This window comes from Streptomyces sp. NPDC004838 (assembly GCF_053600955.1).
In genome coordinates, this window is sequence record NZ_JBSGAW010000011.1 from 168,990 (window position 1) to 217,792 (window position 48,803).

Below are 48,803 nucleotides of genomic sequence, written 5' to 3' on the forward strand. Positions count from 1 at the left end.
GGGCAGTACGAGGAGATGATCCGGCTCGCAGGCGAAGACCACATCTCGATACAGGTCATGCCCTTCCGCCGTGGGTATCGAGAGATCCACGACTTCCGGATTCTGGATCTCGGCGACCTGCCCTCCCGAGTGCAGACCGACAACGCCTGGGGGGCGATCTCCACCTCTGACAAGCCGCGGGAAGTAGACCGGTTCACCCGTCGGTTCGACGCGATGGTGGGCGTTGCCCTCGGGGTCGAGGAATCCATCAACTTCGTGAAGGAACTAGCGAGAAAGCAGTAGAGCCATCGACACTCACATTTCTGGCATACGGCTGGCACCTGTGGAAGCCTGGTTCAAGTCCTCCTACAGCGGCCCCACCGGCAACGACTGCGTCGAGGTCGCCGACCTCACCACCCATATCGGCGTCCGTGACTCCAAGGACATCCGACGTCCCGCGCTGGTCGTCCCCTCGGTCGTCTGGTCGAGGTTCGTGACCTTCGCGGCCGGGTCGTCGACCCCGTAACGCAAGATGCAGGGTGGACCTCGTGACGAGGGTTCATCAATTCTTCTACGGACTCATGGGAAGGGAGTAGAGCCATCAGAACCTACACATCTTCGATGGAACTGGCCCCCGAAACAGTGTGGTTCAAGTCGTCGTATAGCGGCGGCACCGGCAACAGTTGCGTTGAGATCGCCCCTGAAAGCGCCTGGTTCAAGTCCTCGTACAGTGGAGGAACCGGCAACGACTGCGTCGAGATAGCCCACCTCGCTCCTCGCGTCGGCATTCGAGATTCCAAGGACAAGCAGGGTTCCGCCCTCGTCGTCCCGGCTTCTGCCTGGTTGTCGTTCGTCGGCATGGTTCGTTCGGGCGCGGGCGTCCAGTAGATCCGCAGGACCGTACGCCCGCTGGTGCCGCCTCCCGGGAAACCGGGAGGCGGCACTCCGCCGCGCATCGCCGCCGGAATCCGCCTTTCGCTGCCACCCACGAAGTGCGCGGCTACCCTCTTCGCATGCCTTTCACTGTTGACCAACTGGCCGGGTACGTGGATCGGGATCTGGACAGCGACCTGGCGCGCTGGTTCCCCGACGAGCCACGGGTCGACATCCCGGCGTCGACCCGCCCGGTCGAACCGTTCCTCGCCAGGCTCCCGCCCGACGCCGCGACCGCGTTGGCCGGATTCGACCGCAGGGTCCGCTCGGGATCCCTGCCGCAGTGCCTCGACATATACGACTGGTCGTACGCCTTCGACTTCAAGGCCAACGACTGCCGGGTCCTCGACTCCGACTACGAGACGGAGCTTTCCGACGACGACGTGTGGTCCATCGGCGCCGACGGCGGAGGCAACTACTACGTCGTGCTCACCAACGGCCGGGTCGCGGTGTGGTTCCACGAGGAGGAGGTCATCGAGGCCGGCACGCAGTTCGACAACCTCGACGTCTTCCTGTGGTCGATCGTCCGGTACCACGCCGTGCGCGCGGGCGTCCTCGACCTGGCAGCGGTCGAGGCGGACTTCCGCGCCCTCGGGCAGCCCGGAGTGCTGGCACCGGAGGTCGGGCTCCTCGCGTCACTGTCCTGATGCCGGAGTCCCGGAAGCCGGCAGCGGTGTCGGGGGAGCCCGAGTGCACGGTTGATAGCGTGATCATCGTGACAGAGCCGGAAGAGCTGGAAGAGCTGGTCCTGACCCCCGGCGAGCGGGCCCAGGGGGTCCGAGTCGACAGTGTGATGTTCAGTATGGACTGGACTGGTGAGGAGTACCCGGGCCAGCTGGCGGCGTTCGTGGCTGGTCGGGTACAGGTCTTCGGGGCGGAGCCGACGGACGTCGACACCGACGTCGTCTACCGCGAGACCGAGACCGAGACCGACCCGACTCTGCGCCGCGGTGACTTCCCGGTCCGCCAGCTCGATCACCTGTCCGGTGTGCTGGCCAATCTCGGCTGCACGCTCCTGGTGTGGGACAGCGGTACCGACACCTACGAGGTATTGGTCGCGCTGACCGGTGAGCGTGAACTGACCGGGTTGACGCACCAGGGCCTCCCGGTGCTGGCCTGGGGCTCGGAACCCGAAGAGACCCTGGTCAGCCTGGACTGCCCGAACTGCTCGGAGATGCTGGTCTGGCAACTGTCGTCGGACCAGACCCTGGCCGACGAGCGCTGCGGTTGTGGAGCCGCGCTGTTCGACGCCACCGGCCGCCCACTGCCCGACGTCACTCTCCACGACTGAGCCGCTCAGTGCCCCCGGGCCCCGGCTCATCCCCGCCGACGTACTGCTCATCGCATGCGGCACCCACTGATCCGCACCTGTCCGACCTTGAGTGGGGCAAGCCCCTGAGAACCTCTGGCAAAGTGACGGGCCGGGCGGTCGGCTGAGCCGAGCGAGGCCGGGAATCAGGCTCCGGCGATGGTTCGGCCCGGCATCGGCTCCGCGAGCGCGGCCCGCCAGGCGGGCGCGTCGAAGGGGTCGGCGAAGTACTGCGTCTCGTGGACCACGTGCCGGTCGGCGAATTGCATGATGCTCACCGAGTACGAGGGCACACCGTCGTAGGTGATGGTGCATTCGCTTACCCACAGATTCGCGTGGCCGGTGATCCGCTGGACGGTGAAGTGCCGGTCGGCCGGATGCCCGCCGCGCTGCGCCGAGATCGTCTCGCGGCCCTGGAACCGCTCACCTGACTGCGGGTAGTCCAGAATCGCGTACGCAGCGTAGATGGCGTGCTCGGCTTCGGTGTCCCCGCGTTCCGAAGCCTGCCAGTGCTCCTCGATCGCGGCCCTGGTCCGGGAGTCAGCATCCATGGCACTGTCCTTCCGTAGCGGTGACAGCCTGGCTGGCCTTCGCCTTTCAGTTGGGTTCGGCTGAGCTGGCTTGACGGTGTCTTCCCGGCCCCTGTGCGGTTGTGGTGCATGCCGGGGCCCCGACGCGCTGGCAGGGTTCTCCATGGGCCCTCGGTGCGTGGGGGGCCAGGGACGGTATTGCCGGGTTCAGGTGACGGGCCGGGGCCGGGACCAGCAGCCGACGGGTGCCGCTGTCATAAGCGTAGAAGACGGACGGGTATCGCTGATGCACTGCCGCCGCCCGACCACTCTTCCGACCGTGGGACCATCCCCGCGTGCGCGGGGAGCACGGCTCGCCGTCCGCGGCCGCGTCCTCGGTGGTGGGACCATCCCCGCGTGCGCGGGGAGCACCTGCCCGCTGTGACATCGCTGCGCTCGGTCTCGGGACCATCCCCGCGTGCGCGGGGAGCACGACGGGTTCGTCTGCGATCCAGCGGCGGACGCGGGACCATCCCCGCGTGCGCGGGGAGCACGGCTCCGGATTCCTCCCCCTCAACGGCGTGCGGGGACCATCCCCGCGTGCGCGGGGAGCACTGCAGGTAGTCCGCGGTGATGTCGGCCTCGGCCGGACCATCCCCGCGTGCGCGGGGAGCACTCCTGAAGCGCCTCACGGGCGCACGCCTCGGCCGGACCATCCCCGCGTGCGCGGGGAGCACTCTTCCTGACCTGGGGTTCTATCGCGGGTGGAGGCGGTTTTCACTCACTTTCATAGATCCCGGCCTATCGGTCAAAACGGATTTCTTCCGGTTGTGCTGCACCGTTCCGCTCGATCGCCGTTCACGTTTGGAGTCCCCCGACTCCGATTGCGAGCGGGTGTTCGGGGCGGCGGTGTCAGGTTCTCATGGTCGGCGGCGGTGAGGTTGTTCGTTTGCGAGGGTGCAGCCCATCCCGACGGCGATGGAGCCGCTTGCCGCGGGGGTCGCGGATCCCGCCGACGGATGCCGGGTGAGCCCCTCCCCGGACACCCGCCCCACGCCCCACACCCGCTTCCCCGACCCCAGCAGGGCCGCAAGCGGCCACCGTCACCGGCAGCCGTGCACCGCAATGAGCTTCCGCGTGCAGAACCACCGCTTCGAGGAGACGGCGCTGCTCAGCTCGCGCGTGATCCTGGACGTCCTCGCGGTCCTGGTCCGGGCAGGCCGCCTCGGCAAGAAGGCGGCACTGTAGGACCGGCACGCCTGGGGCCCAGGGCCGGGGCGGTGGCGGACCGGGCCATGAAACGTAGGACGGAGCATCTCCACGGGCAGATCATGACGATCGCGCCCGGCGTCGGCCCGTTGTGGCACGGTGATCGCGACCGCGCCGGGCTTCGAGGCGAGCCGGGCCGACTTCGTCCTCCCTGGGGTCGATCTTTGCCCGTCATCGGCGGCGTCCTGCCCGCCTGCGGCACGGTCTTTACCCATCGGCGGGGCTGTCTTTGCCCACAGGGGGGCGGAGGACCGCCCGAGGCGATACCGTCCCCTGACATGACACGCGCGTTCGACATAGAGCAGAGGCTCGCCGAAGCCGTCGGCGGCCAGGGCCGGGCCGGAGCCTGGGAGTTCATCCGGGGGTTCGCCGACGCATGGGCCGAGCCTCTGGAGGACGGCGACGGCTACAGCGAGGAGGAGCTGGCCACGGCCGAGGCGAGGCTGGGTGTGCGGCTGCCGCCCGCGCTGGCGGAGGCGTACCGGCTGCTGGGGCGGCGGATGGACCTCACCAGCAACCACGATCATCTGCTGAAGCCGTCGCGGCTGTACATCGACGACCGCAAGGAGGCCCTCGTCTTCCGCGAGGAGAACCAGGGCGCGTGCGTCTGGGGCGTTCTGCTCAGCGAACTGGAGAAGGAGGACCCGGCCGTCGTCGTCCAGGCGGATCTCGCCGACGAGACCGCCGAGGAGTGGGAAGGCTGGCTGGACCGGGTCTCGCTCTGCTTCGTGGAGATCGTGCTCGCGGAGTCGGTGCACGTGCCCGAGGAACTCTGCGACTTCGTGGACGAGATCGAGGACGAGGGCACCGTGGAACGGAGCTTCGCGCGGCTGCCGCTCCCCGAGTACCCCGTGGGGCAGCAGTCCACCGGGACGCGCTGGTTCATGGCGACGGATGTGCTGCTCCGCCACGATGGTGGCGTTCTGTACGCGCGGGGGCGTACGGAGGAAGCCCTCGAACGGGTACGGGAGCTGATCCGCGGGCCGTGGCTCAACGAGTACGGGGACGACTACGAGGACCACGACGACGAGTGACCCCGGCCGCCGCCGAGGCGAGCGGACAGGTCGCGGCGAGGATCGCGACCGCCTGGGCCACCGCCGCGACCCACTTGTCAGTGGTACACGCGGCTCGTACACGTTCGGTACGGGGCCGGGCCGCCCGACGCCGACGTGGCGGTCGACCGGCAGCGATCAGCGGACGGTGAGCGTGCCCTTCATGAACGGGTGGATCGTGCAGGTGTACGGGTAGCTCCCGGCAGTGGACGGCGCGGTGAAGGTGGCCGTGCTCCCGGCCGTGATGTCCCCCGTGTCGAAGGGCTTGGACCCGGTCGCGGTCACCGTGTGCGTCACCGAGTCCCGGTCGGTGACGGTGACCTCCGTGCCCGGAGAGACCTCCAGGTTCGCCGGAGCGAAGGTGAAGTCCTCGATGGCGATCACGGCCCGCCCGCTCCCGGAACTCCCGGAAGGGGAGGGGGAGGGGGCTGGTGAGGGGGACGAGCCGCAGCCGCTGCCGAAGCAGCCTGTCAGCGCCACCAGACACAGGGCCCGGACGGCGGCCGGGGCGGCACGCACTAGTAGCCGCTGCCCGGTGTGCTGGTGCCGGCGCTCGGTGTGGCGCCCGGGCCGCTGCTCGTACTCGCGCCGGGGCTGCCGCCGGGGCTGCCGCTGGGGCTGCCCACGATCTTGTTGCCCGCTGGGTCCAGGATGTACCACTTCGCGCCGAACGCGTCGGCGTTCTGGCCGTTGGTCTCGCCCGGCTTCTTGTCCCCGGTGAAGAGGTAGAGGGGGTGGCCGTTGTAGGTGACCTGCTTGCTGCCGTCGGGCCGGGTGGTCGTGCCGAGGAGATCGCTCCTGACGTCGCTGCCGGGGCTTGGACTCGGGCTCGGTGAGCCGGCCGGGAGGATCAGCGGCGGCCAAGCCTTCGCACAGTCGCCCTCGCAAGTCGACTCGGAGGAGGTGTCCGCCGTGGAGTGGTAGAGCGAGAGGCCCCTGCCATCGACCAGGTACCTCCCGAGGCGGTTGGAGCGGGTCGCGATCTCCGACGGGGCCGCGGTGGCGCTCGGCGAGGCGGAGGGCGATGACGCAGCCGGGGACGCGGGGCTCGCCGAGGTCGCCGAGGACGAACCGCCGCCGTTGGAGCATCCGCCCACCAGCGCGGCCGCCAGTCCGGCCGCCGCCAGCGCGCAGGTCGTCCTGGTTCTCCCCGGCGTTCTCTCCCGCCCGCTCCCTCGCACGCTCTCCGGCGTTCTGCCTCGCGTTCCTCCCCGCGCGCTCCTCCGTCGTCTGTCGCTCATTCGGAACTCCCGGGCGTGTGTCCACTGGGCGTCTGGCCACGGCATGCGCGGGCGTCCGGCATGCGGATGGTGGGGGCTCGGGGATGCCGTGCGCACTCCTTGCCCTGAACACCACTAGAGAGCAGGCCCACGGGCCGGGCCACCGGACGGGTCCGTCCGGGCCTGTCAGGAGCGGCAGCGGAGTGAGGCGCGGGGTGTCACGGGTGGGGTGCGGGTGAAGGCCCGTGGTGCCCGAGGCGTCGAGCGCGGCCTGGTGGCGGTCAAGGAGACCGCCCGTCGGGCTGACCGCCTGCCCTGCCGTCTGCTCGCCCGGTCGTCCGGCCGCCCCGCTGTCCGTCTGCCTGCCCGGTCGTCTGGCCGTGGGTCGGCCGTGGGGTCGGCCGTGGGTCGGCTCGTCCGTTCGGCCGGGCGCGCGGGGCCGCAGGTCGGCGCGCTGTACTCGCCAGTAGATCGAATGAGTGTCCGCTGGCCGGTCGCGGGAAATTTTGAATCGGGTCAAAATGGACAGCACTGCGGTTATCGTATATGGGTAAATCCGACTTCTGCCTTGCTAAGGGTGCATGTGATCTGTCGCGCGTCTTTCATCTGTAGGTCATATTGCGTACTTGCCTGGGAAGGGGAGGGTTCGATATTCGGACGCTCTGCCGCTGTATGTGGAAACCGCACCGTTTACCGTCCTTCTCATGACTGAGCTGGAAGCGCGGCCCCAGGCCGGAGACACGGTACGGGGCGGCCCGGACGGCGGCGGAGGCGTACGCGCCAAGGGACTCGGCGGGAACTCCGTCGGACTGATGGGCAGTGCCGTCATCGGCATCTCCACCGTCGCCCCCGTCTACTGCCTGACCTCCACCCTCGGCTCCACCGCAGGCGAGGTCGGGCTTCAGATGCCCGCGGTGTTCCTGGCGGGCTTCCTGCCGATGCTGCTCGTGGCTTTCGCGTACCGCGAGCTGAACCGGGTCATGCCCGACTGCGGCACCTCCTTCACCTGGACGGTGAAGGCGTTCGGCCCGCGCCTGGGCTGGATGTGCGGCTGGGGCCTGGTGGTCGCCACGATCATCGTGCTCTCCAACCTCGCCGGTGTCGCCACCTCGTTCTTCTGGCTGCTCGCGGGCGAGATCACCGGCAGCGACTCCGTCGCCGCGCTCGACGACAACAAGGCCGTCCACATCATCACGGTCCTCGTCCTGATCGCGGTCGCCACGGCGATCAGCTACCGGGGCATGACGGCGACCAAGAGCGTGCAGTACGCCCTCGTCGGCCTCCAGCTCCTCGTCCTCGGCCTCTTCATCGCGATGGCGCTCGGCAAGGCGGGCTCGTTCGACACCTCGCTCTCCTTCTCCGCGGAGTGGCTGAACCCGTTCGCCGTCCAGTCCTTCGCCGCCTTCACCGCCGGTCTCTCGCTGTCGATCTTCATGTACTGGGGCTGGGACGCCAGCCTCAGCGCCAACGAGGAGACGAGCGGCAGCGGCAAGACCCCCGGCCGGGCGGCGCTCATCGCGATGGTCGTCCTCGTCGGCTCGTACCTGGCGACCGGCGTGGCCGCGCAGATGGCCGTCGGCTCCGGCGACCAGGGCCTCGGCCTCGCCAACCCCGAGACCTCGGACAACGTCTTCGCGGCCCTCGCGGGCCCGATCATGGGCCCCGGCCTCGGCGTCCTGCTCTTCGTCGCGGTCCTCGCGTCCGCCACGGCCAGCCTCCAGACGACCTTCATCCCGGTCGCCCGCACGGTGCTCGCGATGTCGACGTACGAGGCCCTGCCGTCCTCGTACGCGCGGGTCAACCCGCGCTTCAAGACCCCCGGCAAGGCGACGGTCGTCGCGGGCATCGCCACCGGCGCGTTCTACACGGTCATGACCCTGGTCAGCGAGCACGTGCTCATCGACACGATCTACGCCCTCGGCCTCATGATCTGCTTCTACTACTCCCTGACCGCCTTCGCCTGCGCCTGGTACTTCCGCAACGAGGTGTTCCGCACCGCCCGCGACTTCGTCTTCAAGGGCTTCTTCCCGGTCCTCGGCGGCCTGCTCCTCGCGTCGGTCTTCGGTAAGACCCTGTACGACATGTGGGACCCGGCGTACGGCAGCGGCTCGGCGGTCTTCGGCGTCGGCTCGGTCTTCGTGATCGGCGTCGGCCTGCTCGCGCTGGGCCTGGTCATCATGGTGGTCATGCAGCGCAAGAGCCCGGCGTTCTTCCGCGGCGAGGTCCTGAAGCAGGACACGCCGTCGCTGGTGGTGCCGGGGTAGTCGGTAGTGCCGGAGTAGTCGGCGGCACCGGAGCAGGGGTCGGGGACCCCGGCCGGGTGCCGCCGCCCGCGTCGACGCTACGAACGCCGGGCCGACCGCTTCCCGGCTTTCCCGGTATCGCCCCCTGATCCGCTGTCGCGGGCCGGTGCCCTGACCCGCGCGGGAACGGCGGTCTGACATGCTCCGTAACGTCATTCGGACGATCCCGCACTGACGCTCGCCTGCTGCCCGGCGTCAGTCCATCCCGACGAGGTGCCCATGACCGACTACCTGGCTGCCGTCATGGGCATGCTCGGACCGGCCCAGAACCGCTACGCGGACCCGTCGGCATGGAACCGCCTTCACACCGAACTCGGCATACGGCTGCCGCCCGACTACCAGGTCATCGTCGACGCATACGCCCCGATCCAGCTCAACGGCCACATGTACCTCTCCCACCCCGCGACCGAGGAATGGAACCTGGGGGAGTGGATCCGGAGCACCATCCAGGCGTGGTCCGAGGTGACCTGGGACGACTTTGACTTTGACGCGGACGAGGACCCCCGCAAGCTCTTCGGGCTTGAGGAGCTGAGCTTCGGCACCCGCAACGGCCTGTGGCCGATCGCGAGCACCGACCGAGGAGAGACGGTCTTCCTCCACGCTGCCGCCGATGGCACCAGGATCCTGGTGAACTATGACGAGACCTGGGCAGAGCACCGCATCGGCTTCGCCGAGTGGCTCTATCGCTATCTGATCGGCGAAGACATGACCGGCCCGAACAGCTCGGCCTTCTCCCCGGGCCCGGTGAAACTGGAGCACCTCCCGATGTCCGCCGACGAACGCCCCGAGCCTTGGTACGGCCCGGACCGAGGCATGTGAGACGCCGACCACCACCGGCAGGGCGGCCTTGAACGAGACGACCACTCGCACCTGCCACCGCGTCGGACGGCCAGGCCGGTGTCAGTGGGGCCGAATAGCCTGGAGGCCCCGCCCGGCGTGCCGGGCGCGGGGACCGCTCATGCTCACCACCGGAGGCCCGTGATGGACGTCAGGCTGCGCGAGGTACGGGACGGGGACCTGCCGGTCTTCTTCGCCCAGGCCAACGATCCCGAGGCGATCCGGATGGCGGCGTTCACCGCCGAGGACCCGGCGGACCGGGGCCGTTTCGACGCGCACTGGGCCAGGATCCGCCGCGACCCCGCCGTGCTGATGCGCACGGTCGTCGGCGGAGGCGAGACGGTCGTCGGTCACGTGGCCGTGTACGGACCGCCCGATCAGCGGGAGGTCACCTACTGGATCGGCCGGGAGCACTGGGGGCGCGGGGCCGCCACCGCCGCCCTGCGGGCGCTCCTCGACACCGAGCCGGAGCGCCCGCTGTACGCCCGCGTCGCGGCGGACAACACGGGCTCCGTGCGGGTCCTGGAGAAGTGCGGCTTCGTGGTGACCGGGCGCGAGCGGGGCTTCGCCAACGCGCGCCGGGCGGAGATCGACGAACTGGTCCTCACCCTGGCCGGCTGAACCGGCCATGCGACCGGTCGTGGCCTTGCCGGGCTCGGCCGGGCGCGTCGGCCACGGTACGGAACCCCCGCCGCAGCCGCAGCCGCAGCTCCCGTACGCGGCGCACGCGGGGCGCACAAAGCGTGCGCACCGGACGCACCGGACAGGCCCGAGTGTGTGCACCAGCCGGACACAAGGGACGTACCGGCCGGACGCGGTCAGACGTACCGGACAGACCCCGCCCATGACCCCGCCCACCGCCCAACGCGTCCCGGACCGCGATCTGGGCCACACTTACGCCTCGTTCACATCCTGGGCCCGGCTCTCCCATACCGCGCTCGTATGCTCGATTCATGACAGATCACCAGCATGGACGCCACCTCGGCTCCCTCCCCGGCCCCCCTCACGGGCGGCCCACAGAGAATTCCATGCGCCGCGCACTCAAACGCGCCCGAGACGGAGTCGCCCTCGACGTCGCCGAGGCCGCCGTGCTGCTCCAGGCGCGGGGGAGCGATCTGGACGATCTGTGCGCGTCGGCCGCGCGGGTGCGGGACGCCGGGCTGGAGGCCGCCGGGCGCGCCGGGGTGATCACGTACTCGAAGAGCGTGTTCATTCCGCTGACACGGCTGTGCCGGGACAAATGCCACTACTGCACGTTCGCGACCGTGCCCGGCAAGCTCCGCCGGGCGGGGCACGGGATGTTCATGTCCCCCGACGAGGTCCTCGCCATCGCCCGGCGCGGGGCCGAGATGGGATGCAAGGAAGCCCTCATCACCCTCGGGGACAAGCCCGAGGACCGCTGGCCCGAGGCGCGGGAGTGGCTGGAGGCCGAGGGGTACGACGACACGATCGCGTATGTACGCGCCATCGCGATCCGCATCCTGGAGGAGACCGGGCTGCTGCCCCATCTCAACCCCGGCGTCATGACCTGGACCGACTTCCAGCGGCTCAAGCCCGTCGCGCCCTCCATGGGGATGATGCTGGAGACCACCGCGACCCGGCTGTGGAGCGAGCCCGGCGGCCCGCACTACGGCTCTCCCGACAAGGAGCCCGCCGTACGGCTGCGGGTGCTCGAGGACGCGGGCCGCAGCTCGATGCCGTTCACCAGCGGGCTGCTGATCGGGATCGGCGAGACGTACGAGGAACGGGCGGAGTCCCTGTTCGCGCTGCGCCGAGTCTCCCGCGCCTACCACGGCATTCAGGAACTGATCCTGCAGAACTTCCGCGCCAAGCCCGACACCGCGATGCGGGGCATGCCGGACGCCGAGCTGGACGAACTGGTCGCCGCCGTCGCCGTCGCCCGGCACATCATGGGCCCCTCCGCCTGTCTGCAGGCCCCGCCGAACCTGGTCGACGCCGAGTACGGGCGTCTCATCGGCGCGGGCGTCGACGACTGGGGCGGAGTCTCACCGATCACGCCCGACCATGTGAACCCCGAGCGCCCCTGGCCCCAGATCGACGCCCTCGCCGAGCACTCCGCCGCCGCGGGCTTCCGCCTCCGGGAACGGCTCTGCGTCTACCCCGAGTTCGTCCAGCGCGGCGAACCCTGGCTCGACCCCCGGCTGCTGCCGCACGTACGGGCGCTCGCCGATCCGGCCACCGGGCTCGCGAACCCGGACGCCAAGCCCGTCGGCCTGCCCTGGCAGGAGCCCGACCAGGGCTTCACCTCCGCCGGGCGCACCGATCTGCACCGTACGATCGACACCGAGGGCCGTACCTCCGATCGGCGGGACGACTTCGACGCCGTGTACGGGGACTGGGACGCCCTGCGCGAGGCCGCCGCACCCGGCATGGTCCCCTCCCGCATCGACACGGACGTCAAGTCCGCCCTGCGCACCGCCGCCGACGACCCCACCCGGCTCACCGACGGCGAAGCCCTCGCCCTGCTGCACGCCGACGGGCCCGCCCTCGACGCGCTCACCCGCATCGCCGACGAACTGCGCGCGTCCGTCGTCGGCGACGAGGTCACCTACATCGTCACGCGCAACATCAACTTCACCAACGTCTGCTACACAGGCTGCCGTTTCTGCGCGTTCGCCCAGCGGCGTACGGACGCCGACGCGTACACCCTCTCCCTCGACCAGGTCGCCGACCGGGCCGCGCAGGCGTGGGACGTGGGCGCGGTGGAGGTGTGCATGCAGGGCGGCATCCACCCCGATCTGCCGGGCACCGCCTACTTCGACATCGCGCGCGCAGTGAAGGAGCGCGTTCCCGGCATGCATGTGCACGCCTTCTCGCCGATGGAGGTCGTCAACGGCGCGTCCCGGACCGGGCTGTCGATCCGCGAATGGCTCACCGCGGCGAAGGAGGCCGGGCTCGACTCCATTCCGGGCACGGCCGCCGAGATCCTCGACGACGAGGTCCGCTGGGTCCTCACCAAGGGAAAGCTGCCCGCCGCCACCTGGATCGAGGTCGTCACCACCGCGCACGAACTGGGCATCCGCTCGTCGTCGACGATGATGTACGGGCATGTCGACCAGCCCCGGCACTGGCTCGGCCACCTCCGTACGCTCTCCCGCGTCCAGCAGGAGACGGGCGGCTTCACCGAGTTCGTCACCCTGCCGTTCATCCACACCAACGCGCCCGTGTATCTCGCGGGCATCGCCCGGCCCGGCCCGACGGACCGCGACAACCGCGCGGTCGTCGCCATGTCCCGGCTCCTCCTCCACCCGCACATCACCAACATCCAGACCAGCTGGGTGAAGCTGGGCACGGAGGGCGCGGCCGAGATGCTCCGCTCCGGGGCGAACGACCTCGGCGGGACGCTGATGGAGGAGACCATCTCCCGTATGGCGGGCTCCCGTTACGGCTCGTACCGCTCCATCAAGGACCTCGTCTCCATCGCGGAGCTGGCCGGGCGTCCGGCGAAGGCGCGTACGACGCTGTACGGGGAGGTGCCCGAGGAACGGCTCCGCACGGCGGAGGCGTCGGACGGTCATCTGCCGGAACTGCTGCCGCTGGTCACGGAGTAGGGCCTGTTTCGGTGGCGGCATGAGAGTTCACCAGTCCTGAGGCCGAGGAAGCAAGGCGACCCAGCGATGCGGCCGGTCCTCCGGGCTTGCTACCGACCGTCGTACTCCTCGGCATGCGCAAGGGGTGCCCGGTGACATACCGGGCAGCCCTTGTCTAAGGTCATCGACGCCTGGTGGGCCGAGAGCAGCGAACACGGCCGCACCTGCCTGAGGGCCTTTCTCAGCTGGGCCATGCAGACCCGTAGCTGCCCACGCTCCCTGTCCATCCCCGCGATGAAAGTCTCCCGGCGGGCCGCACTGAGCGAAGACGAACGCCTCGACGCCCTCGGCCGACTGCTGACCGACACGGAGATCCCGACACGTCTGCGTGTCGCGGGGGTCATCGTGCTCCTCTACGCGCAGCCCGTGAGCCGCATTGTCCGGCTCAGCGTCGAAGACGTGGTCCACGACGGCGACACCGTGCTGCTACAGCGCGGTGAACCCGCCTCGCCCGTTCCCGCACCGGTCGCCGCTCTGCTGCTGGAGCACATAGCGAACCGCGACAACATGAACACCGCCACCAACCCCGCCTCCAGATGGCTCTTCCCGGGCTGCCGGGCAGGACAGCCAGCCCGCCCCGACCACCTGTCCGCGCTCCTGAACGAGGCCGGGATCCCGGCCGCCGCAGCACGCGGCGCCGCCATCCGCCAGCAGCTCCTCGAACTGCCCGCACCCGTCGTTGCCGACGCCCTCGGCTACCACAACAAAACCACCAGCCGCCTCATCAGAGAGACCGGCGGGACATGGAGCCGATACGCCGCTGGCGATCACACAAGGTCACCGACAAGCCGGCCTCCTCGGGGAGCCGGCGACAGTTGACTACGAGAGCCCACAGCAGAAGGCCATGCTCTAGCGGAGACGGGCCAGCAAGTGGGCGTCCAGGAAGCCCCGCTCGGAGGCCGGATCGTGGAGCAGCCGCGCGAATGTGACGAACCCGGCCCCGGCCAGCAACTCGGCGAAGCGGTCCGCCGGCCAGCTATAGGCGGGTGTCACCTTGTGGTCGAAGCGGACCGGCTCGGGCGCGTCGGTCCCGAAGAACGAGACCAGGAGAAGGCCCCCCGGCGCCAAAACACGCGCCTGCTCGGCGAGCAGCGCGGGCAGTTCCCCAGGAGGGGTGTGGATCACCGAGTAGTGGGCCAGCACGCCGCCGAGCACGCCGTCCTCAACTGGGAGTGCCTCCATCCGGGCCTCAGAGAACTTCAGCGCCGGATGAGCCCGCCGAGCGTGATCGACCATGGCCGGGGAGAGGTCGAGCCCGAAGGCATCCAGCCCCAGGTCGTGCAGCATGGCCGTCAGATGTCCGGGCCCGCAGCCGACATCGGCCACCCACGAATTCCCCGTCCCACGCACCAGCTCGGCGAAGGTGCCGATCATGTTCCGCGCGAACGGCTGCGTCTCCAGTCGATTAGCGAACATCGACGCATACAACTCGACGACCCCGTCGTAGGCCGCCCTGGTCTCGTCCTGGTGCTTCGCCACGGGAAGGAAGTTAACACCCCCCCATTCTCAGCTGTTCTCCGGCCCGTGCCGAATCCTGCGCCGTCGTATCGGACTCGCTCGGCTACCAGAACAAGGCCATCACCCGGTGGCGCGACAAGCCGCTGGCGACCACAGTCAGTCACCAGCTGGCTGGACTCCCCGGGGAACTGGCGACAGTTGATGAGGCGATCACACCAGTATCGACCCCCTTATCCGTGGAACAACTTCACACCCCGCCCCACCGCCGACACTCCGCCAGCCGTCCACCAAGCCCACGATCACCGGCTTACGACTCGGTCGGCGATTGAGGTCGGGGCGTGCTTGCCTGGCGGTTCGGCTGGTGGTTGATCAGCAGGCGGTGTGCCGGGCGAGCGCCAGTTCGGTGCTGTGTGCGGGACGGGTGGGGCGTCGGGCGGCGCGGTCGGAGACCAGGCACGCGATCGCCCGGTGCGTCTCGGCGTAGGTCTGGCGGGATGCGGTGTAGCGCTGCAGGGGCCTCCACTGGCGCATTTCGGCTGATGGGCCTGTGCGAGCTGGCGGTCCGGCCACCATGGCAGTCCCAGGACATCGGCTCCCGGATACACGGCGAACTGCTCAAAGCCATCGCCCCGCGCTGGTCGTCCCTGCTCGCGCTGCCGTCCAACCGGCGCGGCCACGACCTGTACGCCCGGCTCGGGTACCGGTACGCGGGCCCGTACCGCAACACCCCCGACGGGCCCGAGTTCGACCTACTCCTCCTCAAGACCGAAGACGGCTGACCGGACAGGTGCCGGCCCTCCGACGGGAGGCTCGGGAGGGAGGGTGCAGCCCAGGTCCGTCCGGTGAGCGCGCGCGGCACCCCCAAAGGGCTCTCCCGGCAGCTTCAACGCGCCCCCAGGGCTCGCCCGCACAAGGGTCAGCTGCGCGGGTACCGGGCCAGCCAGCCCGGAGAGGCCGTCGTCGGGCCGTGCAGGGCCGGGCCCTGGGTCATCTCCATCGCGAAGTCGTCGGCCAGTTCGAGGATCGTCGGCCGGCCCTCCAGCTCCGACAGCCAGGCGGGCGGCAGCGCGGTCTCGCCGTGCAGGGTGCCGAGCAGCGCGCCCGTCAGGGTGCCCGTGGTGTCCGACGGGCCGTCGTGGTTCACCGCGAGCCGCAGCCCGTGCCGGATGTCCTCCGCGACGAGCGCGCTGTACACGGCGATCGCGAGCGCGTCCTCGGCGTGGTGGCCCTCGCCGAGCGACGTGACCCGCGAGGGGCCCGGAATTCCCTGGCGTACGGCCCCGAGCGCGTGCTTGAGCGCGTCCGACACGGGCTGGTGCCCCGGACGCGCCGACACCAGGCCCAGGGCCCGCTGGACCGCCGCGTCCAGCGACTCCCCACGGGCCAGCCCGTGCACGATCACCGCGAACGCGCCCGCCGAGAGATACGCGGTGGGGTGGCCGTGCGTCTGCGCCGCGCACTCCACGGCCAGCTGGAACACGAGTTGCGGCTCCCAGCCCACGAGCAGCCCGAACGGGGTCGACCGTACGAGCGCGCCCGCGTCCCGCGCGGTCGGGTTCTTGGGGGTCTCCACCGTGCCCATGTTCTCGTCGGCGAGGCCGATGAGGCTGGCCTTCGGGGCGTCCCGGCGCGTGTAGAGCCATTCCTGGCGCGCGAGCCAGCCGTCGTCCTTGCGGCGCTCGTCGGGGCCCCAGTCGCGCTGGGTCGCCGCCCATCTGAGATAGGCGCGGTGCACATCCGTGGGCGGGTGCCAGGCGCCGGTGTCCCTGCGGACCTGGGCCCGGATGAGCCCGTCCACCGTGAACAGCGTCAGTTGCGTCGCCGCGGTGACCCCGCCCCGGCGGCCGTGCGCCGGTACGAGGTCGGCGACCCCGTCGCCTCCGTACTCGGCCCGGATCTCCTCCAGCGCCAGCCCCGCGACCCCCGCGCCGAACGTGTCCCCGATGGCCGCCCCGAGCAGCGCGCCGCGCACCCGTGACCTGAAATCCTGCTGCTCGGCACGCCCCCAGACGCCTGTGGCTGCACCGCTCACCGCGCGCCCCTCCCTGGACGTGGAACCCCTGCCAATGTGTGCCTGGCGAAGCACTGTAATAGAACGCGGACGGGCGGTTGAGGCGTGGTGGGCTGAGTGGCTCGTTCCACGTCCCTCTCCCTCGTACGACCCGCGCGCGTGGCCCGCGCGCGTGGCCCGCGCGGACGGAACCGCGCGGACGGAACCGCGCGGACGGAACCGGCTCCCGCGAGCGCGTCGGCTACGAAGACCGCGCCCGCGCGCGTGCCCGCACCCGCACCCCGAGCCGCCCGTCTCCCGAGCCCGTCCGGCCAAAACCCCTCTCCCACCAGGCCCGTTCGTTACCATCGCCTGCCATGGATGCCTCCACCGTCGCCGTCCGCCTCGCGTCCAGCGCCCTCGCCCCTCTGGTGAGGAAGCTCTTCATCCAGGGAACGTCCGGCGCGGGACTCGTCGACCGGCCCGTCCGCATCTCGGGCCTGGTGTCCTTCAAGGGCGAGAAGCGCACCCTCGGCGAGCGGGAACTGCGCAAGCTCTCCGCCGAACTGGTCGAGCGGGCCGCGCGGTCGTACGGGCCTCATGAAGCGCCCTCCGAGGAGGTACGCCGGGAACTCGCCGACGCCCTCACCACCGCCCTCCACCGCCTCGGCGACCTCGACATGGACGACGTGCAGGCCGTACGCCTGGGGCCCGAAGCTCTCGCGGACCGGCTCACCCGCGCCGCCCGTCCCACTAACCCCGCCCGTCCCACCGGATCCGCCCGCCCCGCCGACCATGCGGGGCGCGCCGCGAGCCCCGCTCGCCCGGCCCCGCTCTCCGCCGAGGCCGAACCGCACTTCGACCCACTCCTGCGCGCCGCGTGCCTGCACATCCTGAACTTCTTCACCCAGCGCTCCACCTTCGTCGCCGCCACGCTCGTCGAGCAGACCCGTTCGATCGACCGCCTGATCACCGCCACCGACCTCCTCCTCGAACGCGTCCCCTCCCAGCTCGCCGAGGACGCCCGCTTCGAGCAGCGGTACGCCGAGCACATCCGGCGCAAGCACAGCGAGCTGACCATCTACGGCCTGGACCTCAACCACGCCCGCGAGTGGCGGCTGGACACCGCGTACGTCTCCCTGGAAGCCGTACGGGAGATGGTGCCCCTGCCCGCCGAACGCGCCCTCTCGGACCGGCAGAAGGTACTGCTGCGCGGTGGCGCGGGATCGGGCAAGACGACACTCGTGCAGTGGCTCGCGGTGACGACCGCGCGCCAGGACCATGAGGAACTGGGCGGGTACCTCTCCCATCTGGTCGGCCGCGTCCCCTTCGTCCTGCCCTTGCGCCGGGTCGTGAAGGACGGTGTCCCGCCCACCCCCGACGCCTTTCTCCACTCGGTCCGCAGCGCCGTCGCGGGAGGCCAGCCCGAGGGCTGGGCGGATCGGGTGCTCAAGGCGCGCCGCGGGCTCCTCCTCGTCGACGGCATCGACGAGATCCCCCGGCGGGAGAGGGAGGAGGTCCGCCGCTGGATGCGCGAACTGGCGGGCGAGTTCCCCGGCAACCTCTGGCTGGTGACCGCGCGCCCCTCCGCCGTGGGCGAGGACTGGCTGTACGGAGACAACTTCACCGAGCTGTCCCTCTCGCCGATGTCCCGCTCGGACGTGACCAGGTTCGTACGCCGGTGGCACGAGGCGGCCGGCGCGGACGCCGGACTGTGCGAAACGCTCCTCGACGCCATCCGGACCAACACCGACCTCGGCCGTCTCGCGGTCAACCCGCTGATGTGCGGCCTGCTCTGCGCACTCCACCGGGAGCGGCACGGCTTTCTGCCGCACGGCCGCAAGGATCTGTACGACGCGGCGCTGCGCATGCTGCTGGAGCGCCGGGACGTCGAACGGGGGGTCGACGCCGACGAGGGTCTGCGGCTGTCGTCGGAGACCCAGATCCTGCTGCTCCAGAAGCTCGCGCACTGGCTCATCCGCAACGACCGCGTGGAGATGGAACACGCCGACGCGCTGACCCAATTGGACCGCGCCCTCCAGTACATGGCCCATGTCCCGGCCTCGTCCGAACGCGTGCTGCGGCATCTGCTGGAGCGCTCGGGGCTGCTGCGCGAGCCCGCCGCGGGCCGCGTCGACTTCGTGCACCGCACCTTCCAGGACTACCTCGGGGCGAAGGCCGTGGTCGAGGAGGGCGACTTCCCGCTGCTGCTGGACAACGCGCACAAGGACCAGTGGGAGGACGTGGTGCGGATGGCCGTGGCGCTGGGGCGTCCGGCCGAGCGGGAACGGATCCTGCGCGGCCTGATCCCCGCCCCGGCCCCGGCCTCCGGCGCCGCCCCGGCCTCGGCTTCCGGCCCCGCCCCGGCCCTCGCCTCCGCCCCCACGCCCGGCCACGACGGCGGGGGCGAGTCCCGGTCGGCCGCACAGGCGGCGCACCGCCGCTACGACCTGCGCATCGACCGCCGGGCGCTCCTGGCCGCGAGCTGTCTGGAGCACGCGACCGAGATCGCCCCGGAGATCAGACGACTGGTGATCGAGACGGCCTCCCGTCTGGTTCCGCCTCCGGACAAGCTCATGGCCCGCTCCCTCGGCGACCTCGTCGGCGGACCGCTGGTGCTCAGCCTGCTGCCCGGCCCCGACGGGCTCACGGAGGAACAGGCCGTGCACGTTCTGATCGCCGCCACGCGCATCGGCACCGACGCCGCGCTCCCCGTGCTCTCCCGCTACCGCCACCACGGCTCCCTGCTGGTCCGCCGCCAGCTCGCCTGGTCCTGGCACCGGTTCGACACCCAGCGGTACGCGGACGAGGTCCTCGCCCATCTCGACGAGACGGACCTGTACTTCACCTCCCACAACACAGACCAGCTGCGAGCGCTGCGCGCCCTCGGCGGCCGAGCCCGTATCCAGATCGCCGGGATGTACCGGCCCGCCGAGCTGGTCGAGCACATCGACGCCGACCGGCTCACCCATCTCTGGCTCCGCGACGGGTACTTCACCTCGGGCGGGGAACAGTGGCTGCACCGCTTCCCGCTGCTGCGCACCCTCCTGCTGCCCAAGCGCGCCCGTGGCAAGCCGCCGAACATTCCCCCGCACATCACGGTCGAGCGCGTATCGTCCCGCGCCACCTTCTGACGCGCCGCACGCCGCATGGGCCCGACCCGCCCTGGCACGGACCCGACCCGCCCTGCCCGTCGGGCGATCAAGCGCGGCCGTCGGGTGGTCACGGGCGGTTGGCGGGTGTACGTTCACGCTGGCGGGAGGTCGCCACCACCCCTGAGCGTCTGGAGCGCGCCCACCGGGATGCCGAACACGGCCGCGGCCTCGGCATCGAGGCGCGGGTCGTCGACGCCGCCGAGGCCGTCGCACTCGCCCCGGACGAGATCCCCCTCGTCGGTCCGGCCGACGGAGTGCCGGGTCTGTGGTTCGCGGAAGCCTCCTGGGTGACGCACGCGGGAGGCGTCGGCCGGCAGCTCGCGAACATGCTGCTGGACACGGGAGATCTGCTCGTCGACCCCGAGCGGCTGGCGCCCGGCCGCTTCGACCTCTGGAGCGACGAGAAGATCCGCGAGACCTCGCTCGGCCACTACCGGGGCATCTACGACGCCCACTGAACGCGCAGTCGGGAACCCGCCGTCCGGAGCACGGCGGCCCGTCACGGGCGTGCGGGGCCCGGGCGTGCGGGCCCGGGGCATGGCCGAGCCCCCTCGGCCGGGACGGCGGGCCAGTCGAGAGGGCTCTGTCAGGTGGTGTGCACGCGGATGGCGCACACACGGGTGGTGCAGACGCGCGGGCGCGAGCGCGGCGCAGGGCCCGCACCGTTCGCTCGGTGCGGGGATCAGCCGAGGTTGAACGCGCCCTTACCCGCTTCGGTCACGAAGGCGTTCCAGGAGTCGGGGACGAAGTTGATGGACGGGCCCGCGGCGACCTTGGAGTCGCGTACCGAAATCGACTCCATGACAGGAGACTTGACTTCGACGCAAGCGCCGTTACCTCCGGAGTACGAGGACTTCGTCCAGGTGTCCGTGGCTCCCTGAATGATTGCCATGTTCGCTCCGCTTCGGCAGTGGTGTCGTTCTTTGCCCAACGTTTGTTGGCGCGTTCGACGCTACTCGCCGGAACCCCCGGACTGGGTAGCCATTCACTCGGTCGGATGGCATATTCCATGCGGCTCTTCCGCAGGGCGGGGGAGGGGGTGTACCTTACGTCCCCCTCACCGCCACTTCCCGGTGACGGGCCTTTCCGGGCCCGTGCGTCCGCCCGCCGTGGATCCGCCGAATCTCGAACGCTTCACAGAGCCTCACACCGCCTCACAGGGCTACGCGGCGCGCTTCGCAGCGTTTCAGAGCGCCTCGGCGTACTCCTTGGCGATCTTCTCGATGAAGATCTTCGTCTGCTCCACATTCAGCGCCTGGGCGCGCAGATGCTCGTACATGACCGTGTACTTGTGGACGTCGTTGGCCTTCTCCAGATACAGATCGCTGGTGACACCCTCGATATAGACGACACTCGAATCCGACGCGTCGGGGAACTCCAGAATCGCGTACTGGCCGTTGATTCCGGGATGCGCGCCCATGTCGAACGGCAGCACCTGCACGGTGACATGCGGGAGCTGTGCGATCTCCACCAGATATTCCAGCTGTTCCCGCATCAGATGCCTACCGCCGATGACCCGGCGCAGCGCGGCTTCGTCGATCACCGCCCAGAGCCGGAGCGGCTGTGCGGCCTCCTTGATACGGCCCTGGCGGCGCAGGCGGACGCTGACGCGCTTGTCGATGTCGGCGGGGCTGGTCTCCGGCAGCGCTCCGGTGATCAGGGCCTCGGCGTACTGCTGCGTCTGGAGCAGGCCCGGCACCACCTGGGGCTCGTACACCCGCAGGCTGGCGGCGTCCGTCTCCAGACCGATGTAGACGCTGTACGGGATATCGCCGAAGGCGTGCCACCAGCCCTGCTGGCGGGAGTCCTTGGCCATCTGCATCAGCGAGTCGACGACCCGGTGGTCGTCGACCTCGTACACCCCGCAGAGATCGCGGACATCGCGCTGGCTGATGGAGCGGCGGCCGTTCTCCAGCCGGCTGATCTTCGACTGGGAGACCAGCAACCGGTCGGCCACTTCCTCGGCCGTCATACCTTTGATCTCGCGGAGCCGGCGCAGCTCCTGCCCCAATCGGCGTCGCCTGACGGTGGGATTGACGTTGGACGCCACGGAAACTGCACCTCCGATTGGGTAGCTGAGCGTATCTACTGCTCAGCAGACTGCCACCAATGGTCGTGGCAGCGAGGCGAAATGGCCACACGGACCGCGCTCATGGCACTGCGCGTGGCACCGAGGGCCATCGACGAGGGTCCAGGATCCCACCGGCGCCGGACTCGACCGCCACCGACCGTCGAAGACCGGTGCCGGTGACCTCACGGGCGGGTGCGGGCGTGCGCTGGGCGAGCGGCGCGAGCGGATCGAACGTCCGCCGCGCTACGGGCACTTGCGGGCACGCGAAAGCGCGGGGCGGTGTCATGGCAGCCCCGCGCATCTCTCCGTACGGCTTCCGGAGCCCCCCGGATGGGGCCTCCCGGGCCTCCCGGAGCTTTCGGACCTCTCTGACTGGAGTCTTCGGGCACGCCGACGGTGACCCGAGTGACCTGATGACGGCGTACGGCGTACGGGCAGGCCGACGCGACGATCGGCCCAGGCCGATCGCCGACGGTCGTGGCCGGTCCGGGGCGTGGCACGTGACGAAGCGCCGTGCCACCGAGTCATCGCACAGCTGACTCGGTGGCACGGCACGCTCAGTGCACGGCCGACCCGGCGCGCGGCCCTACGGCCACACGGCCCAACCGGCACGCGACCGATCCGATACGCGCCCGAACCCGGCGCGCGGTCGAACCCGTCGCGCGATGGAGTTCGGCGCGCGGTCGAACCCGGTGCGCTGTCGAACTCAGTGCGCGGCGACGCGAGCCATGCCGCCGCGACGCGGCTGCATGGAGACGGCAGCGCCCTGACGGCCACCGCCCGCCGTGGCCGGACTACGGCGTGGCTGCGCCGCCACACCGTTCTGGACGTCCATCACGGCGTGCGCCACGAGTCCGCCCATGGGGTCGTGCCTGATGAGATCCCGCAGGCGGGATCGCGAGGAACGCCCCTCGTTGCCGGGGTATAGGTGCTTGCCGAGTCCGACCGCATGGGCCAGCGCGGCGAGCGCCGCGGTCCGCGGGTCCGGTGGGACACCGGTGCGGATCGCACTGTCCAGCCGGGACCTGATATCCCGGCTGATCGCCGTGTCCGTCGCCTGGTAGCGAGTCGTCGGCAGCACCCCGCACATCTGGCCCGCCACGGCATGCACCATGCCGCAACGCTCCAGGTGAGCGAGGTAGATCTGGCGCAGCCCCAGTCGGGGCCCGCCGATCCAGTGGACCGCGCGGACCGGGCTGCCGCGACGGCGCAGCAACTCCAGTGCGGAGTCCAATGTCGGATCTCCTGTCGGCCGTGGCATCACCACGGCGATACGATCCCCGTCTGGGGCTATCCGGCCTGCCAGAGCCAGCTCTACTAGCTGTGCCCCGGCAAGTCCGAGGTCGAGCGACTGCGGCTGCGCTGTGGTACCCGTGGCCGGGTCCAGAGCGAGCAACAGAAGCTCCTCCGGAAGTGTTCTGCGGCTCCTGCCCATCCATGCCTCCCCGCGTGGATGAATGACAGGGTGACCCCTCTCACATTGGTCTGTCGAGAGTGCCTGGGTGCTTTGTATGGGAACCGTTAGGTATGTCGTTCTCGTCTAGGCCCGGGGGGAGCGCTCTCACACAGGACACTGAGAGATGGTTCGGACAACACGGGCCCCCGTTACGACAGCGCCGGTACTCGGTACGCACGGCGGCAGCACATGGTTCATGGAGGAGGCACGGTGGCGGGCGAGTCCCCCGACAAGTCGGAGCAGCGGAAGTCGTCGGGGGAGACGGCTTCGGGCGAACATGACCCCCGGCTCGCCATGCTCGGCCGGTCGGCGTCGTCGCCCCCCGCGCCGGCCGTGGACCAGCCGACGGCCGTCTTCGCCTTCCCGCCGGAGGTACGTCCCGGAGCGCGCTCCCAGGAGCGACCGGAGCCGGGGGCCGCGCCGCGCCCCGGAGCCCGGCGGGTGCCGGGCACGGACACGGGTTCCGTCGAGGGCGACGCGAAGCTGCGTTCGGCGGTGGCGGCTTGGGTCGCGTCGGCCGAGGACTCACCTGCCGCGGCGAGCGCCGAGGAGACCACCGCCGCGCCCACGCCGCCCGCCATCACGGCCGAGGTGACCGCCGTGACCGCCGTGACCGCCGTGATCCCGGATCTGTCGTCCGCCGAAGCGCCTGAGAAGCCCCAGGAGGCCACCGAAGGCCCCTCGGGCGGCGACGGGACCGCCGAGGGCTCCGAGGACGCCAGGGAGGGCGGTACGGGCTCTGATGGGGCCACGGGGGACGCCACCGAGGCGGCGGTACGGTCCGAGCCGGAAGCGGAATCCTCTTCAGGGCCGGGATCGGGTACGGATTCCCGCGCCGAGCCGGGAACGGAATCCGGATCCGGGGCGTCCGACCCGACCGGATCCGCGGCTGCGGCTGCGGCTTCGGCTGCGAGCGCGGGTACGGGTGCGGGTGCGGCCGCCGGAGGGACGGAGCCCGACGCGGACGGCGAGGCCGGCACCGGCGGTGAGCCGCGTGGCGACGGCGACGACACATCCGGCACAGATGCGGATGCGGATGCACATGCGGATGCCGACGCAAATGCCGGCGCAGACGCAAAGGCCGCCGTTGACAGCCCTGCCGACGCCTCCGCCAAGGCCCCGGACAAGGCCCCGGAGGCCGCGAAGAGCGAGACTCCCGCGTCGGCGGCGGCCTCGGACACGAGTCGTGAGGGCTCCGGCGCGGCAGCCGTCGACGGGGACCGTGACGGCGACGAGCACCCGGCCTCGGAGTCCGTCGACCCCGAGTCGACCGGCGACGCGCCACGGCCCGGCTCCGACGCGAATGCAAACACCGCGAACAGCGATGCCGACACCGACGCAGGGGACAGCGCCGACGCCGAAGACGCCGCCGAGGAGAAGAAGACCCCGAAGGCCGTCGACAACCCCACCGCCGTCTTCAAGGCGCTCAAGCAGCCGTCGGCCGAACCCGACGCACCCGCCGACGCCGAACCCGCTGAACCCTCCGCGCCCGCGCTCGACAGCCCCACCACCGCGCTGAAGCTGCCCCCGGCCCCCTCGCCCGACGCGGAGTCCGTGCCGGCCGGGCGGGCGAGCACCTTCGTACCGCTGCGGGAGGAACGGGCCGTACGGACAGGCGCCCCGGACGCCGGGACGCCTTCGCGGACAGCGGCCGGGGGCGCGGAACCCGCCGGGGCCGCCGGGCACCCCGAGGCCGAGCGGACCTCGCAGCAGCCCGTGCCGCCGCTGCCGCCGCTCGATCTGCTCGCGGAGCTGACGAACACGCCGGACACGCCGGTGCGCACGGTCATGCGGCGGATCAAGATCTGGACGCCGCTGGTACTCCTCCTGGGGATCATCTTTGCGGTCGTGCAGATACTGCGCCCGCTTCCGGCCCCCGAACTGACCCTCTCGGCCGAACCCGTCTTCACCTTCAAGGGCGGCAAGTTCAGCCTCCCGTTCCCGGCCGAGGGCCAGGGCGCGGTGCAGGTCGAGGGCGTCGGCACGATAGGGACGTACGGTGCGCAGAAGCCCGCGCCGATCGCGAGCATCGCCAAGACGATGACGGCGTATGTGATCCTCCGGGACCACCCCCTCACCGGCAAGCAGGAGGGCGAGAAGATCACCGTCGACGCGAAGGCCGAGAAGGAGTCCAAGGCCGAGGGCGAGTCGGTGGCGTCGATGGAGGAGGGGCAGGAGTTCACCCAGAAGCAGATGCTCCAGCTCCTGATGATTCCGTCCGGGAACAACGCCGCGCGCCTGCTCGCCCGCTGGGACGCCGGTACGGAGGCGGCGTTCGCCGAGAAGATGAACCAGGCCGCCAAGGACCTCGGAATGACCGACTCCGTCTACACGGACCCCAGCGGCTTCGAGAAGACCACGGTCTCCACCCCGGCGGACCAGCTCAAGCTGGCCCAGGCGGTGATGAAGAACCCGGTTCTGAGGGACATCACCAACACGACGCTGACGGAAGTCCCCGGCAGTGGTTCGATCCGCAACAACAACGACAGGGCTCTGCTGCAGCCCGGCGTCGACGGCATCAAGACCGGCTCGACGACTCCGGCGGGCGGCAATCTGCTCTGGTCGACCCAGAAGCCCGTCGGCGACAAGATCTACCGGATCAACGGCATCGTCATGGGCGTGCAGGACGCTCCCCAGCTGGAGCTGAAGCTGGAGAAGGCGATCGACTACAGCATCGAGATCATCACGGCGGCGCGGGCCGGTCTCGTCACCGACACCGTCGTCAAGAAAGGTGACGTCCTCGGCTATGTCGACAACGGCCTCGGCGGTCGCGCGTCCGTCGTCTCCACGAAGGATCTGACGGCGGTCGGCTGGGCGGGTCTGCGGATCGACCTCGACCTGAACGACGGCGGCAAGAACGTGCCGGGCTCCGGCAAGGCGGGTGACGTCGTCGGCCAGGTCTCCATCGGCACGGGCCCCGGAAGGGTCTCCGCACCGGTCGCGCTCCAGGAGGAACTGACGGAACCTGGAGTGGCCGACAAGCTGACGCGCGTCGGCTGAGACGCCGGCGGAGACGCGGGCCGAGGAATCCGCGGGGCGTCGGCTGAGGCATCGGCCGGACCCCGCGGAGGCTTGTGCCGGACCGCAGCCCCTCGCGGTCGGTCCAGCGGCAGTCTGCCCAGCGGCGGCGGCCGGTCCATCGACGCTGGTCGGCTTATCGGCTCAACAGGGGCGTCCGGTCGGCTCGGGACGCCTCGTGTTAGCGTCCGGAAAGCTCAAGGCCGCCCGGACGGCGCAACTCATTCGTGTCGCCGCCGCGTCCTACTCCTAGGAGCGGAACGCAGCAGAACGAGATGGGGAGAGCCGCAGTGACTACCGCAGAGCCGGTCAGGACGGACGGCAGCGGCCCTCATACAAGGCCGCGAATACGGCAGTCGCCCGGCAGCGCCGATGCCGATGCCGGTACCTGTCCCGGTGCGGGCACCGGGACAGGCGCGGAAGCCGCCACTCGTACAGGTGCGGGGGCAGGCACAGATGTCGGCCCTGGCACAGGCGCAGTCCCCGGCGAAGCCGATCCGGCACCTGGCGACGGACCGGTACTTGGCGATGGAACGGTACCTGGCGATGGACCGGATCGCGGCGACGGTCGGGAAACCGGCGACGGTCGGGGCACCGGCGACGGTCGGGGCCGTGGTGACGGTCGGGGCCGTGGTGACGCGCCTGGCCGAGGCGCGGTGTCCGGCCTTCTCGCCGATGTCCGGGACCGGCTCACCTCCGTCCGGGACCGGCTCTCCCGCCATCCCGTCCTCGTCGCGACCGTCACAGCCGCGTTCGTCCATACCCTCTGGTTCTACTTCTTCGCCAACAGCGGCGGAGACATCGCCGCCCAGGACGCCTGGACGGAGTTCGTCGGCCGGCACCCCGCCTCCGCGTACAACCTCGCCTGGTACGGCGGGATGCACCCGGTGTCGTACAGCGTCGTCTCGCCGTATCTGATGTCCCTGATCGGCGTACGTCCGACGATGATGCTCGCCGGCACGGTCTCGGCGGCGCTGACCGCGCTGATCCTGGTCCGCGTCCGGGCCGTGCGCAATCCACTGGCCTGCGCCTTCGCCGGAGTGTTCGCCTTCCTCTGCAACGCCCTGTCCGGACGGGTGACCTTCGGGCTCGGCATGATGTTCGCGCTCGGAGCCGTCGCGGCGGTCTTCTGCTGGCCGCACCCCTGGCGTACGAAGCGCTGGGCCAAGGCCGCCGTGGCCGCGCCGCTCGCGGGCCTGGCCACCGCGTCCAGCCCGGTCGCCGGTCTCTTCCTCGGTGTGGTGGCGGCGGCGCTGTTCCTGAACAAGCGGCGGCCGGGGGCGTACGCGCTCGGGCTGCCCCCGGTCGCCGTCGTCGCGCTCTCCTCCTGGCTCTTCCCCTTCTCCGGTACCCAGCCGATGTCGCTGGGCTCGACCTCGCTCCCCTTCGTCTACGGGGTGCTCGTCTTCCTCCTGGTGCCGAAGGACTGGCGTACGGTCCGCGTCGCGTCGGCCGTCTACTCGGTCGGCACCTTGCTGACGTGGGCGATCGACTCGCAGATCGGGTCGAACGTGTCGCGGCTGCCGATGCTGTTCGCGGGCGTGGTGCTGCTGGCGGCCCTCCCGTACACCGCCACGCGCTCCCGGAAGTGGTACGCGCTCGTCGTCGCCTTCGCGGGCCTGAACTTCTGGATCGGTTTCAAGGCCGTCGACGACGTGGTCCGTACGGCCCCGACCGCGTCCTGGAACTTCGAGCTGGCCCCGCTGGTCAACAAGCTCCAGGAAGTCAAGGCCGAGCGGGGCAGGGTCGAGGTCGTCCCCGCCAGCAGCCACCGGGAGGCGTCCGCGCTCTCGCCGTACGTCAATCTCGCGCGCGGCTGGAACCGGCAGGCCGACATGAAGCGCAACCCGATCTTCTACGACCCGGACAAGACGCTCTCCTCGGCGGACTACCGCGCCTGGCTGGACCGCTGGGCGGTCCACTACGTCGTCCTGCCGAACGGGACCCCGGACAACGGCGGGGAGCAGGAGGCGGATCTGGTGCGGGAGGGCCAGCCGTATCTCACCCGTATCTGGGGCAACGCCAACTGGCAGGTGTACGCCGTCAAGGACCCGGTCCCGTTGGCCGACGCCCCGGCGACGGTGGAGCACGCGGGCCCCGGTGAGCTGCGCATTCAGGTGAAGGAAGCGGGCCGGGTGCTGATCCGGGTGCCGTACTCGCCGTGGCTGAGCCTCGTCGACGAGGACGGCAAGAAGGTGAAGAGCCCGCAGGAGACGGAGGAGTCCAAGCGGCGCGAGGACGGTCAGCCCAAGTCGTTCGTCAACCTGAACGGCTGCGTCTTCAAGGCGGAAGAGGACTTGGAGGGCGATGAGTGGACCGAACTCCTCGCGCCCAGGCCCGGCACCTACCGGCTGGCGGCTCCGTACGACTTCCAGCGCGGCACCCCGTGCCCCGATGAACTTCGCTAGCCCTTACCCGCGTTAACCCCCTATCTACACGCGAAGCGCTGATGCATAGTGGACTCGCTGTCTGACATACCAGGTAGTTGGTCTAGCGGTTCAGGTGTTACATGGCGTGTGAACGGTGCGGCGGCAGGGGTGGGCGCGTACTGCCGGGCATGAGATGCCCGGAGTGCGGCGGCGTGGCAGGTGGAGGCGGCGCGAACGGCGGGCTCTCCGCCGGTGATGACGGCGATGTCGGTGGCGGCTCCGGTGGTGGCTTCGGTGGCCGGTCGCGTGCGGGCCGGTTGGGTGAGAGTCGGTTGGGTGAGAGCTGGTTGGGTGGGAGCCGGTCCGGGGCCGCGCGCTCCGGCGACGGCTGGGTGGCGCGCGAGACCATGTCGGGCCGCTTCTCACTGCTCTCCCGTACGGGGAAGATCCTGCTGGTCGGCGGGGTCGCCGTCACCGTGCTCGCGCTCGTGGCCACGGTCGCCGCGCTCTCCGGGGACGACTCGACCGGCGCCGGAGCGGCGGACGCCTCCCTCTCCGGCGGTATCAGCGGCATCGGCGGTCTCGGCGGTGCTCCGGAGCGCATCCAGCCCACGGGCTCGGAGCCGGCCGGCGAGTCCGAGGTGCCGGCCCCCGAACCGAGCGGCACCCTCGGCGTCCCCGGCGACGGGGCCGCCACCGCTCCGGACCGGCCGAAGTCGCCGCAGGAGCGGGGGAAGACCCCCTCGTACTCGGCCTGGGCGGGCCCCGGTTGCGTCGGCGGCGGTACGTACAAGGAGAACGGTCGCTACAGCGACGGATTCGAAGGCTGGTACACGGTCAGGGCCGGAGGTCACAAGGGCGACGGCTGCGACGGCCGGTTCAGCGCGATCCCGATGTCCGGCAGCGAGTCGAAGGACTACGGCAACACGGCCACCTGGTCCTGGTACGTCGGCAGCGGCTACAGCACCTGCTCGGTCTCCGTGATCGTTCCCAAGGGCCCGCGCCCGCAGGACGTGGCGGGCGACCCGTCCGTCTACCGCGTACTGGCCGACCCCGGCGACGACGACAGCCTCGTCAAGACCTTCGAGGTGAACCAGAAGGCCCTGCGGGGGAGGGGTGCGGTCATCGAGAAGATTCCCGTCCGGAATCAGCAGCTGACCGTGCAGCTGGTGGACCGGGGCAAGGACTGGGGCGGCGACCGCGAAGGCGCGCACCACGCGGCTGCGCAGATGAGGGCGGACTGCCGACCGTGAGCCGACGGTGAGCCGGCGGTAAGAGCCCTTGCCCGCTCGGCGGGTTGGGCGACGGCGCGGTTCGCTCGGCGGGGGCCCGGTTCGAGGGTTCGAAGGGCGGTACAGCGAACTCCCGTTAACTTGGGCTTGGTTCGCATTGTTACCGGAGACGCTTCCCGGCCCGTATGGCCTTGATGCATAGTGTCCGCCATGGTTTGCGAGGCGTGTGGGCGTTCTCATCTGGGAGCGCTCTCGGGGATGACGTCGTACGAGTGCACTGTCGCTGCCGCTCCCAGGGGCCGGCATCGGGCGGGGGGCGCGAAACGGGCGGTGCGACAGCCCGCCGGCGCACGGATATCCGTGCTGTCCCGAGTCGGGAAGACCATGATGGGGACGGGCGTCGCGCTCGTCCTCGGAACGATGGTCACCGGTGTCGTCCTGCTGCCGAAGGGCGGCGACGAGGACGAGGGCCGAGGGCTGACGGGCACCATGGACTTCGACGTCGGCGGCGGGCCGATTCTGAACCGGGCCGACGGGGAGCCGCAGGACGGCGCCACGATGAGCCCGGTCCAGGACGTGGAGTCCAACGCCCCGGCGGGCGACCAGGCATGGCGGCCCGCGGCCGGATCCCCGTCACAGCCCGGCACCGGCGTCCGGACCCGGTCCGGCACGGGCACCGGTACGGCGGCCGGGTCTCCGGCGAAGAAGGCCGCCAAGCCGAAGGCGGACCGGGTCACACCGCCTGCGGCTCCCCGCAACCGCTCCGAGCGGGCAAGGCAGGGCGACGGCTGCCGTGACGGCGCGACCCACTGCGGCGGCCGAGGGGGATGGCAGGGGAGCGACCGGGACGACCGGGGCGACTTGGACAACTGGAACAACTGGCGTGGGCGCGACGACGGCGACGACGATGAAGTGGACGACGACTGAGGCCGGGGCCCGGACGGGGCAGGGCCTCTCGCTACTGCTCTCCGGACTCCCCTCGGCCCTTTTGAGGGGAACGTAGCGGAGGGCTCAAGTCCCTTTATTCAGCGCTTGGTTGAGTATGGTTCGGGCGCTCGTGAGAACCTCGTCCGGGCAGTACCCTTCCCGGACGGGGCTCACCCTCTGGGGCTCCATGGGAAGGCGGGAGTGCGCGCTGTGGTCAGTGACAATCGTTCGGAGCAGTCCCCGGTACCCTTCGACGTACCCACCTCGGCGCGCGCCTACGGCTGGATGCTGGGCGGCAAGGACAACTACGAGGTCGACCGGAAATTCCTCCTCTCCACACTCGTGGACTTCCCCGAGTGCGTCGACATCGCCCGGCAGAACCGTCAGTTCCTGTACCGCGTGGTGCGCTATCTGGCGCAGGAGGCGGGAATCCGTCAATTCCTCGATCTGGGCTGCGGGTTGCCCACCGACGACAACGTCCACCAAGTCGCCCAGAGCTTCCTTTCGGACGCACGGGTCGTCTACGTCGACATCGACCCGATCGTTCTCGCGCACGGCCAGGCACTGCTCGCCGCGGACACCAGCACGACGGTGATCACCGGCGATATGCGCGGCGATCAGCAGGCCATCCTCGACCACCCCGACGTCGCCCGTCTGATCGACTTCAACGAGCCGGTCGCCGTGCTCTTCCTGTCGGTCGTCCACCACCTCACCGACGCGGACGATCCCCGCCGCGCCCTCCGTACGATCATCGACCAGGCGGCCCCCGGCAGCTATCTCGGTCTGTCCCAGGTCGTCTCCGACGACGCGGCCTGGGGCGCGGAGATGTCCGCCCAGATCACGGGCCGCGGCATCCCCTGGCAGACCCGCACACCCGCCGAACTCGGCGCCTTCCTCGACGGCCTGGAGCCGGTCGCCCCCGGTCTGGTCAACCTCGTGGACTGGCGCCCGGATCCCGACCAGCCCGCGCTCGCCACGGTCCACCCGAGCCTCGTGCCGTACCTCGGCGCGACCGAGCGCAACCTGCGGGTGTACGAGTACGGCGGACTGCTGCGTAAGTCGTAGGGCTCGCTCGCCGCCTTTTGTGGCTCGGTTCTCCCCCAGACTCCGTCCGGGGGGACCCCCACGGGGCGCTCTGAGCATGTGTCGACGGTCGACCGCGCTCGGTCCCTCGTACCTCGGGACCTCCGCGCGCTCTCCCTTTCGACACCAGCGCGCCCCTTCGGTGTACGGCAGGCTCATGCCGCTCGATCCCGGTAGAGAGGCAGCAGATGCAACCGCCCTCGACAGTGGCCCAGTTGACGGCACTGTTGCTCTTCGTCCTGCCCGGAGTCACCTATCAGTTCCTACGGGAACGCTGGCGTGGACCGGTGACCGGCGAGGCGCAGCTGGGGGAGCGGATTCTCCGTGCGATCACCGCCAGCGTGGCGCTCAACGGACTGTACGTCGTCATCGCCGGGCCCGCCCTGGCCAGGGCCTGGGCCAAGGCCGAACGCTCCGGCGCGTCGGCGCTGTTCGCCGAGCGGCCGAGGGTCGTCGCGCTGTGGGCGTTGCTGCTCTTCCTCGGCGTCCCGGCCGCCGTGGCGGCCTGCGTCTCGTACCGGGAGCGGCGTCATGCCCGCTCCACCTACCGGCCCGCTCCGACGGCTTGGGACTATGTGTTCGGCCACCGGGCGGACCGCGGGCCCGGTTTCGTGCGGGCGCGGCTGAAGGACGGGACCTGGGTCGGGGGCTGGTACGGCTCCACGTCCTACGCCTCGGGCAATCCGCACAGCCCCGACCTGTATCTGCAGTGGTCCTACCGGATGGGCCAGGACGGCTCGTTCGGGGCCCTGGTGGAGGGCAGTGACGGGATCTATCTGCGGATGGAGGACGTTGACATCCTGGAGCTGGTACAGGCTCCTCCCCCGACCGGCGAAGGGACCCAGGGAGACCATGAGTGACGAACTGACACCGTGGGAACGCGCCTTCTTCGACGAGCCGCCCGGCGACCCTCGTGGCTACCAGCCCAAGGCACCGGGGGCGGGCCCGGAGGAGCCACCGCCTCCGCCTCCCGGGCCGGCGGGCGCGGCGCCACGGCCGCCCGAGGAGGAGCCGCGTCAGACCGGCGACCGGCGCACCTGAGCGACGCACCGCACACGGGGAGCGCGTCCGAGCCCCCACCGACCCGGATTCGGGCGGAGAGCGCGGGCCTGCCCGGCACGCTGCTTCTCTCTCACACGGGGCTGATCCAGTTCACCTCGTAGCCTGCTTCCTCAAGTTGGATCGCGGTCTGTTCGACGTCGTCGTCCCGGAACTCGCGCCATAGCCGCAGCAGACCGGCGATGGGTGCCGGCAGTTCCACGTCCTCATAGCGGGCGGGGGTGCCCCAGTGCGGGATGATGGTCGGTATCCCGTGCGCGCTCGGGGTGCTCGCCTCGGCTTCGAACGGATGCCAGTGGAGGGTGTGCCTGTCGAAGCGCGCGTCGAGGATCGCCATGCCGTTCGCGAAGCCGTCGCCGGGCACTTCGAGCGCGGTGCGCAGATCACTGTCCTCCCAGGTGACGATGAGCCGGGTCGCCTTCAGCACTGAGGGAAGCAGTCCCAGGTTCTCTATCGCGGTGGCCGCGTCCGAGCCGCGGTAGAAGGACCTGGACACGACGTATGCGATGTACGCGTGTTCCAGGTCCTCGGCCAGTAGGTGGACCTGGGGCTGGGTGTAGAAGCCCGTCTCCCGGAGTACGGCCTCGCTGACGTCGAGCAGGAGGGCGGGCAGCTCCTCGGCGATGTCTTTCATGATTTCAAGTATGGCTATATGTAAGGAAGTTGGCGATGTCATGATCTGTGCGAGGCACTTCACCGGGGGAGAGGCGTATGAGGATCCGATGGGCGGCGGCCGTTCGTTCGAGACTGGACGGCGGGGGAGGTCCCTACGGCTTACTGGACGGCACGGCTCTGACCGAGGCGTCCGAACTCTTCGCCCATACGACCGATGCGCGCGACCTGGCGGAAACCTGTCATCTCGTCGGGATGCTGCACTGGCGCCGGGCCACGGCCTTGGCGGACGAACGCGCCCGGCACGAGATCGAGACGGCCGTACCGCTGTTCCACCTGGTCCACGCCGTGGACGCCGGGCTTCCCGTTCCGGAACCGCTGGCCGCGAGCTTCGCCCGGCAAGCAGCCTTGGACCGGCGGACGGACTTCGACCGGCACGCGGAGGCGCGGACCGAACTCCCCGGTGAGGACGGCGGGTCCGCAGAGGACGACGGGTCCGCAGAGGACGACGGGCCCGAAGAGGTCTGGGAGTCGCTTCTCATCAGGGTCGACCCCTGGCTTCAGGGCGGAGCCGATCCGTACCGCCTGAAGCTCATGGTCAGCGTGGGACGCAACGCCGTGCGCGGCGCCCGCCGTGACCGTCGCCTGCGCGTGAGGCGTCTCGCGTTCCTCGGCACGGCGTTGCAACGACTCTTCGAGCACACCGGGGACACGGCGGCGCTGGAGGAGGCCGTCAGTGTCACCCGTACATCCGTGGCGGAGGCGTCCGCGGACGATCCCGACCGGGGGATGTACCTCTCGGTCCTGGCCGTCAATCTGCACACCCTCTACGAGCGTACGGGCGAGGCCGAGGTCCTTCGCGAGGCGGTCGCCACCGGCCGGATGGCCGTACGGGACACGCCGAAGGACCACAGCCAGCGCTATCTGCCCCTGTCCGCCCTGAGCCAGTCACTGCGGAGCCTGTACGAGCTGACGGACGACGCGTCCCTGCTGGAGGAAGCCGTCGACACCGGTACCGCTGCGCTGGACACGGCTCCGGAGGGCCACGCGGTGCCGGCCGTCCTGGGCGTCACCGCCGCCATCGCCCAGCGCAGGGCGTACGAGCGCACCGGAGCCCAGTCGCAGCTGAACAAGGCGATCGCCCTCGCGAGACGGGCGGCGCGGACGGCCCCGCCGGACGCCCCGCTGAGGTCGGCGTGCCTGCACAACCTCAGTACGCTGCTGGGCGCGCAGTTCGACCGCACCGGAGACCTCGCCGCGCTGGCCGAGTCCGTCGACGCCGCGCGCGCCGCGGTGGGCTCCACTCCGGCGAATCACCCCGACGCGCCCCTGTACCAGGCGAACCTGGTGGGCCAGCTTCTGCGGCACTCCGACCGCACCGATGACCCCGGCCAACGGGACGAAGCGGTCTCGTGGGGGCGTGCCGCGGTCGAGGCGACGCCGCCCGACCACCCCAACCGGGTGCGGTATCTGACCAATCTCGCCCTCGCGCTGAAAGCCAGGAGCGAGCACCTGGACGATCCCGACGCGCTGCGCGAGGTGATCGAGATCCAGCGCCTGGTGGCCGACTCGCCTGTCGGCGCGGCCCGCGACCGGGCCGTCGTCCTCTCCAACCTGAGCAGCTCCCTCCGTAAGTTCCACGAGCGCACCGGGGACCCGGCCGCGTGGGGCGAGGCGATCTCCGTCGGACGCGCCGCCGTGGCCGCTTCCCCGGAAGACGACCCGTACCGGTCCACGTACGAGACGAACTTGGCCTGGTCGCTGGGCGCGACCGGTTCCGAGCTGCTGGAGAACGAGGCGATCCGCCTCCTGGAAGCGGCGGCCGGCCGGGAAAGCGCTCCACCGGCCGTCAGGGTGGACGCGGCCCGGGCATGGGGTTTGCTCGCGATGCTCCAGGGTCGGCCCGAGCAGGCGGCCCGCGGATTCGCGGCCGGCGTCGCGCTCCTGCCCCACCTCGCGGCGCGCGGTCTGGCGTCGGCCGACGCCACGCACTGGATGGCCGCGTACGCGCGGCTCACCGGTGACGCGGCGGCCTGCGCGCTGACCGCGGGACAGCCCGAACGCGCCCTGGAGCTGCTGGAAACGGGACGGGGGGTCCTGCTGGCGCAAGCTCTGGAGTCCCGTACGGACCTCACCGAACTGCGGGCCGTGGACGCGGGACTGGCGGACCGGTTCGTCGCTCTGTGCGCTCAGCTCGATGCCGCTCCCGGTGCGGGCGGCCCCGACGGCGTCGATGGCGAATCCGCGAACGAGGACCCTGACCGGCGCCGTGAGCTGGCGGAGGAGCTGTCGGCCCTCATCGCGCGTATCCGGGAACTGCCCTCACTGCACGGATTCCTGCTGCCACCGCCGGCGTCCGAGCTGATCGCCGAGGCGCATGCCGGCCCCATCGTCCTGATCAACGTCAGCAGTTACCGGTGCGATGCCCTCATCCTCACCGACGGCGGAATCCGGGTACAGGAACTGCCGGACCTGACGTCCGCCCGCGTACGCGAGGAACTCGCCGCGATGGGCGACGCCCTGAACCGGCTGCGGCACTCCCGCCGCCACCGCCGGGAAGCCGAGCGAACCGTCCACGACATGCTGGCCTGGCTCTGGGACACCGTCACCGGGCCGATCCTCGAACGGCTCGGGATGACCGGCGTTCCGGAGGACGACCGCGACTGGCCGCGCGTCTGGTGGGTGCCGTGCGGCGCGCTGGCCCACTTCCCGCTGCACGCGGCCGGCCACCACCTCGAGGAGCCCACCGGAGGCCGCCGCGCCGTGATGGACCGGGTCGTGTCCTCGTACGCCCCCACCGTACGGGCCCTGGCGCACGCGCGGGCCCAGCGCACCCGGCAGACATCCGAGGGCCGCCGCGCCCCGCGCATGCTGGCGGTCGCTATGCCCCACACCCCCGGAGCCACAGACCTCCCCGGCGCCCGGCAGGAACTCGAACGCCTCGCCGCCCTCCTGCCGGACACTGTGGAACTGGTCGGCGAGCACGCCACCCGCGACGCCGTGCTCTCCCTCCTCCCCACCGGCGGATGGGCCCACTTCGCCTGCCACGCCGACACCGACCCGGTCAACCCGTCCCACAGCCGTCTGCTCGTCCACGACCACGACACCCGACCGCTCAGCGTCGCCGAGATATCCCGGCTGCGACTGGAGAACTCCGAACTCGCCTATCTGTCGGCCTGCAGCACCGCGGTCACCCCGCCCGCTCTCGCCGACGAGGCCCTCCACGTCGTCACGGCCTTCCAACTCGCCGGATACCCGCACGTCGTCGGCACCCTCTGGGAGATCGACGACACCATCGCCGCGGCCGTCGCGGAACACATCTACACGGACCTCCTCGCGAACGGGGCGGACGCCGACCTGATCGGGGCGTGCGCGCACCGGGCGATACGCGTGTTCCGCGATCGCTATCCGCGGATTCCGACGCTGTGGGCCGCGCACATCCACACAGGCGCGTAGGCGGCCTCGGCCTCCCGGCCGCGGTCCCTCCCGGCGCGCTGCCCAACGCGCCAGCGTGCCGCGCCGCTGGGCCACCCGCCGCCGTCGGGGCCGCGCATCTCGCGGTCCTTGCGGCGCTTTTCGTCCAGGACCCGTTTGATGGCGTCGTGGACCTCGGCGTCCTCCTCCACCAGGCCGCGCAGGACCTTCTCGCGCTCCTCGGGCGCGAGCGCGACACTGCTCCGTCCAGCTGCCGCAACCGTTGAACCATTCCGGGCCCGGTCACGTCACAGGGACAGCACAGTTAGCCACCACTCCGTTTGCCCTGGAGGTCGCATGCCCATCAGAGCGTCGCGCTCGGTCGGTCTGTTTGCTGGAGTTGCCCTGGCCGGAGCCAGCCTGGGGGCCGGCGTCGGTTGTGGCAACCAGAAGGCGGCCGTCGGTGCCACCGATGTGCTCACGGACCGCGCCCGGCAGGTTGCCGAAGCCTGGGACGGCTCAACCGCAGCCGCCGCGTGGCGTGCCGGCTACCACCCCATGGGGGAGGTGGTCCAACTGCCGCGGGGCGGCCTGCGCAGCCCGGAGGATCGGCAAGCCTACGAGGACCAGCGTTTCGTCCTGCGCGGTGAGTTACCCGTCACCTGGCCCAAGGACGGCCGGGTGACCTGGGCCACGGACGAGCCGCTCACCCGGCCGCTGACGGGAGCGGACGACTCGTACAAGACCTTGGTCGGAAGCCTTGTGGACGGAAAGCCGCACCTCACGGTGACCGGAGCGAAGCTGGGCGAGATGCGTGTGGCCACCAGCCGCGGACCGGCAACGGTCCCGGCCTGGCTCTTCACCCTGGACGGCTATGCCACCCCCCTCAAGCAAGCCGCTGCCGTTCCATCGGCATCCCCTCAACCGCCCGTCACGCCGGCCCGTGACCTCCCCGGCCCTCCACTCGACCGGCTCATCCGGATCGCCGCAGACGGCCGCTCAGTGACCGTCGTCGCCCTCCATGGCGTCTGCGACGACGGCCCCGCGGTAGACGTGCTGGAAACAAGCGGCAGCGTCGTACTGTCGGCCTCCGTCAAAGACCGGAACGACAGCGGCAACTGCACCAAGCAGGCGAAGCTGCGGCAGGTGACGGTGAAACTGGAACACCCCGTGGGTGACCGCGTCCTGCTCGACTCGTACACCGGCCGGCCAATCCCCTACAAGGGACTGAAGGGGATGTGACCGACCGGGAGTTGAGACGGGGTCCGATCACCATCGGGAACGTACACCGACCCCGGCCGCCCACACGGCCGGTGGTTCAAGTCCTCGTACAGCAGCGAAGGCGGTACGGACTGCGGGGAAGCATGCCCACACCCCGATGCGGTTCACGTCCGCGACTCCAAGCGGGATGCGTCCGACGGCCCGTACGTCCGACGGCCCGTACGTCCGACTGAACCCGCGAGCCCTGGCCGGTGGCGAAGTCCCGCTCACCTCACCCACGACGGATTGGACCGGCTCACCCTCTCTATGCCCGGACGGCCCGGACGGTCAGGCGGGAACGAAGTCCTCGCCCTGCGGCTGGAGTGTTCCCCTGCGGGCGGCGGCCCTTCGCGCGGCCTTCTCGAATTCGCGGAGCACCGTCCGCTTGTCGGCCTCCCGTACGACGAGCGCGCTCTGGATGGGAGGCAGATCGAGTTCCACGAAGGTGACGCCAGGCTGCCGGTAGTAGTTCTGGGACCGCCAGGTGAGCGTCATGACGCCGCGTCCGGCTTCGACGGCGGCCAGTCCCTCGCGGATGGTGTGAATGACGGGGCCGTCCGGGACCGGGACTCCGGACGGGGTCGCTTTGGGGAAGTGGTAGGCGCACCACGCCGGCGAGGCCGCGCCGGGCGGCAGGCGGACCATGCGTTCATGGCGAAGGTCTTCGGGGTCGACGAGCCCGGCGGTCGCGAGCCGGTGTTCGGCCGGTACGGCCAGCATGCGCGGGTCCTGGAACAGCACCGCTCCCCGCAGGAGGTCCGGAAGCCCGACGGGCAGACGCAGCAGACCGACGTCCACCGTGCCGTCCCTGATCGCGGACATCTGCTCGGTGTAGTTCAGCTCCACCAGGTTGACCTCCACGTGCGGAAGCGCGCGCCGGAACTCGCTGAGGACGGGCTGAGTGAGTTCGTAGAAGCCCCCGCCCACGTATCCGACCTTCAGCTCGGTGAGCTCTCCCCTGGCCAGTCGCCGGCAGTCCTCAAGCGATGTGTTGAGGGCGATGACGATGGGCTCCAGCTCCCGGAGGAGCGTCTCTCCGAGTGATGTGAGCGTCACCTTGCGACTCGTCCGTTCGAAGAGCGGTGCGCCGATGTCCCGTTCCAGCGACTTCACCGCCTCCGAGACCGTCGACTGACTGAGATAGAGCCGTTCGGCGGCCTGGCCGAAATGCAGATCCCGTGCCACCTGGATGAAGCACTCGAGCTTGCGCGTATCCACCGCCTGTCACCTCTCTCACACTGATCAATCGGATTCCCCGATCGATCAGCTCACTTTTGCTCATTGATCAATCGAAGTCCCTGGCTGATCCTACTTCGCAGGCAGTCGGCAAGTCATGACAGGCCGTGCGGACCCCAGGAAGAGAGTCAGTCGTGTCACATAGCTCTGAACCAGTCTCCGAACCAGTCTCCGAAGCGGAACAGAATCTGACGGCAGAGCCGATCGAGTTCGGCGCGGACGGTGAGACGATCCGGGGAACGCTGTACCTTCCGCCGGACGCGGGGGCGCCGGAAGCGGGGGACGCGCCGGGCGCTGCGGCCGGGCTCCCCGGCGTCGTCCTGGCGCACGGCTGGAGCATGGTCGCCGGAGGGGATCTCGAAGACTACGCACGCCGTGTCGCGGCCCGCGGCATCGTCTGTCTGACCTTCGACTTCCGCCGGCTCGGCCGGAGTGACGGACTGCCCCGGCAGGAGATCGACCCGCACGGGCAGATCGAGGACTACCGTACGGCCGTCACGTACCTCGCCTCGCGGCCCGAAGTCGATTCGCGGCGCATGGGGATCTGGGGCACCAGCTACAGCGGAGGCCACGCCCTCGTCGTCGCGGCCAGTGACGACCGCGTCACCTGCGTGGTGAGCCAGGTACCTACGATCAGCGGCTATCTGTCCGGTCTGCGGAAGACGCGGCCACGGGATGTCGCCGCCCAGCGGGCGGCCTTCAACGCGGACCGGCTCGCCAGGCTGGGCGGAGCGGCCCCGGGCGTCCTTGCGACCGTGGGCCCCGACACCGAGACGAACGTCGCGTACCCCGGAGCCGACTCCTACGACTACATGATGAGCCAGGCCGCCCGCTGCCCGGAGTGGCGCAACGAGACCACGCTGCGGTCGCTGGAGGCCGCGCGCACCTATGAGCCCGGAAACTGGATCTCCCGTATCGGTCCCAAACCGCTGCTGATGATCGTGGCCGACCACGACACCCAGACGCCGACCGATATGCAGCTGGACGCTTTCACGAAGGCCCGTGAGCCCAAGAAACTGCTCCTCGTCCGGGGCGGCCACTATTCGGTGTACCGGGAATGGTTCGAGGAGACCAGTACGGCTGCCGCCGACTGGTTCGAAGAGCACCTGTGATGCGACCGCCGGAGTCGCAGGAAAACCGTCGCATCAAAATCGTCGCATGAAAATCAACGAGGAGTTGTGGTGAAAGCTGCTGTCGCGGGCGCATCGAAGCCGCCCGGGAAACTCGCACCGGACGACATCAGACCCCGGCTGAAGTCGCTACGGGCGGCGGTCATGGGCCAGACGCTCGAATGGTTCGACTGGACGCTGTACTCAACGCTGTCGGTGTATCTCGCCGGGAACTTCTTCGAGAAGAGCGACCCGACGTCGGCGCTTCTCTCCACGCTCGCGGTGTTCGCCGTCGGTTTCCTCGGGCGGCCCCTCGGCGGACTGATCTTCGGCAAGATCGGAGACCGAATAGGCCGAAAATCCACGATGGTCATGACGATGCTGATCATGGCGGGCGCGAGCCTCCTCATGGTCGTCATCCCGACCTACGAGGCGATCGGCGCCTGGGCGTCGCTGCTGCTGCTGATCGCACGCCTGCTCCAGGGGCTGGCCCACGGAGGCGAATCAGGAGTCTCCTACACCTACGTCGCCGAGATCTCGCCCGACCACCGCCGTGGCCTGTGGTCCAGCTCCGTCTTCATCGGTGTCACGATCGGTGTCATGGGCGCCACCCTCACCGGCGTCATCCTTACGGCGATCTTCAACGAGAGCCAGATGATGGACTACGGATGGCGGATCGGCTTCGCCTTCGGCGCCCTCCTCGGTGTCTACGCCCTGTACCTCCGCCGCGCCTCCGAGGAGTCGCCGGTCTTCGAGGAGAGCAAGAGCGCAGCGGAGACGACCGCGCCGAAGCTCTCCCGCCGCCAGGCCGCGAGCATCGTGCTGAAGGTCGTCCTGCTCTCCGCCGCCTCCAACGCCGTCTACTACACCTGGGTGACCTTCGCGCCGAGCTTCGCCATCTCGGACCACGGGATGGATGCCAACAGCGCCTTCGTCACCAGTCTGCTCGCCCAGTTCGTCGTCCTGTTCCTGCTGCCCCTGTACGGCTATCTGTCGGACAGATTCGGCCGCAAACCGATGGTGCTCATCTACGGCGTCGCCGTGATGATCGTCGTGTTCCCCGTCCATTGGGTCCTGTCCGGTGAACCGTGGACGCTGTTCGTCTCGCAGGGGCTCGGACTGGCGGTCTGGGCCGTACTCGCCGCGATCTATCCGACGCTCATTCCCGAGCAGATTCCCACGAAACAGCGCGCCCTCGGCGTCGGATTCCTGGTATCGCTCTCCGTGGCGATCTTCGGGGGAACGGCTCCGTATCTGAACGCGTGGCTCACTTCCATCGGCAAGTCGTGGATGTTCTCGCTCTGGGTGGTGTTCCTGGGCCTGCTCGCCGTCATCGGGTCCTTCATCATCCGCGAGACCAAGGGCGTCAGTCTGAGCGAGATATCCGCCGACGGGCAGCGAACTCGGGAAACCCACGGCAACGATCACCTGTCGTGACGATTCATAGAGCCGTGACGATTCATAAATCAGAAAGAAGAGAGAAGCAGTGAACACGAAGAACGTCGTCGTCGTGACCGGGGCCTGCGGTGGGATCGGATCCGCCATCTGCCGTGAATTCCTGGAAAGGGGCGACACGGTCGTCGGTCTGGACCGTGCCCTTCCGGAGGCTTCCCTGATCGCGGGGGTCGACTACCGCGAGATGGACGTGACGGGAACCGCCGGACTCGGGCCGGTCGTCGACTCGATCGTCCAAACCCACGGCAGCCTCGACGTATGGGTGAACAACGCGGGCATGCTGAACCGTGCCCCGTCGCTCGACCTGGACGAGGACGCGTGGCGCGCGACGCTCGACATCAATCTGACGGCGACCTTCTTCGGCGCCCAGGCCGCCGCCCGGCAGATGGCGAAGCAGGGCTCCGGGAACATCGTCAACCTGTCGAGCTACGCGGGGCTGAAAGCCAGGCCGAACTGTGCGGACTACGCCTCCGCGAAGGCCGGTGTCGCGCACCTCACGGCATGCCTGGCTCTCGAATGGGGCCCTCTGGGCATCCGTGTCAACTGCGTCTCGCCCGGCTACATCGACGCCCCGATGAGCAGCTGGATTCACGATGACCCCGACCAGTTCGCCGCCTACATGGCCCGGATACCCCTCGCCAGGATGGGGGAGACCAGCGAGGTGGCCAAGGCCATCGTCTATCTGGCGTCGGATGAGGCGTCCTATGTGACGGGGCAGGTCATGCAGGTCGACGGAGGAATCACCAAGTCATGAGCGCGACCGCCCAGTACTGGAAGAGCCGTACCTGTGTCGTGACCGGGGGCGCTCGCGGGCAGGGGGCCGCCGAGGTGCGCCATCTGATGGCGATGGACGCCGCGGTCATCGCGGTCGACCGGCTGCCGCAAGACGCGCGGGAGTGGGCCGAGTTGCGCGAATCGGCCGGCACGGCCGGGCGGCTCGTCACGCTGGACGGCGACGTCACCGATCCACGGACCTGGGACCGGGTGCTGTCGTCCGTACGGGACGTCGGCCGCCCCCTCGCAGGACTCGTCAACAACGCCGGAATCACCCTCCGCAAGACGGTCACCGAGACGACGCCGGAGGAGTGGGAGAACCTGATCAGCGTCAATCTGACCGGCGCCTTCCTGGGCTTGCGCGCGCTCGCACCCGCGATGGACGACGGCTCCGCGATCGTGAACGTATCGTCCACGGCGGGTCTCACCGGCTACTTCTCCGCCGCCTACACGGCGAGCAAGTGGGCGCTGCGCGGATTGACGAAGGCCGCTGCCATCGAACTGGCCCCGCGGCATATCCGGGTGAACACCATCTGTCCGGGCCTGGTCGACACCGACATGACCCTCAAGCCCGACAGCGCGTACAACGCCGACCAGGCTCAGCTCCTGTACGAGGGCAACCGCGCGATGACGCCTCTCGGAAGGGGAGCTTCGCCGCGCGAGATCGCCTCGGCGGCCGTCTTTCTGCTCGGTCCGGAGGCGTCGTTCGTCAACGCGGCGGATCTCGCCGTCGACGGCGGCATGACCGGCGCGGGGATCTACTCGTACATCGGGCGGATGACGGGCAGCGTCGCCGGGGCGGATGGCCGCGTCGATCCCTGACCGTGGGCGCGGAGTCCGGTGCGGCGCCCTCGATGACGCGGGTCGGCCGTGGACGGTCCGGCGACCCGGGCGCGCCGCCCGCCGCCGTCGGCCCGCGCCGCCCACCCGCTCCGCCCGCGTCGGCCCGTCCGAAGCCCGCCAGGAACCGTTCCAGCCCGTCGCCGTCTTCCTGCCTTCGGTGGGGCCGCAGCATCATGGGATGTATCAAGCATGCGCCGGGGTCACCCGTCCACGACGCGATGTGTCCACTGTCCCCCCGACGGCTGGGAAGAGCGATGCCGCACCCCGACAACCACTGGTCAGCAGCTCTGGTAGCGAGGACCGGCGATCGGCTCGCGGTCGAACCGGACGCTCTGTTCGTCTACGGGACGCTCCAGTTCCCGGAGGTCCTGCGAGCGCTTCTGGGGCGAGTGCCCCGCACCGCCCCGGCCACTGCGAGCGGGTGGCGCCCCGCTGTCCTGGACCACAGGGTCTACCCCGGCCTGGTCGCGGCTGACCAGGACGTCAGCGGTCTCCTCCTGGACGATCTCAACCGGGAGGAGTGGCGCGCCCTCGACACCTTCGAGGGCGACGAATACGACCTCCGGCAGATCCCCCTGACCGACGGCACACACGGGTGGGCCTATGTCTGGCCAGGCAGCGACGTACTCCCGGAGAACTGGGACCCGGCCCACTTCCGCACCCACCATCTCACCGCCTACGCCGCACGCTGCCGAGCGCTCGCGGCCCAACGCGACTCACCGGCCCGCTGACTGGCCTTGGGAGCCCGGGTAGCCACTCATCCGGCGGTCCGTCTCGACCACCGGCGGCGTGAGGCCGGTCTACCCTTCCGTGCTCTCCGCCACGACCCACGACAGATACTCCTCCGACCCGCCCTCCACGGGCAGCACGATCCACTCCGGTACGTCGTAACTGTGCGTGGAGGCGACCCAGTCGGCCAGCCGCGGCAGGCGCTCTCGGGTGGTCTTGTACGAGACGCGCCACTCCTTCTCCGTCTGAACCGCGCCCTGCCAGCGGTAGATGGCCGTGAAGGGGTGGTCGATGTGCGCGCATGCCGCGAGTCTGCGGTCCACCGCGCCCCGCGCGAGTTGTTCCGCCTTGGACTCGTCGTCGATGGTGGTCTGCGCGATCACGATGTCCGTCGACACGCCCGCTCTCCTTCGTCAGGGGACGTCGACCCTATCCGGAACACCCATTCGCGCACGGCTGTTCACATCGACCGGCCGCGGGAGAGCGACGACGACACCGTCAAGGAATGCGCCCGCGCGCAGAAGGCCCGTGTGGACAGAGACACGTCGAAGCGGGGATTCCCCGCATCGCTGTCGGGCGACCGCGGCGCGAATCTGTCCCTGGTCGGCTGGATGGAAACCGATGATGTTCAGCCTTCGCTCCCGCACCGTGGTACTCGACATCGACGGCACGCTCTGTTGTGACGGACGGGCGATCGACGACCGGATTCTCTCGGCGATCGGTGAGTGCGAGCGCGTCGGCGCGCACCCGGCTCTGGACGGCGTCGCCCACGTCACCGTCGCGCCCGACCCGGAGGCGGTCGCGGCCGAGATCACCCTGCCGGCCCGGACGGCCCGGACCGCCGTGCGGTAGGGGGTACGCAGGGGTCGGCGACGACCGTGGCTCGTCACATGGGCCGCCTTCGGCGTACGCCGTCACGCCAGATCGAGCAGCTGCTCGTAGAAGCCGCCGAAGCCGCGCTCCCGGTCCACGAAGTGCAGCTCCAGGATCCAGTGGCAGGTCCTCCCCGCGCGGTCGGTGCGCCGCAGCGGGGTGTCGTTCTCCGGGGTGATGTAGGACTCCGCCTTCGCCCCGTCGTTCACCTCGTGCGGAAACTCGCCCACGAGATGGCCGGTGTGCCAGGTGCCGATCTCCCAGCCCGCCTCACCGGCCAGCCGCTCCACCTCGGCGTACAGTCGCCGGCCGGTGATGTCCGGATCGGCCTGGAACACGGCGCGCCCGGCGTCGAAGACACGTGGCAGGTCGTGCAGCAGCCGCCGCTTGCGCGGGTCGTCGCCGAAGACGTAGGTGCGGCCGAAGTCCGCTTCGTACTCCTCGAAGATCGGGCCGAAGTCGGCGAACGCGACATCGTCCTCACCGATGACCCGGTCCGGCGGGTTGTCCCGGTACGGACGCAGGGTGTTGGGCCCGGAGCGGATGATCCGCTTGTGCCAGTGCCTGGTGGTGCCGAACATGTCGTCGGCCAGGTCGCGGACACGGTCGCTCGCCTCCCGTTCCCCGACACCGGGTACGACCAGTCCGCGCGCCTCCACCTCGGCGAACAGGGCGATCGCCTTCTCCTGCGCGGCCACCAGGCCCGCGACGCGCCGGGCCTCCCGCGGACCAGACGGATCGGATAGACCGGACGGATCGGACGGGCCATGCGGATCGGAGAGACCAGACGGACCAGACGGGCCATGCGGATCAGACGTCATGTCGTGTTCCCCTGCCTTCCTCGTGTCGTGCCGCTCCCGCTGCCTCCTGCCGCCGACAGGGGCGGCCCGGCCGGGGCCGGACGTCGACCACCGGCCGTCCGTACGAGCGCCCACACCGCTCGCGGCGACGCCCGGCGGCGGCGTCCGCCACCCTAGGCCGCTTCTGATGGATCTTGCTGGGCTCGCGTGCCCTGGCACCGCGCCTCGCTGCGTTGTCGTCGGTCACCTATGGCCCCCTGGGCCTGGCGGCCCGGGAGGTACCCCCACCGCATGGATTCCCTCCTCCGCCTTGCGATCCACGGCACCAGACCCCGCTCCCTGATCCAGCCTGATCCATCAGAAACGACCTAGTGCCGGGTGCCACCGGAGCGCCCCGGTGCGCGCGAGCGGCGGACGTCAGGTGCCGGACGCCGTCGCGTCGCCGTCGTCGTCGTCCTGGTGCGCGTACCTCTGACCGGTCCAGACGTCCCCGACGGGGTGGTAGCCCCGTTCCTCCCAGAAGCCGAGGCGGTCCGCCGTCAGGTACTCGATGCTCCTGAGCCACTTGGGCCCCTTGTAGCCGTACAGATGCGGCACCACCAGGCGCAGCGGGAAGCCGTGCTCGGCGGTGAGATGCTCGCCTCCGTGGTGCGTGGCCAGCAGCGTCGTGGCGGCGCTGAAGTCGGCGAGCCGAAGGTTGGCGCTGTAGCCGTATTCGGCCCAGGCCATCACATGCGTGACCTCGCGGGCGGGCGGGGCCAGGCGCAGAACCACGTCGGCGGGGATGCCGCACCACTCGTGGCCCGTCGAGGTCGTCCCCGCCGCGCAGTGCAGATCGGCGACGACGGTCGTACGCGGAAGAGCGGTGACCTCTTCCCAGGTCCAGCGGAAGGCGTCGCCCCGTGCCGTGGCGCCGAAGACTCTCAGGTCCCATCGATCGGGTCTGAAACGGGGCACGGGCCCGTAGTGGGAGACCGGCCAGCCGGCCACCCTGCGCTGCCCGGGCGGCAGCTCTTCCGAGGTCTGTGGCCGGCGGGCAGGCGGGGTCGGAGGTTCACTTCCCACTGATGGCCGTCTTCCTGCAGGGGGCGTGGCGGGACGAGATCGGATCTCGCACCCGCAATTCTCGCTCAGGAGCCCGCGGCCACAGCAGACGCCCCTCCCGCGGAAGCGTCGGCCACGGTACGTCGCGGTGCACATGGGGCCGAGCAGGTTACTAACATTGATGTTAGTAACCTTGGTGTTAGTATCGTTGATGTAGGCAAGGAAGGTGGCGACGTGGCGGATTTCGTCGGCAGGCGGCACGAGCTCGCGACGCTGAGTCGCGAGCTGGGCAAGGTGACGGCCGGGATCGGTGGGGAGCGACCCGGACGGTGCGTGATGCTCCGGGGGCGCCGACGAGTGGGCAAGTCGCGGTTGGTGGAGCGATTCGCCGAGAAGTCCGGTGCGCCCTTCCTCTTCTACGCCGCCACAGGGGCATCGCCGAGGGCGGACCTGGAGCGGCTCAGCCGGGACGCGCAGTCATCCAGCCTTCCACTGGCGGATCTGCTGTCGGCGGCCCGCCCGGCGAGCTGGGACGCCGCCTTCGACGTACTGGCGGCGGCGCTGCCGCACGACCGGGCGAGCGTGGTCGTCATGGACGAGGTGCCCTACTTGATGGATCACGAGGGCGCGTTCGAAGGCATGCTTCAGCGGGCCTGGGACCGAGTGCTGGAGACGAAGCCGGTTCTGCTGGTTCTCATCGGCTCCGACCTGTCGATGATGCAGGCGCTGAACAGCTACGGACGCCCGTTCCACCAGCGGGGACGAGAGATGGTACTGGGGCCGCTCAATCCGGCGGAGGTGGGCGAGATGCTCGGCCTCGAGCCCGCCTCGGCCTTCGATGCGGCCTTGGTCACCGGTGGACTGCCCCTGGTCTGTGCGGAGTGGACGCACGGCACCGGCATCTGGGAGTTCCTGCGGGAGGCGCTCAGTGATCCGGTCTCGGCCTTGCTGGTGTCGGCGGAGCGCTCGCTCGCCGCGGAGTTTCCGCAGCAGGCGCAGGCCCGCACCGTCCTTTCGGCGATCGGCAGCGGTGAGCGGACGTTCTCCAACATCGCGCGCGTCGCCGACGGGATCGGAGCGGCCCCGCTACAGCGGTCGCTGAGGATCCTAGCGGACAAACGGATGATCGCGGCGGAGCTTCCCGTGTCCACGCGGCCTTCGAAGGATCGCCGTTACCGAGTCGCGGATCCCTACCTCCGCTTCTGGCTGAAGCTCCTGGGTCCGGCGATGGAGGAGATCGAGCGGGGCCGGGGCGACCTGACGCTGCGGCGCATCCGCGAAAACTGGACAAGCTGGCGCGGCAGGGCCGTCGAACCTCTGGTGCGCGAGGCGCTGGCACGGCTGCTGCCCGACGCGAATCTCCCCGCCGCCCCCGCCATCGGCGGCTACTGGACCCGTACCAACGATGTGGAGATCGACATCGTGGGAGCGGACCGCGCGCCGATCGCCAAGGACCTGCTGTTCGTCGGTTCGGTGAAGTGGCTGGAGAACTCCCCGTTCGACCGGCATGACCTCGCGGCGCTGCATCGACACCGTGCCGCGCTCACTCCCGATCCCGTACCTGTGATCGCGGTCTCGCGCAGCGGAACCGACTGCGCGGGGCTCGACGCCGCGTACGGTCCGGCGGAACTCCTCGCGGCGTGGGCCGCCTGAGCATGCCGGGGAACACCCGCCTGAGCATGCCGGGGATGCCCGCGCCGGCGGGTGTTCCCCGACATCGCCCGTGCCGCCGCCCCCGCCGGGGGCGGCGGCACGGGGGACCGCCTGGGTGACACCGGTGGCTATGAGTGCCCCGGCCACGGCTGTGGCCAGGG

Annotated in this window: 44 protein-coding genes, 1 pseudogene and 1 CRISPR repeat array (1 of these 46 only partly in view); of the genes and pseudogenes, 31 read left to right on the forward strand and 14 right to left on the reverse strand. The window is 70.1% G+C overall.

What is annotated here, in order from left to right:
* The 5 genes from ACWEFL_RS15370 to ACWEFL_RS15390 form a co-directional block, all read left to right on the forward strand.
* Positions 1-282 carry the end of a DUF5753 domain-containing protein gene (locus ACWEFL_RS15370; RefSeq protein ID WP_451711999.1) on the forward strand. Its footprint begins 480 nt before the window's first position, so only the last 282 of its 762 coding nucleotides appear in the window; its start codon lies beyond the left edge, outside the window; the stop codon is at positions 280-282.
* A gap of 40 nt (positions 283-322) precedes the next feature.
* On the forward strand, positions 323-505 hold the full coding sequence (locus ACWEFL_RS15375) for a DUF397 domain-containing protein (protein WP_451712002.1): 183 nt from the start codon (positions 323-325) through the stop codon (positions 503-505).
* A gap of 95 nt (positions 506-600) precedes the next feature.
* A complete protein-coding gene (locus ACWEFL_RS15380) occupies positions 601-867 on the forward strand; it encodes a DUF397 domain-containing protein (protein ID WP_451712005.1) in 267 nt (88 codons plus the stop codon).
* Between the two features lie 125 nt (positions 868-992).
* Positions 993-1,559 (forward strand): hypothetical protein, encoded by a 567-nt coding sequence (locus tag ACWEFL_RS15385; RefSeq protein WP_451712007.1) that lies wholly within the window; start codon positions 993-995, stop codon positions 1,557-1,559.
* Positions 1,560-1,627: 68 nt separating this feature from the next.
* Complete coding sequence (locus tag ACWEFL_RS15390; RefSeq protein WP_451712010.1) at positions 1,628-2,203, forward strand: hypothetical protein; 576 nt, start codon at positions 1,628-1,630, stop codon at positions 2,201-2,203.
* Positions 2,204-2,367: 164 nt separating this feature from the next.
* Here ACWEFL_RS15390 and ACWEFL_RS15395 read toward each other — a convergent pair whose 3' ends face one another.
* Complete coding sequence (locus ACWEFL_RS15395; RefSeq protein WP_451712012.1) at positions 2,368-2,772, reverse strand: nuclear transport factor 2 family protein; 405 nt, start codon at positions 2,770-2,772, stop codon at positions 2,368-2,370.
* A 300-nt stretch (positions 2,773-3,072) separates the two neighbouring features.
* A CRISPR array of direct repeats spans positions 3,073-3,467; the repeat unit is 29 nt; unit sequence GGGACCATCCCCGCGTGCGCGGGGAGCAC.
* A gap of 810 nt (positions 3,468-4,277) precedes the next feature.
* On the opposite strand from ACWEFL_RS15395, the gene ACWEFL_RS15400 reads away from it, so the two are divergent.
* Positions 4,278-5,033 (forward strand): SMI1/KNR4 family protein, encoded by a 756-nt coding sequence (locus ACWEFL_RS15400; RefSeq protein WP_451712014.1) that lies wholly within the window; start codon positions 4,278-4,280, stop codon positions 5,031-5,033.
* A 156-nt stretch (positions 5,034-5,189) separates the two neighbouring features.
* Here the strand turns inward: ACWEFL_RS15400 and ACWEFL_RS15405 are convergent, their stop codons facing one another.
* On the reverse strand, positions 5,190-5,435 hold the full coding sequence (locus tag ACWEFL_RS15405) for a cupredoxin domain-containing protein (RefSeq protein WP_451712015.1): 246 nt from the start codon (positions 5,433-5,435) through the stop codon (positions 5,190-5,192).
* Positions 5,436-5,569: 134 nt separating this feature from the next.
* A complete protein-coding gene (locus ACWEFL_RS15410; RefSeq protein WP_451712018.1) occupies positions 5,570-6,232 on the reverse strand; it encodes a COG4315 family predicted lipoprotein in 663 nt (220 codons plus the stop codon).
* 743 nt (positions 6,233-6,975) lie between these two features.
* Here ACWEFL_RS15410 and ACWEFL_RS15415 point away from each other — a divergent pair.
* The 5 genes from ACWEFL_RS15415 to ACWEFL_RS15435 all read left to right on the forward strand — a co-directional run bounded on the left by ACWEFL_RS15415 (position 6,976) and on the right by ACWEFL_RS15435 (position 13,841).
* Positions 6,976-8,535 carry an APC family permease gene (locus tag ACWEFL_RS15415; RefSeq protein ID WP_451712020.1) on the forward strand — a complete coding sequence of 520 codons (1,560 nt, stop codon included), beginning with the start codon at positions 6,976-6,978 and terminating at the stop codon, positions 8,533-8,535.
* Between the two features lie 258 nt (positions 8,536-8,793).
* Entirely contained in the window at positions 8,794-9,393 is a 600-nt protein-coding gene (locus tag ACWEFL_RS15420) for an SMI1/KNR4 family protein (RefSeq protein ID WP_451712023.1), read from the forward strand.
* Between the two features lie 162 nt (positions 9,394-9,555).
* Entirely contained in the window at positions 9,556-10,032 is a 477-nt protein-coding gene (locus tag ACWEFL_RS15425; RefSeq protein WP_451712025.1) for a GNAT family N-acetyltransferase, read from the forward strand.
* Positions 10,033-10,364: 332 nt separating this feature from the next.
* Entirely contained in the window at positions 10,365-12,983 is a 2,619-nt protein-coding gene (locus ACWEFL_RS15430; RefSeq protein WP_451712028.1) for a bifunctional FO biosynthesis protein CofGH, read from the forward strand.
* 150 nt (positions 12,984-13,133) lie between these two features.
* Positions 13,134-13,841 carry a hypothetical protein gene (locus ACWEFL_RS15435; RefSeq protein WP_451712031.1) on the forward strand — a complete coding sequence of 236 codons (708 nt, stop codon included), beginning with the start codon at positions 13,134-13,136 and terminating at the stop codon, positions 13,839-13,841.
* A 30-nt stretch (positions 13,842-13,871) separates the two neighbouring features.
* Here ACWEFL_RS15435 and ACWEFL_RS15440 read toward each other — a convergent pair whose 3' ends face one another.
* Both ACWEFL_RS15440 and ACWEFL_RS15445 read right to left on the reverse strand, forming a co-directional pair.
* Entirely contained in the window at positions 13,872-14,501 is a 630-nt protein-coding gene (locus tag ACWEFL_RS15440; protein ID WP_451712033.1) for a class I SAM-dependent methyltransferase, read from the reverse strand.
* A 348-nt stretch (positions 14,502-14,849) separates the two neighbouring features.
* Positions 14,850-15,011, reverse strand: coding sequence for a hypothetical protein (locus ACWEFL_RS15445; protein WP_451712036.1), 162 nt, complete (start codon positions 15,009-15,011; stop codon positions 14,850-14,852).
* Between the two features lie 8 nt (positions 15,012-15,019).
* Here ACWEFL_RS15445 and ACWEFL_RS15450 point away from each other — a divergent pair, with 8 nt between their 5' ends.
* Positions 15,020-15,259 carry a hypothetical protein gene (locus ACWEFL_RS15450; RefSeq protein ID WP_451712038.1) on the forward strand — a complete coding sequence of 80 codons (240 nt, stop codon included), beginning with the start codon at positions 15,020-15,022 and terminating at the stop codon, positions 15,257-15,259.
* 137 nt (positions 15,260-15,396) lie between these two features.
* On the opposite strand, the gene ACWEFL_RS15455 is transcribed toward ACWEFL_RS15450, so the two are convergent.
* Positions 15,397-16,512 carry an ADP-ribosylglycohydrolase family protein gene (locus ACWEFL_RS15455; protein ID WP_451712040.1) on the reverse strand — a complete coding sequence of 372 codons (1,116 nt, stop codon included), beginning with the start codon at positions 16,510-16,512 and terminating at the stop codon, positions 15,397-15,399.
* 335 nt (positions 16,513-16,847) lie between these two features.
* Here ACWEFL_RS15455 and ACWEFL_RS15460 point away from each other — a divergent pair, with 335 nt between their 5' ends.
* Both ACWEFL_RS15460 and ACWEFL_RS15465 read left to right on the forward strand, forming a co-directional pair.
* Positions 16,848-19,604, forward strand: a complete 2,757-nt coding sequence (locus ACWEFL_RS15460) for an NACHT domain-containing protein (protein WP_451712043.1) — start codon at positions 16,848-16,850, stop codon at positions 19,602-19,604.
* A gap of 98 nt (positions 19,605-19,702) precedes the next feature.
* On the forward strand, positions 19,703-20,083 hold the full coding sequence (locus ACWEFL_RS15465) for a hypothetical protein (RefSeq protein WP_451712044.1): 381 nt from the start codon (positions 19,703-19,705) through the stop codon (positions 20,081-20,083).
* A 224-nt stretch (positions 20,084-20,307) separates the two neighbouring features.
* Here ACWEFL_RS15465 and ACWEFL_RS15470 read toward each other — a convergent pair whose 3' ends face one another.
* The 3 genes from ACWEFL_RS15470 to ACWEFL_RS15480 form a co-directional block, all read right to left on the reverse strand.
* Positions 20,308-20,517, reverse strand: coding sequence for a DUF397 domain-containing protein (locus ACWEFL_RS15470; RefSeq protein ID WP_451712045.1), 210 nt, complete (start codon positions 20,515-20,517; stop codon positions 20,308-20,310).
* 294 nt (positions 20,518-20,811) lie between these two features.
* The gene (locus ACWEFL_RS15475; protein WP_451712047.1) at positions 20,812-21,675 is read right to left on the reverse strand and encodes a helix-turn-helix domain-containing protein; all 864 of its coding nucleotides are present in this window, start codon (positions 21,673-21,675) and stop codon (positions 20,812-20,814) included.
* Between the two features lie 727 nt (positions 21,676-22,402).
* Entirely contained in the window at positions 22,403-23,131 is a 729-nt protein-coding gene (locus ACWEFL_RS15480; protein WP_451712049.1) for a GOLPH3/VPS74 family protein, read from the reverse strand.
* Positions 23,132-23,362: 231 nt separating this feature from the next.
* Between ACWEFL_RS15480 and ACWEFL_RS15485 the strand changes: the two genes are divergently transcribed.
* The 7 genes from ACWEFL_RS15485 to ACWEFL_RS15515 all read left to right on the forward strand — a co-directional run bounded on the left by ACWEFL_RS15485 (position 23,363) and on the right by ACWEFL_RS15515 (position 32,822).
* Positions 23,363-26,152, forward strand: coding sequence for a serine hydrolase (locus ACWEFL_RS15485; protein ID WP_451712052.1), 2,790 nt, complete (start codon positions 23,363-23,365; stop codon positions 26,150-26,152).
* 293 nt (positions 26,153-26,445) lie between these two features.
* On the forward strand, positions 26,446-28,578 hold the full coding sequence (locus ACWEFL_RS15490) for an MFS transporter (RefSeq protein WP_451712054.1): 2,133 nt from the start codon (positions 26,446-26,448) through the stop codon (positions 28,576-28,578).
* 308 nt (positions 28,579-28,886) lie between these two features.
* The gene (locus tag ACWEFL_RS15495) at positions 28,887-29,792 is read left to right on the forward strand and encodes an adhesin (protein WP_451712057.1); all 906 of its coding nucleotides are present in this window, start codon (positions 28,887-28,889) and stop codon (positions 29,790-29,792) included.
* A gap of 339 nt (positions 29,793-30,131) precedes the next feature.
* The gene (locus ACWEFL_RS15500; RefSeq protein ID WP_451712059.1) at positions 30,132-30,698 is read left to right on the forward strand and encodes a hypothetical protein; all 567 of its coding nucleotides are present in this window, start codon (positions 30,132-30,134) and stop codon (positions 30,696-30,698) included.
* A 210-nt stretch (positions 30,699-30,908) separates the two neighbouring features.
* Positions 30,909-31,763 carry an SAM-dependent methyltransferase gene (locus ACWEFL_RS15505; protein ID WP_451712061.1) on the forward strand — a complete coding sequence of 285 codons (855 nt, stop codon included), beginning with the start codon at positions 30,909-30,911 and terminating at the stop codon, positions 31,761-31,763.
* Positions 31,764-31,969: 206 nt separating this feature from the next.
* Positions 31,970-32,641: a DUF6338 family protein gene (locus ACWEFL_RS15510; protein ID WP_451712064.1), complete on the forward strand. Its 672-nt coding sequence runs from the start codon at positions 31,970-31,972 to the stop codon at positions 32,639-32,641.
* Positions 32,634-32,822 carry a hypothetical protein gene (locus tag ACWEFL_RS15515; RefSeq protein WP_451712066.1) on the forward strand — a complete coding sequence of 63 codons (189 nt, stop codon included), beginning with the start codon at positions 32,634-32,636 and terminating at the stop codon, positions 32,820-32,822. The genes ACWEFL_RS15510 and ACWEFL_RS15515 overlap by 8 nt, the downstream gene beginning before the upstream one ends.
* A 91-nt stretch (positions 32,823-32,913) precedes the next feature.
* On the opposite strand, the gene ACWEFL_RS15520 is transcribed toward ACWEFL_RS15515, so the two are convergent.
* Complete coding sequence (locus ACWEFL_RS15520) at positions 32,914-33,474, reverse strand: hypothetical protein (protein WP_451712069.1); 561 nt, start codon at positions 33,472-33,474, stop codon at positions 32,914-32,916.
* Between the two features lie 77 nt (positions 33,475-33,551).
* Here ACWEFL_RS15520 and ACWEFL_RS15525 point away from each other — a divergent pair, with 77 nt between their 5' ends.
* The 3 genes and pseudogenes from ACWEFL_RS15525 to ACWEFL_RS15535 form a co-directional block, all read left to right on the forward strand.
* Positions 33,552-36,908: a CHAT domain-containing protein gene (locus ACWEFL_RS15525; protein WP_451712071.1), complete on the forward strand. Its 3,357-nt coding sequence runs from the start codon at positions 33,552-33,554 to the stop codon at positions 36,906-36,908.
* 315 nt (positions 36,909-37,223) lie between these two features.
* Complete coding sequence (locus ACWEFL_RS15530; RefSeq protein WP_451712072.1) at positions 37,224-38,108, forward strand: hypothetical protein; 885 nt, start codon at positions 37,224-37,226, stop codon at positions 38,106-38,108.
* A gap of 81 nt (positions 38,109-38,189) precedes the next feature.
* Positions 38,190-38,279: pseudogene (locus ACWEFL_RS15535) on the forward strand (DUF397 domain-containing protein); the annotation flags it as partial.
* Between the two features lie 135 nt (positions 38,280-38,414).
* Here ACWEFL_RS15535 and ACWEFL_RS15540 read toward each other — a convergent pair.
* Positions 38,415-39,344, reverse strand: coding sequence for a LysR family transcriptional regulator (locus ACWEFL_RS15540; protein ID WP_451712074.1), 930 nt, complete (start codon positions 39,342-39,344; stop codon positions 38,415-38,417).
* A 152-nt stretch (positions 39,345-39,496) separates the two neighbouring features.
* Between ACWEFL_RS15540 and ACWEFL_RS15545 the strand changes: the two genes are divergently transcribed.
* The 5 genes from ACWEFL_RS15545 (at position 39,497) to ACWEFL_RS15565 (ending at position 44,274) form a co-directional block, all read left to right on the forward strand.
* The gene (locus tag ACWEFL_RS15545) at positions 39,497-40,474 is read left to right on the forward strand and encodes an alpha/beta hydrolase (RefSeq protein ID WP_451712077.1); all 978 of its coding nucleotides are present in this window, start codon (positions 39,497-39,499) and stop codon (positions 40,472-40,474) included.
* 69 nt (positions 40,475-40,543) lie between these two features.
* The gene (locus ACWEFL_RS15550) at positions 40,544-41,908 is read left to right on the forward strand and encodes an MFS transporter (protein WP_451712079.1); all 1,365 of its coding nucleotides are present in this window, start codon (positions 40,544-40,546) and stop codon (positions 41,906-41,908) included.
* A gap of 49 nt (positions 41,909-41,957) precedes the next feature.
* Positions 41,958-42,680, forward strand: a complete 723-nt coding sequence (locus ACWEFL_RS15555; RefSeq protein WP_451712082.1) for an SDR family NAD(P)-dependent oxidoreductase — start codon at positions 41,958-41,960, stop codon at positions 42,678-42,680.
* Positions 42,677-43,522 (forward strand): SDR family NAD(P)-dependent oxidoreductase, encoded by an 846-nt coding sequence (locus ACWEFL_RS15560; RefSeq protein ID WP_451712084.1) that lies wholly within the window; start codon positions 42,677-42,679, stop codon positions 43,520-43,522. The genes ACWEFL_RS15555 and ACWEFL_RS15560 overlap by 4 nt, the downstream gene beginning before the upstream one ends.
* A gap of 275 nt (positions 43,523-43,797) precedes the next feature.
* The gene (locus tag ACWEFL_RS15565) at positions 43,798-44,274 is read left to right on the forward strand and encodes a gamma-glutamylcyclotransferase family protein (RefSeq protein WP_451712087.1); all 477 of its coding nucleotides are present in this window, start codon (positions 43,798-43,800) and stop codon (positions 44,272-44,274) included.
* Between the two features lie 69 nt (positions 44,275-44,343).
* Here the strand turns inward: ACWEFL_RS15565 and cutA are convergent, their stop codons facing one another.
* Entirely contained in the window at positions 44,344-44,670 is a 327-nt protein-coding gene (gene cutA, locus ACWEFL_RS15570) for a divalent-cation tolerance protein CutA (RefSeq protein ID WP_451712090.1), read from the reverse strand.
* Positions 44,671-44,893: 223 nt separating this feature from the next.
* Here cutA and ACWEFL_RS15575 point away from each other — a divergent pair, with 223 nt between their 5' ends.
* Positions 44,894-45,124, forward strand: a complete 231-nt coding sequence (locus tag ACWEFL_RS15575; protein WP_451712092.1) for a hypothetical protein — start codon at positions 44,894-44,896, stop codon at positions 45,122-45,124.
* 62 nt (positions 45,125-45,186) lie between these two features.
* On the opposite strand, the gene ACWEFL_RS15580 is transcribed toward ACWEFL_RS15575, so the two are convergent.
* Both ACWEFL_RS15580 and ACWEFL_RS15585 read right to left on the reverse strand, forming a co-directional pair.
* Positions 45,187-45,843, reverse strand: a complete 657-nt coding sequence (locus tag ACWEFL_RS15580; RefSeq protein WP_451712095.1) for a M24 family metallopeptidase — start codon at positions 45,841-45,843, stop codon at positions 45,187-45,189.
* 519 nt (positions 45,844-46,362) lie between these two features.
* Positions 46,363-47,010 carry a molybdopterin-dependent oxidoreductase gene (locus ACWEFL_RS15585; RefSeq protein WP_451712098.1) on the reverse strand — a complete coding sequence of 216 codons (648 nt, stop codon included), beginning with the start codon at positions 47,008-47,010 and terminating at the stop codon, positions 46,363-46,365.
* 213 nt (positions 47,011-47,223) lie between these two features.
* Here ACWEFL_RS15585 and ACWEFL_RS15590 point away from each other — a divergent pair, with 213 nt between their 5' ends.
* On the forward strand, positions 47,224-48,642 hold the full coding sequence (locus ACWEFL_RS15590) for an ATP-binding protein (protein ID WP_451712100.1): 1,419 nt from the start codon (positions 47,224-47,226) through the stop codon (positions 48,640-48,642).
* Positions 48,643-48,803 lie beyond the last annotated feature (161 nt).

Bases quoted from the DNA above. Each gene is read 5' to 3' on its own strand.
- ACWEFL_RS15380 (WP_451712005.1), top strand. From the start codon at position 601: ATGGAACTGGCCCCCGAAACAGTGTGGTTCAAGTCGTCGTATAGCGGC.
- ACWEFL_RS15385 (WP_451712007.1), top strand. From the start codon at position 993: ATGCCTTTCACTGTTGACCAACTGGCCGGGTACGTGGATCGGGATCTG.
- ACWEFL_RS15395 (WP_451712012.1), bottom strand. From the start codon at position 2,772: ATGGATGCTGACTCCCGGACCAGGGCCGCGATCGAGGAGCACTGGCAG.
- ACWEFL_RS15400 (WP_451712014.1), top strand. From the start codon at position 4,278: ATGACACGCGCGTTCGACATAGAGCAGAGGCTCGCCGAAGCCGTCGGC.
- ACWEFL_RS15415 (WP_451712020.1), top strand. From the start codon at position 6,976: ATGACTGAGCTGGAAGCGCGGCCCCAGGCCGGAGACACGGTACGGGGC.
- ACWEFL_RS15420 (WP_451712023.1), top strand. From the start codon at position 8,794: ATGACCGACTACCTGGCTGCCGTCATGGGCATGCTCGGACCGGCCCAG.
- ACWEFL_RS15425 (WP_451712025.1), top strand. From the start codon at position 9,556: ATGGACGTCAGGCTGCGCGAGGTACGGGACGGGGACCTGCCGGTCTTC.
- ACWEFL_RS15430 (WP_451712028.1), top strand. From the start codon at position 10,365: ATGACAGATCACCAGCATGGACGCCACCTCGGCTCCCTCCCCGGCCCC.
- ACWEFL_RS15445 (WP_451712036.1), bottom strand. From the start codon at position 15,011: ATGCGCCAGTGGAGGCCCCTGCAGCGCTACACCGCATCCCGCCAGACC.
- ACWEFL_RS15450 (WP_451712038.1), top strand. From the start codon at position 15,020: ATGGGCCTGTGCGAGCTGGCGGTCCGGCCACCATGGCAGTCCCAGGAC.
- ACWEFL_RS15460 (WP_451712043.1), top strand. From the start codon at position 16,848: ATGGATGCCTCCACCGTCGCCGTCCGCCTCGCGTCCAGCGCCCTCGCC.
- ACWEFL_RS15470 (WP_451712045.1), bottom strand. From the start codon at position 20,517: ATGGCAATCATTCAGGGAGCCACGGACACCTGGACGAAGTCCTCGTAC.
- ACWEFL_RS15480 (WP_451712049.1), bottom strand. From the start codon at position 23,131: ATGGGCAGGAGCCGCAGAACACTTCCGGAGGAGCTTCTGTTGCTCGCT.
- ACWEFL_RS15490 (WP_451712054.1), top strand. From the start codon at position 26,446: ATGGGGAGAGCCGCAGTGACTACCGCAGAGCCGGTCAGGACGGACGGC.
- ACWEFL_RS15510 (WP_451712064.1), top strand. From the start codon at position 31,970: ATGCAACCGCCCTCGACAGTGGCCCAGTTGACGGCACTGTTGCTCTTC.
- ACWEFL_RS15515 (WP_451712066.1), top strand. From the start codon at position 32,634: ATGAGTGACGAACTGACACCGTGGGAACGCGCCTTCTTCGACGAGCCG.
- ACWEFL_RS15520 (WP_451712069.1), bottom strand. From the start codon at position 33,474: ATGAAAGACATCGCCGAGGAGCTGCCCGCCCTCCTGCTCGACGTCAGC.
- ACWEFL_RS15525 (WP_451712071.1), top strand. From the start codon at position 33,552: ATGAGGATCCGATGGGCGGCGGCCGTTCGTTCGAGACTGGACGGCGGG.
- ACWEFL_RS15530 (WP_451712072.1), top strand. From the start codon at position 37,224: ATGCCCATCAGAGCGTCGCGCTCGGTCGGTCTGTTTGCTGGAGTTGCC.
- ACWEFL_RS15560 (WP_451712084.1), top strand. From the start codon at position 42,677: ATGAGCGCGACCGCCCAGTACTGGAAGAGCCGTACCTGTGTCGTGACC.
- ACWEFL_RS15565 (WP_451712087.1), top strand. From the start codon at position 43,798: ATGCCGCACCCCGACAACCACTGGTCAGCAGCTCTGGTAGCGAGGACC.
- ACWEFL_RS15575 (WP_451712092.1), top strand. From the start codon at position 44,894: ATGATGTTCAGCCTTCGCTCCCGCACCGTGGTACTCGACATCGACGGC.